General features: G+C 58.6%; 49 protein-coding genes, 2 tRNA genes and 1 pseudogene (1 of these 52 cut by a window edge). 27 read left to right on the top strand and 25 right to left on the bottom strand.

From position 1 onward, the window contains the following. Window positions 1-187: 187 nt before the first annotated feature. Window positions 188-2347: a TonB-dependent receptor domain-containing protein gene (locus K5D32_RS03680; protein ID WP_221599277.1), complete on the top strand. Its 2160-nt coding sequence runs from the start codon at window positions 188-190 to the stop codon at window positions 2345-2347. Window positions 2348-2395: 48 nt separating this feature from the next. On the opposite strand, the gene K5D32_RS03675 is transcribed toward K5D32_RS03680, so the two are convergent. Then, complete coding sequence (locus tag K5D32_RS03675; RefSeq protein WP_025260295.1) at window positions 2396-2944, bottom strand: cupin domain-containing protein; 549 nt, start codon at window positions 2942-2944, stop codon at window positions 2396-2398. Between the two features lie 114 nt (window positions 2945-3058). Beyond that, a complete protein-coding gene (locus tag K5D32_RS03670; RefSeq protein WP_221599276.1) occupies window positions 3059-3814 on the bottom strand; it encodes a gamma-glutamyl-gamma-aminobutyrate hydrolase family protein in 756 nt (251 codons plus the stop codon). 125 nt (window positions 3815-3939) lie between these two features. On the opposite strand from K5D32_RS03670, the gene K5D32_RS03665 reads away from it, so the two are divergent. Beyond that, entirely contained in the window at window positions 3940-4824 is an 885-nt protein-coding gene (locus tag K5D32_RS03665) for a LysR family transcriptional regulator (RefSeq protein ID WP_221599275.1), read from the top strand. A 135-nt stretch (window positions 4825-4959) separates the two neighbouring features. Here K5D32_RS03665 and K5D32_RS03660 read toward each other — a convergent pair whose 3' ends face one another. The 5 genes from K5D32_RS03660 to K5D32_RS03640 form a co-directional block, all read right to left on the bottom strand. Beyond that, complete coding sequence (locus K5D32_RS03660) at window positions 4960-6237, bottom strand: HAMP domain-containing sensor histidine kinase (RefSeq protein WP_221599274.1); 1278 nt, start codon at window positions 6235-6237, stop codon at window positions 4960-4962. Window positions 6238-6330: 93 nt separating this feature from the next. Continuing rightward, the gene (treS, locus tag K5D32_RS03655) at window positions 6331-8391 is read right to left on the bottom strand and encodes a maltose alpha-D-glucosyltransferase (protein ID WP_221599289.1); all 2061 of its coding nucleotides are present in this window, start codon (window positions 8389-8391) and stop codon (window positions 6331-6333) included. A gap of 110 nt (window positions 8392-8501) precedes the next feature. Further along, on the bottom strand, window positions 8502-9077 hold the full coding sequence (locus tag K5D32_RS03650; protein ID WP_260407177.1) for a substrate-binding domain-containing protein: 576 nt from the start codon (window positions 9075-9077) through the stop codon (window positions 8502-8504). A gap of 35 nt (window positions 9078-9112) precedes the next feature. Continuing rightward, window positions 9113-9373, bottom strand: a complete 261-nt coding sequence (locus tag K5D32_RS03645) for a LysR family transcriptional regulator (protein ID WP_221576314.1) — start codon at window positions 9371-9373, stop codon at window positions 9113-9115. Between the two features lie 206 nt (window positions 9374-9579). After that, complete coding sequence (locus K5D32_RS03640) at window positions 9580-10185, bottom strand: DJ-1/PfpI family protein (protein ID WP_221576316.1); 606 nt, start codon at window positions 10183-10185, stop codon at window positions 9580-9582. A gap of 97 nt (window positions 10186-10282) precedes the next feature. Between K5D32_RS03640 and ftrA the strand changes: the two genes are divergently transcribed. Continuing rightward, window positions 10283-11236 carry a transcriptional regulator FtrA gene (gene ftrA / locus K5D32_RS03635; RefSeq protein ID WP_221599273.1) on the top strand — a complete coding sequence of 318 codons (954 nt, stop codon included), beginning with the start codon at window positions 10283-10285 and terminating at the stop codon, window positions 11234-11236. 12 nt (window positions 11237-11248) lie between these two features. Here ftrA and K5D32_RS03630 read toward each other — a convergent pair whose 3' ends face one another. From K5D32_RS03630 to K5D32_RS03585, 10 genes are read right to left on the bottom strand one after another with little or no spacing between them, the layout of a single operon-like run. Continuing rightward, window positions 11249-12391: a serine hydrolase gene (locus K5D32_RS03630; RefSeq protein WP_221599272.1), complete on the bottom strand. Its 1143-nt coding sequence runs from the start codon at window positions 12389-12391 to the stop codon at window positions 11249-11251. 3 nt (window positions 12392-12394) lie between these two features. Further along, the gene (locus K5D32_RS03625; protein WP_221599271.1) at window positions 12395-13549 is read right to left on the bottom strand and encodes an iron-containing alcohol dehydrogenase; all 1155 of its coding nucleotides are present in this window, start codon (window positions 13547-13549) and stop codon (window positions 12395-12397) included. A gap of 31 nt (window positions 13550-13580) precedes the next feature. Further along, entirely contained in the window at window positions 13581-14225 is a 645-nt protein-coding gene (locus K5D32_RS03620; protein WP_221599270.1) for a LysE family transporter, read from the bottom strand. Between the two features lie 20 nt (window positions 14226-14245). Continuing rightward, on the bottom strand, window positions 14246-16039 hold the full coding sequence (locus K5D32_RS03615) for an FAD/NAD(P)-binding protein (RefSeq protein ID WP_221599269.1): 1794 nt from the start codon (window positions 16037-16039) through the stop codon (window positions 14246-14248). Between the two features lie 5 nt (window positions 16040-16044). Next, window positions 16045-18054 carry a 2,3-diaminopropionate biosynthesis protein SbnB gene (sbnB, locus tag K5D32_RS03610; RefSeq protein WP_221599268.1) on the bottom strand — a complete coding sequence of 670 codons (2010 nt, stop codon included), beginning with the start codon at window positions 18052-18054 and terminating at the stop codon, window positions 16045-16047. Between the two features lie 10 nt (window positions 18055-18064). Continuing rightward, window positions 18065-19381 (bottom strand): SidA/IucD/PvdA family monooxygenase, encoded by a 1317-nt coding sequence (locus K5D32_RS03605; RefSeq protein ID WP_221593100.1) that lies wholly within the window; start codon window positions 19379-19381, stop codon window positions 18065-18067. 56 nt (window positions 19382-19437) lie between these two features. Beyond that, on the bottom strand, window positions 19438-20424 hold the full coding sequence (locus tag K5D32_RS03600) for an ABC transporter substrate-binding protein (protein WP_221593099.1): 987 nt from the start codon (window positions 20422-20424) through the stop codon (window positions 19438-19440). Then, window positions 20421-21563, bottom strand: coding sequence for an FAD-binding oxidoreductase (locus K5D32_RS03595; RefSeq protein WP_221599267.1), 1143 nt, complete (start codon window positions 21561-21563; stop codon window positions 20421-20423). Before K5D32_RS03595 ends, K5D32_RS03600 begins: the two co-directional genes overlap by 4 nt. A 14-nt stretch (window positions 21564-21577) precedes the next feature. Next, the gene (locus K5D32_RS03590) at window positions 21578-23077 is read right to left on the bottom strand and encodes a methionine--tRNA ligase (RefSeq protein ID WP_221599266.1); all 1500 of its coding nucleotides are present in this window, start codon (window positions 23075-23077) and stop codon (window positions 21578-21580) included. Beyond that, window positions 23070-23462 (bottom strand): cupin domain-containing protein, encoded by a 393-nt coding sequence (locus tag K5D32_RS03585; protein WP_221599265.1) that lies wholly within the window; start codon window positions 23460-23462, stop codon window positions 23070-23072. The genes K5D32_RS03590 and K5D32_RS03585 overlap by 8 nt, the downstream gene beginning before the upstream one ends. A gap of 560 nt (window positions 23463-24022) precedes the next feature. Between K5D32_RS03585 and K5D32_RS03580 the strand changes: the two genes are divergently transcribed. Together K5D32_RS03580 and K5D32_RS03575 are read left to right on the top strand one after the other, a co-directional pair. After that, complete coding sequence (locus K5D32_RS03580) at window positions 24023-24475, top strand: antitoxin Xre/MbcA/ParS toxin-binding domain-containing protein (protein ID WP_221576329.1); 453 nt, start codon at window positions 24023-24025, stop codon at window positions 24473-24475. After that, entirely contained in the window at window positions 24475-24954 is a 480-nt protein-coding gene (locus K5D32_RS03575) for an RES family NAD+ phosphorylase (RefSeq protein ID WP_221576330.1), read from the top strand. The genes K5D32_RS03580 and K5D32_RS03575 overlap by 1 nt, the downstream gene beginning before the upstream one ends. On the opposite strand, the gene K5D32_RS03570 is transcribed toward K5D32_RS03575, so the two are convergent. Beyond that, window positions 24915-25898 carry an MDR family oxidoreductase gene (locus tag K5D32_RS03570; RefSeq protein ID WP_221599264.1) on the bottom strand — a complete coding sequence of 328 codons (984 nt, stop codon included), beginning with the start codon at window positions 25896-25898 and terminating at the stop codon, window positions 24915-24917. The genes K5D32_RS03575 and K5D32_RS03570 overlap by 40 nt on opposite strands. A gap of 46 nt (window positions 25899-25944) precedes the next feature. Continuing rightward, a complete protein-coding gene (locus tag K5D32_RS03565) occupies window positions 25945-26580 on the bottom strand; it encodes a TetR/AcrR family transcriptional regulator (RefSeq protein WP_221599263.1) in 636 nt (211 codons plus the stop codon). Between the two features lie 129 nt (window positions 26581-26709). Between K5D32_RS03565 and K5D32_RS03560 the strand changes: the two genes are divergently transcribed. From K5D32_RS03560 to K5D32_RS03535, 6 genes are all read left to right on the top strand, one after another. Continuing rightward, entirely contained in the window at window positions 26710-27786 is a 1077-nt protein-coding gene (locus K5D32_RS03560) for a nitronate monooxygenase family protein (protein WP_221599262.1), read from the top strand. A gap of 108 nt (window positions 27787-27894) precedes the next feature. Then, complete coding sequence (modA, locus tag K5D32_RS03555; RefSeq protein ID WP_221576337.1) at window positions 27895-28662, top strand: molybdate ABC transporter substrate-binding protein; 768 nt, start codon at window positions 27895-27897, stop codon at window positions 28660-28662. Further along, complete coding sequence (modB, locus tag K5D32_RS03550; RefSeq protein ID WP_221599261.1) at window positions 28663-29343, top strand: molybdate ABC transporter permease subunit; 681 nt, start codon at window positions 28663-28665, stop codon at window positions 29341-29343. 3 nt (window positions 29344-29346) lie between these two features. Then, window positions 29347-30435, top strand: coding sequence for a molybdenum ABC transporter ATP-binding protein (gene modC, locus K5D32_RS03545; protein WP_221599260.1), 1089 nt, complete (start codon window positions 29347-29349; stop codon window positions 30433-30435). A gap of 62 nt (window positions 30436-30497) precedes the next feature. Beyond that, on the top strand, window positions 30498-31553 hold the full coding sequence (locus K5D32_RS03540) for a DNA topoisomerase IB (protein WP_221599259.1): 1056 nt from the start codon (window positions 30498-30500) through the stop codon (window positions 31551-31553). A gap of 144 nt (window positions 31554-31697) precedes the next feature. Continuing rightward, window positions 31698-31783 (top strand) — tRNA-Leu (locus K5D32_RS03535). Window positions 31784-31922: 139 nt separating this feature from the next. Here the strand turns inward: K5D32_RS03535 and K5D32_RS03530 are convergent. Together K5D32_RS03530 and K5D32_RS03525 are read right to left on the bottom strand one after the other, a co-directional pair. Beyond that, window positions 31923-32180 carry a DUF1652 domain-containing protein gene (locus K5D32_RS03530; protein ID WP_025260322.1) on the bottom strand — a complete coding sequence of 86 codons (258 nt, stop codon included), beginning with the start codon at window positions 32178-32180 and terminating at the stop codon, window positions 31923-31925. Window positions 32181-32227: 47 nt separating this feature from the next. Further along, complete coding sequence (locus K5D32_RS03525) at window positions 32228-32824, bottom strand: HNH endonuclease (RefSeq protein WP_221599258.1); 597 nt, start codon at window positions 32822-32824, stop codon at window positions 32228-32230. A gap of 553 nt (window positions 32825-33377) precedes the next feature. Between K5D32_RS03525 and K5D32_RS03520 the strand changes: the two genes are divergently transcribed. Next, window positions 33378-33542 carry a hypothetical protein gene (locus K5D32_RS03520; protein ID WP_221593085.1) on the top strand — a complete coding sequence of 55 codons (165 nt, stop codon included), beginning with the start codon at window positions 33378-33380 and terminating at the stop codon, window positions 33540-33542. A gap of 365 nt (window positions 33543-33907) precedes the next feature. Here the strand turns inward: K5D32_RS03520 and K5D32_RS03515 are convergent, their stop codons facing one another. Continuing rightward, window positions 33908-34093, bottom strand: a complete 186-nt coding sequence (locus K5D32_RS03515; protein ID WP_221593084.1) for a hypothetical protein — start codon at window positions 34091-34093, stop codon at window positions 33908-33910. A gap of 256 nt (window positions 34094-34349) precedes the next feature. On the opposite strand from K5D32_RS03515, the gene K5D32_RS03510 reads away from it, so the two are divergent. Together K5D32_RS03510 and K5D32_RS03505 are read left to right on the top strand one after the other, a co-directional pair. Continuing rightward, window positions 34350-34781 carry an HIT family protein gene (locus K5D32_RS03510; RefSeq protein ID WP_221599257.1) on the top strand — a complete coding sequence of 144 codons (432 nt, stop codon included), beginning with the start codon at window positions 34350-34352 and terminating at the stop codon, window positions 34779-34781. Window positions 34782-34926: 145 nt separating this feature from the next. Next, window positions 34927-35079 carry a hypothetical protein gene (locus K5D32_RS03505; RefSeq protein WP_221593082.1) on the top strand — a complete coding sequence of 51 codons (153 nt, stop codon included), beginning with the start codon at window positions 34927-34929 and terminating at the stop codon, window positions 35077-35079. 101 nt (window positions 35080-35180) lie between these two features. Here the strand turns inward: K5D32_RS03505 and K5D32_RS03500 are convergent. After that, a tRNA-Cys gene (locus K5D32_RS03500) sits at window positions 35181-35254 on the bottom strand. A 203-nt stretch (window positions 35255-35457) separates the two neighbouring features. Continuing rightward, window positions 35458-36672, bottom strand: a complete 1215-nt coding sequence (locus tag K5D32_RS03495; protein WP_221599256.1) for an aldose 1-epimerase family protein — start codon at window positions 36670-36672, stop codon at window positions 35458-35460. 232 nt (window positions 36673-36904) lie between these two features. On the opposite strand from K5D32_RS03495, the gene K5D32_RS03490 reads away from it, so the two are divergent. The 12 genes and pseudogenes from K5D32_RS03490 to K5D32_RS03435 all read left to right on the top strand — a co-directional run bounded on the left by K5D32_RS03490 (window position 36905) and on the right by K5D32_RS03435 (window position 51657). Continuing rightward, the gene (locus K5D32_RS03490; RefSeq protein WP_221599255.1) at window positions 36905-37423 is read left to right on the top strand and encodes a sigma-70 family RNA polymerase sigma factor; all 519 of its coding nucleotides are present in this window, start codon (window positions 36905-36907) and stop codon (window positions 37421-37423) included. Beyond that, window positions 37420-38352 (top strand): FecR family protein, encoded by a 933-nt coding sequence (locus K5D32_RS03485; RefSeq protein WP_221599254.1) that lies wholly within the window; start codon window positions 37420-37422, stop codon window positions 38350-38352. The genes K5D32_RS03490 and K5D32_RS03485 overlap by 4 nt, the downstream gene beginning before the upstream one ends. 103 nt (window positions 38353-38455) lie before the next feature. After that, a complete protein-coding gene (locus K5D32_RS03480) occupies window positions 38456-40816 on the top strand; it encodes a TonB-dependent receptor (RefSeq protein WP_221599253.1) in 2361 nt (786 codons plus the stop codon). Window positions 40817-41044: 228 nt separating this feature from the next. Continuing rightward, a complete protein-coding gene (gene kdsB, locus K5D32_RS03475; protein WP_221599252.1) occupies window positions 41045-42331 on the top strand; it encodes a 3-deoxy-manno-octulosonate cytidylyltransferase in 1287 nt (428 codons plus the stop codon). A gap of 132 nt (window positions 42332-42463) precedes the next feature. Further along, the gene (fliB, locus tag K5D32_RS03470) at window positions 42464-43642 is read left to right on the top strand and encodes a flagellin lysine-N-methylase (protein WP_221599251.1); all 1179 of its coding nucleotides are present in this window, start codon (window positions 42464-42466) and stop codon (window positions 43640-43642) included. A gap of 312 nt (window positions 43643-43954) precedes the next feature. Then, a pseudogene (locus K5D32_RS03465) lies at window positions 43955-44293 on the top strand (zinc-binding dehydrogenase); the annotation flags it as partial. Window positions 44294-44446: 153 nt separating this feature from the next. Next, window positions 44447-45499: an NAD(P)-dependent alcohol dehydrogenase gene (locus K5D32_RS03460; protein WP_221599250.1), complete on the top strand. Its 1053-nt coding sequence runs from the start codon at window positions 44447-44449 to the stop codon at window positions 45497-45499. 29 nt (window positions 45500-45528) lie between these two features. Continuing rightward, window positions 45529-46557, top strand: a complete 1029-nt coding sequence (locus K5D32_RS03455; RefSeq protein ID WP_221599249.1) for an alpha/beta hydrolase — start codon at window positions 45529-45531, stop codon at window positions 46555-46557. 197 nt (window positions 46558-46754) lie between these two features. After that, window positions 46755-47243: a (2Fe-2S)-binding protein gene (locus tag K5D32_RS03450; RefSeq protein WP_221599248.1), complete on the top strand. Its 489-nt coding sequence runs from the start codon at window positions 46755-46757 to the stop codon at window positions 47241-47243. 102 nt (window positions 47244-47345) lie between these two features. Next, entirely contained in the window at window positions 47346-49613 is a 2268-nt protein-coding gene (locus K5D32_RS03445; RefSeq protein ID WP_221599247.1) for a xanthine dehydrogenase family protein molybdopterin-binding subunit, read from the top strand. 23 nt (window positions 49614-49636) lie between these two features. After that, window positions 49637-51004, top strand: a complete 1368-nt coding sequence (locus K5D32_RS03440; protein WP_221593071.1) for a cytochrome c — start codon at window positions 49637-49639, stop codon at window positions 51002-51004. Window positions 51005-51267: 263 nt separating this feature from the next. Next, a complete protein-coding gene (locus tag K5D32_RS03435) occupies window positions 51268-51657 on the top strand; it encodes a putative quinol monooxygenase (RefSeq protein WP_221576355.1) in 390 nt (129 codons plus the stop codon). Between the two features lie 260 nt (window positions 51658-51917). Here K5D32_RS03435 and K5D32_RS03430 read toward each other — a convergent pair whose 3' ends face one another. After that, complete coding sequence (locus tag K5D32_RS03430) at window positions 51918-52883, bottom strand: ABC transporter substrate-binding protein (protein WP_221599246.1); 966 nt, start codon at window positions 52881-52883, stop codon at window positions 51918-51920. 232 nt (window positions 52884-53115) lie between these two features. On the opposite strand from K5D32_RS03430, the gene K5D32_RS03425 reads away from it, so the two are divergent. Beyond that, window positions 53116-53623 carry the 5' portion of a D-isomer specific 2-hydroxyacid dehydrogenase family protein gene (locus K5D32_RS03425; RefSeq protein ID WP_221599245.1) on the top strand. It continues 452 nt past the right edge of the window, so the window shows 508 of its 960 coding nt (coding positions 1-508); the start codon lies at window positions 53116-53118; its stop codon lies beyond the right edge, outside the window.

Below are 53623 nucleotides of genomic sequence, written 5' to 3'. Positions count from 1 at the left end.
ACCAGAAAGACACCGACTTGCTCGACAGGGCGGGGTTTATGACGCCCTAAAATAATCAATCGAGAAAAAAAAGCACTGAAGACAGTTGCTCCTACTCTCTTGCAGCACGTGTAAGTGACGCCATCCCCCTGTCCGGCATCGAATACCTATTCTGCGGCACAGTGGTCGTTCTCAAGGAACAAGGCATATGCACTTGCAACACTCCCCACCTTTCCCTCTCTCGCGCCTGAACTCGGCCAGATTGCTTGGTTTCAGCGCCGCCCTCGTCTGCGCCAATATTGTTCAGGCTGCCAATACCGTCAACCTGGAGAATATCGAGGTGTCGGCCGGTACGGTCAGCGCGGCCGAGGCATCGCGAGAGGAAGCGAAGAAAGTGCCAGGAGCCACCAATGTCGTGGACCTGAACGATGTCGAGCAAGGCCGTGTGGCCAACAATGAAGATGTCTTCAAATACCAGCCCGGCATCTATGCCAAGGCCGCCAACAGCGAAGGCGCGAAGATTTCCATTCGCGGCTCGGGCATCAACCGGGCGCCGGGCGCGCATGCTTCCGGCCTGTTTGAAATGCTCGACGGTCTGCCGCTGACCGGCCCCGGCGGTACGCCTTATGAACTGAAGGAACCTCTGTGGCTGAGCCACGTGGACGTACGGCGCGGCGCCAATGGTTTCGATCAGGGATCACTGGCTCTGGGCGGCTCGATCAATTACCTGACCCGCACCGGCTATGACGCGCCCAGACTGCAATTGCGCTATGAAGCGGGCAGCCATGGCTATACCAAGCGCCAGATCAGTTCCGGGCAGGTGCTGGGGGATCTGGATTACTACGTCAGCCTGACCGACTCGAACTATGACGGTTTTCAGGATCAGAGTTCCGGTGGCAGCAAAGGCATTGCCGCCAACGTCGGCTACCGCTTCAACCCGAATATCGAAACCCGTTTCTACTTCCGCTACCGGGAAACCGATAACGATACGCCGGGCCGGCTCACCAAAAACCAGATCCAGCACGACCCGCGTGCAGCCAACTCGCTCAATGTGACCCGCGACTCAAAACGTCTGCAACCGGGCAGCACGTGGCTGGCCAACAAGACCACGTTCTACCTGGATGACAATTCCAGAGTGGAAGCCGGTCTGGTCTATCACGACTACCCCATGGACCTGCGCGAAGGCACCAACCGCCTGAAAGTCGCCTACACCGACATCAGCGGCACGCTGAACTACATTCGTCAGGACCAATTGGCCGGCCATCAAAGCATCACCACCATCGGCCTGCGCACCACCAAGGGTTTTCCGAACAACGGCGCTTCCGAATACGTGCGGATTCCCACGGGTAACACCGCAGGTTTTGCCGTCGGCACCAAGACCCGGGATTACAGCTACCTGGGCTCCGACACGGCCCTGCACCTTGGCAACGATCTGGAACTGGTGCCGGACTTGTGGCTGACCACCGGTGTCGCGGCCATCTATACCCGCCGCGAGACGGAAGTCACTTATCCTGAGGTCAACGACCCGGTCAGTATCCATGACTGGGACTACGCCGCCCGCCTCGGTCTGCGCTACGACTTCACGCCGCAATTGCAGGTGTACGGCAACCTGAGCCGTTCGGTGGAGCCGCCTCACGCGTGGTCGATGATCTGGGGCTCGAACAGGTTTTTCCCGATAGGAAGCGGAGCCGCGACCGGTCTGCAAATGGCAGGCGTGAAGCTTGAAAACCAGACCGCAACCACCCTGGAGCTGGGCGGGCGCGGTGAAAGCGGAATCGGACGCTGGGATCTGGCCTGGTATTACTCGCAGGTTCGCCACGAGTTGCTGAGCGTCGAAACCCAGGCTGCCACCCAGACCACCTCGCAGATCATTGCGGAATCCAATGCCAGCCCGACCATTCACCAAGGAGTCGAGGCCAGCCTGGACAGCACGCTATGGCAAGGCGGTGCGACCGGCAAGCTGGCCTTGCGTCAGGCCTATACCTACAGCGACTTCCACTACCGCGATGATGATCGTTTCGGTGACAACCAGCTGGCTGGAATTCCGAAGCACTATTACCAGGCTGAACTGCGCTATAGCCATCCCACCGGCTTCTACGTCGGGCTGAACACCGAGCATGCATCAAAGATTGCCGTGGATTACGCCAATTCATATTACGCAGATCAGTACACGCTGCTGGGTGCCACACTGGGCTATGCCTCGCCCAAGAATGACTGGCATACCTGGCTGGACCTGCGCAACCTGACCAACAAGCGTTACGCCAGCACCGTAACGCCGGGTTATGACGATCGTGAGCAGGATGTAGCCCGCTCGACTCCGGGCGATGGAATGGGCGTCTATGCCGGGGTTTCCTGGAGTCTGCGCTGAGATGACGTGCTCCCCATCGGCTTGCCTTGGGCAAGCGATGGGGGCCGGTCAGAAGTTTGCCGGCGTGTTGGCGCTGATAATTTCGGCCTCGTCCTGGCCGATATTGCGGAAGCGATGAGGCAAGGTGGAAGGAAAATAGTAGCCATCCCCGGCGCTGAGGATATTGGTCTGGCCATCGATGGTCAGCTCGATCGTCCCGCGAGTGACCAGCCCGCACTCCTCGCCTTCGGCATGCACGATGGGTTCGTCACCGGAACTGGCACCCGGCGCGTACTGCTCGCGCAGAAAGCGCATCTGCCGACTAGGCAGAGTCGCGCCGACCAGCAAGAGCCGTAGCCCGTTACGACCCAGATCGGGCTGATCACTGGCGCGGAACACATACTGGTCCTGCCCCGGCGGCTGATCGAAGGTGAAGAAATCCGCCAGGGTCATGGGAATGCCCTCAAGCAGTTTCTTGAGGGAGCTGACCGAAGGGCTGACCCGATTCTGCTCGATCAGAGAGATCGTGGCATTGGTCACACCGCTGCGTCTGGCCAGCTCGCGCTGAGACAACTTGTAGCTTTCGCGTACCAGCTTGAGTCGTGCTCCCGTGTCCATAGCCGCCTTACATGAGAAATATTGGGTGAATGAGGCGCGATTGTTGGCAGACACCACAACCCCACAAAAGCCGCGTATTAAATCACGTTTGCCAGCGTACGGAACATGCTCCGGCTATCGCTGGCTGCGGCGTTGCGCATAAACCTGACAGGCTTCACGAAATGCCTCGAACAGACGCAACGACACCGGATTGTCCAGAAACTGCCACTCCGGGTGCCACTGCACGCCCAGCACAAACCCGGGCGCATCTGGCAGGGACACCGCTTCGACCAGACCGTCCGGTGCCAGCGCCTCCGCGCGCAAATCGCCTGCCAGCCGGTCGATGCCCTGGCTGTGCAGGCTGTTGACCTCGAAGCCCGGAGCCAGGCCAAGGGAATCGAGCACCCCACCGGATTGCACCTGCACACCATGCTGCGGGGCGTATTGCTCGTCCAGCAGCTCGCTTTTCGGCTCGCGATGGTCCATGTAACCCGGCAGTTCATGAACACGCTGGTGCAGGCTGCCACCCAGGGCCACATTCAGTTCCTGGAAGCCCCGGCAGATACAGAAAACCGGGACGCCCTGCGCAATGGCCTGCCGCAGCAACGGCAAGGTGTTGCGATCGCGGAACACATCATGCTGAGTGCCTTCGGCGCTGGGCGCGCCCTGATAGTGGCGAGGCTCGACATTGGAAGGCGAGCCGGTAAACAGCAGACCATCCAGATGGGCAAGCAACTGCGCAGGATCGGTTGGTGTGGCCAGCGCAGGCAAGACCACAGGAATACCTGCAAACGCGGCTGCCTCGACATACTTGTCACCCGCAGTGTGGGACGAATACTTGCCCAGTTGCTGACGGCAGGCAGTAACGCCAATCATTGGAAGGTTCGACATGACTCAGCCTCTCTGACGATGCACGCGAAGGGTCTGTAAAGCCGCTATCGCGCTGGATGGTCATGAGTCTAAGATAGTCATCACTGCAATGGGCATGGGCATTCTGGCAATGGAAGTATGCAGCGATGCAATATGAGATCACTCACGCAGACCTGTCACTGGTGCTGGCATTGGTGCGCGGACGCACGCTGGCGCGGGCCGCAGAGTTGCTGCAGGTGGATATATCCACGGTATTCCGCTCCATCAGAAGGCTCGAAGCGTCATTGGGTACGGCACTGTTCGAGAAAAACCGTCGCGGCTATATTCCCACCGACACGGCACAGGCCATGTCCGAACAGGCAGAACGAGCAGAGCTGGCCCTCAATGCTGCCCGAGTGGCCCTGCAACAAGGTGAAAATGTGGTCAGCGGCACGGTACGCCTGACCTGCACAGACGCCGTCTTGCACAGTCTGCTGTTACCTGCCCTCGCCCGTTTCATGCCGTCCTTCCCGGCACTGACTCTGGAACTGGCGACCTCCAACACCTTCGCCAACCTGAGCCGCCGCGATGCAGATATCGCCCTGCGCCTGACCAATACGCCGCCCGAACACCTGATAGGCCGTCAATTGGGCACTGCCCACTACGTCATTTGCGGCCACCCGGGTTATCGCGATCCATTGCTGGACTCACCGACGTCCGTACCCTGGATCAGCCCGGACGACTCAATGCCCGACCACACCTCGGTGATCTGGCGCAAACAGGCACTCCCTGCCGTCGTGCCACGTTATAGATGCAGCAGCATGTCGGCCGTCTCGCAACTGGTGTCAGCCGGGCTTGGCGTGGCGGCCGTGCCTGACTTCACCGCCCGCAACCTGCAAGGCAGCGAAGTGCTGAGCCCGCCACTGGAAGGCTGCAGCACCGACCTGTGGCTACTGACACGCCCCGATTGCCGGGCATTGCACTCGGTTCAGGTGCTGATCGACGAACTGACGCCGCTACTGCGAAGCGCGATGGGGGAAAGGCAGTTTTAAGCTGTAAGCTTCAAGCTGTAAGCTTCAAGCTGTAAGCTTCAAGCTGTAAGCTTCAAGCTGTAAGCCTCAAGCCTCAAGCCTCAAGCCTTTGACTTGTAGCTTGTAGCTTGTAGCTTGTAGCTTGTAGCTTTCCGCTTACCCCTCTCCCTTCAACCGCACCTCAAACCGACACCCATGTGGCTCCCGACTGGTCAGCATTACTTGCCACTGCTGGTTGGCGCAGATGCGCTGCACCAGTGAAAGCCCCAGCCCCAGACCATTGCCTCGTTGTTCGTCGCCCCTGACAAAGGGTTGAAACATTGCTTGCTGCTTCTCGGCAGGGATCCCTATGCCGCTGTCTTCCACCACAAAGCTGTCCGCTCTCAGGGTCAGGCGGATGAAGCCCTGATCGGTGTAGTGCCAGGCATTGCGCAGCAGGTTACCCATGACCGAGTGCAGAAGAGTGGCGTTGTACAGGGTGTCCGATGTTTCCAAGGGTTCATGGATCAGTTCCAGCCCTTTTTGCCTGATGGGTTCACCCCAGAATTCGACCAGTTCCCTGGCCACCATCGACAGTGTGGAACGGGGTCCCTGACTGGGTTGATTGCTTTCGGCACGGGCCAGCAGCAGAAAGGTTTCCACCAGTTGCTGCATCGCGGTACTGGCCCTGGCAATGCGCACCACCTGTGAATGGGAGCGTTTGTCCAGGCTCGGGTTTTCCAGCAGCAGTTCGCTGGAGCTGATCAGAATCATCAAGGGCGTGCGCAGTTCATGGCTGACATCACTGGTAAACAGCTTCTCGCGCCCCAATGCCGCACGTAACTGGTCCATGGTCTTGTCGAACGCCACGGCCAGGGTGCCCACTTCATCCTGGGCATATTCGGGGGCCAGTGCAGGCGCCTGGCCCATGAATTGTTCCCGCTGCCGGACCTGACGAGACAGACGTACCACCGGCGCAATCACGCGATGGGCCAGCAGGCGCCCCAGCAGAATGGCCAGCAGCACGCTCAATACAAAGCTGATGAAAACCACGACCAGCAGGATTCTTTCACGCTTGATGGAGCTGTACAGATCGCGCAACAACACATACTTGCGGCCGCTGACCAACTCGACCATGGCGTGATAAGGACGGTTTTCCCAAGTGAGCTCATGAAAGCCTTCGTCCAGCTCTTCAAGAGCCGGCGTCATCGCCAGATCACCCGCCCCGCCCTGAACGTAGAACAGCGAACGTTTATAAGGCCGGTGTCGCCAGTCATCTGCACTCTCCATCATCAAGAGTCGGTGCAGGTCACTGCCGAGGGTAATGATGGCCAGTTTTTTCTCCACCACATGGACCGTAGCAACGACACCGACCGCAAATACTCCGGCAATCAGAGCACTCATCACCGCAAAAACGGTAACGATGCGTTGCTTGAGACTGTGTTTGTTTTCCATGTACTTTCCGACATCAGGACAATGCTCGACGACCCGAAATCACTCAAGCCTTCAGGCATGAGTGATTATCGGGAAGCGGATGTCATGATTTCGTCAAGAAATGGTGCTGACCACGCGCAATGCCAATCCTTCGTACGCATCCAGGGTAATAGTGAATTCACCCTCTTGGGTCAGATCCCCTTCCACTCGCACGTTGATGATGTCCACCACAAGGCCTGCGGCAATATCCGGCAGGTGCAGGGTTTCGACAATGGTCTGCGAGCTGAAGTTGAGAGCCGTTATCTGAATGCCTTTGTCGGCGGGCAACTCATGAACCATCACCAGCAGGCCGGGATGTTCCACATCGGGAATCAATATCTGGCGGCTGGCCGCAATGTCGTAGGCGCGGCGCACAGCGAGTATTTTCTTGAGTTGCGACGCGAACGAGTCCGGGCGCTGCAATTGGCTGATCAGGCTGCCGTACAAGGTTTTGGGGCGAGGCATATTACCCGCGGATAACTCTGCATCCGGGTCAAGGTCCACCAGATCATAGGCCCCGCGATGAATCCAGCGGGTGTCGCCATCCTGCATCAGGTGCTGAACCTGCTCGGCAGGCAGTGGCAATGCACCCACCAGATCCCAGCCAGACAAGGCAAAAACCCCGGGTTGCATTGCGTTGTACATTACCAGCAACAAGTGAATGTGCTGGATCTGCTTGATGTCTGCCTCGGTGATGGTGTTCAGGTCACGAATTCCCAAGGCCGCCGTGATGATACTGGCCGTGGTACAGGACACGCCGTTAGTGACGAACTTGAGGTTGTAAGGCGCATGCTCACCCGCCAGATGCTCATACATCTCTTCGCGGATGTGCTCGCGCAGGATATTGCCGGGAAAGGTCTGGCCCTGGTAGTGATAGGTGTCATGGGCATGCAGGGTCCAGAAATGCACCAGTTCCAGGGTCAGCTCATCATGGTTCTGCAACGCATGGATCAACGATGCCGGATCGATGCCGAACGCATGCACCTGACGCAGCATCAGGCGCAGAAACTCGGTCGTGCCGGTTACCAGCGCATGCTGATAGGCAGGCCGGGTAATGAAGTCATAAGACAGATCAGCGCCACCATGGGACATGGCTGCGATGTCATCCAGGGTCAGGTTGAGTTCCTGAAAACTGAAACCGCCCGCCTTGCGGATTGCGCCACCCAGTAACTGGTTTCCGGTAATCGACAGCGGATGGCTTTCCGACCAGGCCGTGCCTTCAGCCTTGCGCTCCACACCCAGAAAACCGTTGGCATCCAGGCGCAGAACCCTGGCGCCCATGACATCGATGGCATGCAGCGCGTCACCGATGATCATCTGTTGCGCGGCAAAGCTTGGGTCCAGCCAGTTGAGCGATGGCTGGCCTTCCTTGAAGTAATGCAGGTAGACCCAGCGCCGGGCCTTGCCATCCACGCCATGAACCACAGCCGTGGCACTCCAGTCGGTTTCCTTGACGCCCGGCTCGAAGAAAATGACCCGCTGCAATTGTCCGACGATGTAATGCTTGTCCCGAAGCTGATCGACCACCTCGGGCATCAGGTTGATCGCATCCCGTCCCGCAGGTACATCCGGCAGCAGAGACCAGTCTTCCTCACGGATCTCGACCATGTGATAAAGGCCGGGATAATCCTCGTAAGCCATCTCCGCCAGACGGAAATCAGCCCCCTTGCCGGTGTGTGACGGAATCACGTCATCGATGATGACCGCATTGTGCGCGGCAGCAATGCGGCTGAGGTTCAGCAACTGAGCTTCGGTCCCCAGTTGCGGATCGATCCCGAAACTGATCCGGTCGAAATTGCCGTCAATGCTGGGCGTGAGATTTCGGCCTTGCAGGCCACCGGAAAGCTTGAGCGGTCCGTTATGAATACCCTGGATACCGATTTCGGATAATGAGTGCCAAAGCGCCTCATCCCCCAGAGCCTCCAGAACCGAACCGCCCTCGCGGGTGATGATTGACGCCGGATACGCCGTGAACCAGACAGAGGCTATCGCCGAAGCATCCCTGGGACGGGCCTGGGCAAAAGGTCGCTGCCATAACCTGCCCTGCCCGCCATAGGTCTTGGCACGCTGCCGTGCGGTATTGAGCATCGATTGTTCAACCAGCCAGTCCAGGTATTGCTTGTCCGGTGTCGTCATAGGTTCAGTCATCCCCACGTCCATTAGCTCAAAACAGACCGCAGGCGACCTGTCCCGAATTCACTACCTATGGGTATGAGCGCCAGCGATGGAAAACGTTGCATCCGGTTTTACGTGGCCATGCGTTGAACCGGAGCAAGAGACGGCTTTTTCAGGGTCTGCAGCACCGCATTGGACGCATTGGACAGCAGCGATGTGGGCCGTGCGACGACGCTGATATGGCGCATGATCATCGACGGCAGCGCAACGAGCTCAAGATCCCTGAAACGACCGGCCAGCAAGGCGCTGGGCAGGATCGAGATGCAGTGCCCCTTGGCGATCAGGTCCAGCAGCGTTTGCACGCAACTGAGTTCGCCGCGATGGCTGAGGCGTAACTGGGCGGATGCCAATTGGTTGTGCAGCCGCTCCAGACCTGGATGCCGCCAGGCGACATAGCGCACGGTTTGGGAAAGCTCGGTGAAACTGCGCATGGAAGGCTGCCGACTCTTGGCACACGCCAGCACGTAATGGTCGGACCAGTGATGGTGCTCGATATAGTGCTCGCTCAGCACGGTGCTGGGCAGAATCAGGATATCGGCCAGTTCTTTTCTCAAGGGGTCCAGGGAAGGGTTCTGCTCGTTGCTGTGTACAACGCTCAAATGGATATCGGGGTAAATCCGTGCCAGGAAATCCAGGGATGTATCCAGGCTCGTTTCGAGAATGTGGGTGAAATAGTGAATCGTTACGGTACCGCTGGCCTCATTTTTTTTAGTTGTTCAAGCGTCGCGACGATGCTTCCAAGAGTCTGGGTAATGACTTTTCCTTCCGGGGTCAGGGTGCAGCCGGTACGGCTGCGGATGAACAGGCGTTTTTCGAAAAAATCCTCAACCTCCTTGATGGCGTAACTGATATTGGACTGACTACAACCCAGAATGGCCGCAGCCTCCGAGAAAGAACCATGCAATGCAACGGCTTGAACGACTTTGAAGAAATGGGTTTTCATATTTCCTGCACTCTGGACGTGGCGAAATGGGCGCGGGCCTGCAATTGAGCAGGTTGGTGAAGGGAATACAAGAAGCCCCGCAAACGCAATCCCGCTGGCTGCCACAAGGCAGCACAGAAGGATGTGTCAGACGGGGTAAAGCGACCGCTGCATTTTTCGAGAAAGGCTTCTGAAAAAACAGAAAAAAGACGGGATGGCGGAATGACTCAGTCGTTTTCGGTCCAGTCGAAGTCTAGTTGCAGAGCAGTACGTTCCGCCAGTTCGCGGCTGTGCAGACGTTCAACCAGGTGCAGGCTCATGTCGATACCGGCGGAAATGCCCGCCGAAGTCACGAAAGCTCCTTCGTCGACCCAGCGCAGGGTGCTCAGGACGTCGATGGAGGGGAACATTTCCTTGAGGTCGGCGATGTCTTCCCAGTGGGTGGTGACCTGCTTGCCCGCCAGCTTGCCGGTCTTGGCCAGCATGAAGGCACCGGTGCAGACGGCGGCAACCACACGACCGGGCACGGACTGGTCGCTGATCCAGTGGATGACATCAGGCTTTTCCAGTTCGGCATTTACTACGCCGCCCGGTACGATCAGGCAATCCATGGCGGGATGATCGTGAATCGAATAGTCCGGGTCAACCTTCAGGCCAGCCCTGGCGCGAACCGAAGCAATGCTTCGGCCGATGGTGAAGACGTTGAACAATGGCCGTTCGTCGCGGCTTTTGCGTGCGTGCATGCGTGTTGCGGTAGTGAACACTTCATAGGGCCCTGCGAAGTCAAGGACTTCGACGTCGTCATAGACGTAGATACCGATATTGAGTGACATGAAGGGGCTCCAGAGTACTTGGTGACAGCCGTCAGATTACCCAGTAGCATCACACCGAACTACTGTCGGTAATGCCAATATCCGGTAACATCGCGCCATGAAAAATCATCTCGTCGTTGCCCTCATCTATAACCAGCTCTGCACCTTCGAATTTGGCTGCACGGTGGAAGTCTTCGCCCTGAAACGGCCTGAGCTGGGCGTCAACTGGTATGAGTTCGCAACCTTTCCAGTGGATGATGGCCCGATCACGGCCGCTGGCGGCATTACCATCGTGCCGACGCCCGGTGACGTGCTGCTGGAAAACGCCGACACCATCATCGTTCCCGGCTGGCGCGGAGTGGAATCTGCCATCCCGCAACGACTTATCGAGCAGCTTCAGGCAGCCCATGCTCGCGGGGCGCGCATCTGCTCGATCTGCACCGGTGCCTTTGTGCTGGCGGCAGCAGGCTTGCTTGACGGGCACAAGGTGACTACTCACTGGCGTTACACCGACCTGCTGGCAACCATGTATCCAGGCCTGACCATCCAGCCCAACGAGTTGTATGTCGATCAGGGCAGTATCGTCACCGCTGCCGGCTCCGCTGCTGGCCTGGACATGATGCTGCATCTGGTGCGCAACGATCACGGCTCACGGGTCGCAAACATGGTGGCGCAACGCATGGTGATCCCGCCCCATCGCGAAGGCGGACAATCGCAATACGCTTCACGGCAACTGGTGGCAGCCGTCGACGGGCCGATCTCGAACCTGATGGACTGGATCCGCAGCGACTTGCAGCGCCCGCACACCATCAAGGAAATGGCATCCCGCGCTGCCGTCAGCACTCGCACCCTGCACCGCAGCTTCATGGAAAGCACCGGGCTGACGCCTTATGACTGGCTGTTGGGTGAACGCATCGCCTACGCCAAGGAATTGCTGGAATCCTCGCGAATTCGCCTCAATGAGGTGGTAGACAGAGCAGGCTTTGGCTCGGAAGAGTCCTTCCGCCGACATTTCCGCAATCTGGTGGGTATCAGCCCCAGCAGCTACCGCAAGCAGTTTGCCAGGGCCTGATACTGGCCCATTCTAACCGTAGATCGCATCGACCAGCCCATCGGCAAACGCCCCCCAGGCTCCGGCCACGGCAGTATTGGTCAGGGCGACCATGCTGATCCGGGCTTGCGGATCAACCCAGTAATGGCAGCCATACAAACCACACCACGACCAGGTGCCGGCACCCTGGGGATGCCGGGCCAGTTCAGGATCGGTCAGGACCACCGGACCCAGCCCGAACTTCCAGCCTGCTCCCCTGCCCGCCAGCCCGACATCACCAATGGCATTGCCCAACAGGCTGGCGGTACTGGCAGCGCTCAGGACCGGTGAACCACCCAGCCGCAAGCACTCCAGCAGACGCAGATAATCATCGGCCGAACCCAGCATCCCCGCGCCCCCCGAAGCATAGGCCTCTGGCTCATAAGCCCGGCTCGACGACAGCCAGGCATGACCGCTGTCGAGCACCAGCCGATCATGACTGCCTACCCGCTGCGGGCCATAAACCCCGTCCTTGTAGGCGCTGGCCAGCAATTGACCATTCTCCGGACTGAACCCCGTCGCGCTCATGCCCAAGGGTTCCGTCACCCAACGGGCGACCGCCTGGGGCAGTGCAAGGCCGGTAGCCTGCTCGATAACCGCGCCCACCACATCCGTGGCCAGCGAATACCCCCAAGCGGTGCCCGGCTCGAACAACAAAGGCACGCTGGCCAGACGTTGCAGGTTCTGCTGCAAGTCCATGGCGACAAGATCCAGCCCGTCCGATACACCGGCCAAGGCATAGGCATTCCCCGGCGGTTGCTCGAAGCCATAACTCAAGCCAGCGGTGTGGGACAGCAAATGCCGCAAGGTGATAACCGGCTCGCGACCATCCGCCAGTTGCGGGCGAAAGTCCTTGAGCCAGGCTGTCACCGGAGCCTCCAGTGACAGGACTCCCAACTCACACAGGCGCAGGGCCGTCACCGAGGTCAGCAACTTGGTCAGCGAGGCCAGACGAAACCGCGTATCGCGCTGCACCGCTATCCGGCTTTCACGATCCGCCCAGCCGCGGCCGGATGCATAGCGAATCTCGCCTTCCTGCGCCACCAGCAGGACGCCGCCGACAATCGAGCCCTGATCGACAACCCCATGCCAGACTTCGGCCAGACGCTCGATAACCCGCGCATCGATAGACGGCATAGGCTACAGCCCTCTGACCGCGTGGCTGAATATCTGCGAATAAACCTGCGCCGAATGGCGGATCGGATTGGTATGGGAGCAACCGTCGGCAAAGGCCATACGCCCTACCAGCTCCGCATCCCGCTCATCGATGCCAATGGCTCCCAGTGTGTGGGGAATTCCGATCTGTTCGCGCAGTTGCAACAGCCACTCCATGACCCCTTTGAAACCCGGAACGGGCAAACGCAGGTAAACCGCCAGGTCATCCATTTGCGTGGTCAGGGCCGACTCGTTGGCTTGCAGCACATAGGGCAACAAAATGGCATTGAGCAAACCGTGGTGCAAGTCATACAAGGCACCCAGGCTCTGGGCGATGGCATGCACGCCGCCCAGCCCGCGCTGAAAGGCGGCTGCGCCCAGGCTTGAGGCCACCAGCATGTGCTGGCGGGACTCAAGATCCTGACCATCCGCCACGACTCTGGGCAAGTGGACCTTGATCAGTTGCATGCCCTTGACCGCCACCGCCTCGGCCATCGGGTGATAGACCGGCGAACAATAGGCTTCCATGCAGTGAGTCAGGGCATCGGCGCCAGTGGCGGCGGTCAGGTGCGTGGGCAGCTCCAGGGTCAGGTTGGCATCCAGAATGGCAATGCGCGGCATCATGCGCAGATGCAGAATGGTGCGCTTGACCCGCGCCTCCTCGTCAGTAATCACCGACGCCCGTCCGACTTCTGAACCCGTACCTGCCGTCGTGGGCAAGGCAATCACCGGCGCAATCCCCAGCGGATCGGCCCGCAAGTGGTTCTGGCCGATATCCTCGAAATCCCAGAGCGGGCGCGTCTGGCCCGACATCAGCGCCACGGCCTTTCCCGCATCCAGCGCCGAGCCGCCGCCAAAGGCGATGACGCCGTCATGACCACCGGATTTATAAGCCTCTAGCCCATTGGCAACATTGTCGCCGGTGGGGTTGCCCTTGACCCGATCGAACAGGCCGCAATGCCCCAGCGCTTCGCGGCAATCGGCCATGGCGCTGTGGATCATGTCGGTGCCGCCCAGAAACGTGTCGGTAATCAGCAAAGGGCGTTTGATCCCTGTGGCACGACAGGCATCGGCCAACTCTCTGACACGCCCCGCTCCCACCCGAATCGAAGTGGGATAGTTCCAGTCGTTAGTGTGCATAGGTCTATTCCTTATTGAGGCGATAGTTGCTTCAGCCGATAAAACCGGCAGGCAATAAACCAATCAGCAGTCGCAGACCGAAAACGATCATGAACAGCCCGGTAATGATGTCGATGGTCTTCTTCATGCGCTGATAACGCGCTTGAACAGCCGGAATGGAAAACAGCGTCGCCAACAGAACAAACCAGGAAATGGCCAGGATCGCGATGATCGAAACCCCGGCAGTACGCACCCACATCGGCATGCCCGGCGTAGTGACCGTGGTAAATACACTGGTATAGAAAGCCAGTGCCTTGGGATTGGTCATATTGGTCAGCAGGCCAAAGCGATAAGCACGGCCCAGGCTGCCAATGCCCAAGGCCTGGATATCACGTGGCTTGGGCTGGCTGCCGGCGCTGCGCAAACTTTTACTGCCGAGCCAGGTCAGGTAAGTACCACCGAGCAATTGCAGAGCCGGTTGAAGCCAGGGCAATTGTTGAAAGATCAGCCCAAGACTAGTGGCCGCCAACAATGCCCAGATAATGCTGCCCGATGCCACGCCCAAGCCGGCGCAAATACCTTGCTGTCGGGACTGACTGAATGAAAGTTGGGTAATGACCAGAAAGTTGGGGCCGGGGCTGATAATCAGAACGATGAAAGCACCGGCGAGCGCGGTCAATAAAGTGATCTCGTACATGAAGAGTTATCCTTGTCGATTCAATAAATAATGTGGCGGGTGACAGTTGAGGCTTTAACGCCCAATTCACTCATGCAGGACTCGACAGCCAGTCGCGCTTCAATAAGCGCTCGGCAGCTCGGGTCCGGCGTGGGAACGTAATGGTTGTAGAAGGTGCAGCCCTCGACAGCAGGCCCCAGCACCCAGAGCCTTTGCTGCGCAGAACAATCGGCGCTCAAGGCACGACCGACGCTGTCCGTCTCGATGCCGTCGGCGGGATAGGCATGGGCAGCGCGAACCAGCCCCTGACGCTGCAAATCGCCGATCAAGCCCTGAGGGTTGCGGGACAGGCCGCTATGGGGGACCCGGGCATTGATGACCCTGCCGAAATCAGAACAGCCTGCCTTCTCCATCGGCGGCAATACCTGGACCACACCGGCATCCATCAAGGCCAGCAGGTCTTCGTAACGCTCTTTTTGCGGGCCGCCGACCAGCCGGTTTGAAAGCCCGGCCCAGGTGCCATAGAACTCAAGGGTCGAGGCTGGCGTCAGCCCGTTGCGGTCCACCAGCATTCGTAGCAGGTCACGATAATCGCGCCAGACTTCCAGCGCCTGCTTGACCGGGCTTTGCGCCGCACCTCGACGGCTGAGCGCCAGGTCATGCTCGATCCAGTCGCGATACCACTGGCTGTAATCGTCGGCCTGCCCCGCCCAGCGTCGGGTTGGCAGCCATTGCTCAGGCTCGAATTCGCCCCACTCTCCGGCCAGACGAGCGAATAGCCTGTCCCGAACCTGAGGCTCATCCGCGTCCCGCAGCCGTTGCTGGAAAGACGCAAGTTGCTCGGGGGCTTCGAGCCGAACTCTTGCCTGATAGAACACCCCGCGCATTTCGTCTTCGATCAGCGGCAGGATGTCCCGCTGGAAATCCAGTTGCCCGGTCGCGCTCTGTTGCCGCAAGGTTTCGATGGCCTGGGCCGTGAAAAACAGCCTGGGCAATGTCGCACCGCTGGCCGGGCTCCATTGCGGTCGGGCATGGAACGCCAGCCCCGAACGGGAAAACAGGTAGATCTGCGGCTCGCGCCCTGATGGCAGATAACGCCAGCCAGCAAAGCCCGCGTCACGCTCGTAGCGCCCGCCTCGTCCCTGAGTCAAAGCCGCCACGGTGTCCATGGCAGTCAGCCCCAGACCTTCGATGGCAACGCGTTCACCTGTTGCCTGTTCTGCGCACATTTCAGGCACATGCCCGCTGGTGAGAAAAACCGCCTCGGTCGTGAACGGTCGGCCATTGGCGGTCTGCAAGCGAAAGCCCGGCGCATCCGGCAATGGCTGACAAGCGATCACCTCTTGCGCACAATGCCGCACCTGAACATGGGCCGGGCACTGTTCCAGCAGGAACCGATAGCTGTCCTGAAGATAGCGACCCAGCAACTTGCGCGGCACGAAATCCCCAAACTCGATGGGCCGGGCATGCTCGTCGTCACTGATGTGGCCACGTTCATCCAGACGCACGCCATGGGCTGTACACCATTGCAGGAATGTCATGCCCGCTGGCTCACAAACGGGAAAGGCACTGGAAAACGCCGAAAGCTGCCCGGCCATGGTGTTGAGCATCAGGTAGTCCGGCTGCTCGGCCAGGTGCAGGCCGCTGCCGGGCGCTTGCGGGTCGAACACTTCGATCAGCCAGTGTTGCTCCCGGTCATGGCGAGCCGTGCCAATCAGTTGCTCGAGAATGCTCAGCCCTCTGGAGCCCATACCGATAATGGCGATCTTGCGTGTCTCAGGCTCGGCAACAGGAACGGAATCATCAACAAAACGCTCGATGGAAAGAGTCTGCATGACCGTCACCACCGATTCGATTCAAAGAAGAATCGGGGTACAGACAATGCCGTGCAGTCGGTGATCGCCTGCTGATACACCCGCTGCCCCACGGCCAGATCCAGCACACCAAGCCCGAACGGCGAAAAGATCGTCGCCCGGTCCGGCTTCAGATCGATCTGGCCCAGCATCAGTTGCGCCAGAGTACCGGTGATAAACGAGCGATCCTGATACTGCTGCACCGCAAGATCCGGCGAAGTCTGGGCCTTGAGACAGTGCTCCACGTCATCGAGGATGTTGTTGGCGCTGGCAATGACCTTTGGCCCCAGGTCACGCAACGAGATATTGAGGATGACCTGCTCGGGACGGAACGGATAATCGTCCACATAAGGGCTCGGTGCCGTTGTCGCAAACACCACCACATCGGCCTGCAGGCTGCTTTCCAGATCCGCAGGGTGGCTGGTCAGTTGATGACGGCTTGAAGCGTGTTCAATCAAGGCCAGTGCCGATTCCACATGTTTGTCGAACACGCTGACTTCATCCATCGCCCAGCCATCGCTGACGAACATGTCCAGAATCGTGCGGGCAATGAACCCTGCGCCGATAAAGGCAATTCGCCGGACGCTGCGTTGCTGCCGGTTCAACCAGCGCGCCCCCAGAACGGCCGAAGCCGCTGTCCGCATGGCGCTGATGCGCGAAGCTTCAAGACACGCGAAGGCGTAGCCGGTCAGCGGATCGTTAAGGATCAGCACCGCCGAGGCACGCTGCAAGCCCGTGTCGATATTGCCGGGAAAGCTGGAAATCCACTTGATGCCACTGACCGGCTGCTCACCCGACAGGCTGGCCGGCAAGGCGATGATGCGATTGGCCGGTGCCTGGGGAAAGCGCAGAAAGTAACTGTCAGGATTGATGGAGCGCCCCGCTTCATGCTCCAGATACGCCCGTTGCACATCGTCGATGCAGGCCTGCGGATCGTCCGCCAGAATCCGTGCCACCGCTTCGCCATCCACCACATGAAACGGCGTCTGGCGCAGGCGTTCGGCGGCCAGATAAGTGGTCCACTCGGGTACGATCGGCATGTCCGCCAGGGTCAGGCTTAGCACTTCGCTGCCAAAACGCTGCTCGACCCATTGATCGTCGTAGATCGTGTCCAGATAGCGCTCGCCCCAGTCCGGCGACAGCGCCACCACCACCGAGCCCGGCTCGATGCGTTCGCGCCAGGCATGCACGGCCGCTATCACCGTGGCGGTCGAACCACCGACCAGCAAGCCTTTGCTGCGGGCCAATACCCGGCACATGGCAACGGTGCGCGATTCGGGCACCATTTCCAGGGCATGAATGCCTTCGGCGTTGAAAATCGGCGGTCGCTGGCTGGTGCCCAGCCCCGGAATGAAACGCCGACTGGCGGGTGTGTTGAAAGTCACCGAGCCGACACTGTCCACGGCAATGATCTTGGTCGTGGGGTGATGACGCTGGAAATACTGCACGCAGCCCATCAGGGTGCCGGTGGTGCCAGCCCCCACGAACAGGTAATCCACATGCCCGAAATGTCGGCCGATGGAACGCGCCGTCGTGCGGGCATGGGCTCGGGGGTTGGCCGCATTTTCATACTGGTTGAGCCAGACATAGCGCGCATCGCTGTTGACCTTGTCGCGGATCAGGGCAATCCGCGTGCCCAGAAAGCCACCATTGGCGTCCGGTGTATCGACCTGAATCACCTCGGCGCCATAAGTGCGCATCATGCGGATGTTGTGGTTGGAACTGTTGGGGTCTACCACACAGGTGAACCTGATGGAGCGCTCGGCACAGATCATCGCCAGGGCCACACCCAGGTTGCCGGACGAAGACTCGATCAGAATGGTGTCCGGGCCGATCAGGCCGCGGGCCTGAAGATCATCTACCAGGCCCACGGCGGTCTTGAGTTTGATGGAGCCTGCCGGGTTGAGCGATTCCATTTTCAGGAAAAAATCTTGCCCCAGACCTGCGACCTTGAGAAAGGTCTGGTCGTGAACGATATCGCAGATATTGTCGTACATGAGGATCACTTCACTGTGTCAGGAGCGGGGCATCGGCCAGGGAGTCGAGGGTTTGTCCAAGGGCATTGGCGATGCGCTCGGCGCGCAACGCCATCAAGGAAAACGACTGGCTGTCACTGATGCCGTGGGTACGCTCGGAAAGCCCGTTGACCCACACGCTCACGTCGCACTCGCCCTGAGTGGCGACGTTGTAATCCCTGTCGATGACCAGCCCACCGTCCACATCAGCCTTGAGCCAGGGCTGCAAGTTGCTCAGCAACGGCGGGATCAGATACTGCTGGTAGCCCGTGCCCAGCACGATCACGTCCACTTCCAGCACTTCGGTGCGCTGGCTGAAGGTGTCGGTCAATGCCACGCGATAGCCCTGGTCGATCTTTTCCACCTGGGAAATGACCCGGTAGCCATAGGTCTGCAGACGCTTGCGACCGACAATGGTGTCTTCATAGATCATCGAGAACAGTTTCTGGCTCTCATCCGGATCGATACCGGCGTAGTTGGTCGACCGGCTCCAGTCGAGAAAACGGTGGCGTGCAGCAGGGCTCAAGTCATGGAAATAGTCCACATGATCCGGGGCAAAAACCCGGTTGGGGAACTGGCCCAGCTGGGTCAGTTTGAAGCCTGCGGAGCGATGGACCGAATGCACCTCAAGGCTGCTGTCGCGACCGGTCAGTTCCAGCACTGACTCACTGGCGCTTTGCCCGGAACCCAGCACCAGCCAGCGCTTGGGCAGCCTGTCGCCAAAGGCTTTCAGGCGGGTGAGAAACTGCGAGGTATGGAACAGCGTCGGGCCAAGCAGCGCCTGGAACTCCACCGGAACTCTTGGCGCACTGCCGCTGGAGAGCACGATATTGCGCGTGTTAAAGCTGGCATCCGGCGTCTTGACCTGCACCTCGCACAAACGACCGTCACGAATGACCGGCAGGATTTCAGTGACGGGCGCATTGAAGCGGGTGTAGCTGTCGACTTGCCGGGAAACCCAGGCGAGATAGTCCGACCATTCATGGCGGCTGGCCGGGCGACCCAGCAGACCGAAGTCGAACATGCGGCCCTGGCTTTTCAGGTACATGGCGAATGAAAAGCGGCTGCGGGGATTGCGCGGCGTTACCAGATCGCGAAAGACATGGTGATTGATATCGGTCCCGGCCAGCAGAAGTTCGCGATGCCATTGAGTATCCGGCGCGGCTTCAAGATAACGGACTGTCAGGTTCGCCAGCGGGTCATCCACTTCCCGTGCATCTTCAAACACACAGGAAAGTGCAATACCAGCAGGCCCGAAACCAATACAGACCGCATCGGTATTAAACGTGTGTGGTGCTAAGTTACCCATTAAATAACCATCCTTAGAACTGGAGTAAATGGCAGTAAGCAGATAGACGTGTTGCGTTATTCGGTAACGGGAGCGAGCCCTCCCTCGCCCAGTTTCCAGACACTGTTGAACGCACCCCGGCATTCGCCCCGGTCGAAACTGACAAGGCCCAGCGGCGTGTTGAAAATGGTGTTGCTCAAGGCGGCCGACAGTTCGGCTTTGCGCAAGGTGCTGTTGGCCAATACCCCAAGCACGTAAAACATCAGCAGGCTTTCGCGGTAATAGGTTTGCGGCATTGCACCGTACAGTTGCTGATGAAAGTCCATTGCCTGACCCGAAGAGCTTTCCGGCTCTTCAGCCAGGCCGGCTACACCGAAACCGATGACATAGGTGTCGCGGTCATCAGCCTGCGCATTGCCCAGATAAGGCGATGCGGCGTCGTCGGTGAGCACCAGAGGTCGCGTACTGCCCGACTGGCGTCGTGCAAGCCAGTGCTCGCGACTGGCCTGCAAGCGTCCGGCGAAGACTTCCACCTGGGCCTGATCGGGCTCGAGAACCTGGCGCAGCCCAGCCTGTCTGGCTGCAACGGCGATGGCACTGGCCAATGCCTCGCCGTGGGCGCTGTCGTCGGCATCGATATGCAGAACCTGCCAGTCTCGGGTTTTCAGCCAGGCCAGCAGATCACTGGCCAGTTGCCGATCCGACGGGCAAAAGCGAAAGACGTTGGGATGTTCCAGAGTCAGGCAGTCAATGGTCGCGGCAGGCGTCAACAAGGGGATTCCCGCCTGCTGATAGAGTGGCGCGGCACTCAGCGCGGCATCGGAAGAGAAATGCCCGACCACCAGATCGACCTCCCAGTCGATCATTTGTCGCGCAACCTCGGCCCCCCGTGCGGCATTGGCGCCATCATCGAGAAAACGCCACTCCACCCGGTCCAGCCCGGCAATGAAGTTGCGGGCTACAGCCAGCGCCCGCAGAAAGGTTCGTGCATGAGGCGTGTCATTGGGGTCGAACAACGCACTCACGCCAACCCGCAGAGCTCGGGGCCTCTGTACTGAGATCATGGCTGCACGCTCGAGTCGGCGGAGTCATTGCGGGCGCGGGCTGGCGACAGGGCCGACCAGTCACCGCTCAACGCCTGCCCCGCCAGATGGCTGCGCAACTGATCGAAAGCTATCTGCGCAATCGCTGGCGCAAACTTGAAACCAAGCCCGGACATCCCGGTGGCCATGTAAATCGGGCTGTGCTCACCGCAAAACCCAACCAGCGGCCTGCCATCCGGGCTGTAGCTGTCAAAGCCCGGCAGTACATCCAGCACGCTGATCAGGCCGGTGGAGGCCGACAGTTGCTGCACCCGCTGGCTGGCGTCCAGAGCATGACGCTCATCAGGCAGGGCCAGGCTTTCAGGCCAGGCACCCGCCTCTCGCAGGCCACAGCCGGTCTGGACGATATTACGGGTCAGGGGAATGCCGTAAGCCTGGGTGACGGCATCGATCACCGGCATCAACCAGGTGCTTTCGGTCATCACTCGTGCCAGAGGGATCGAGCGGGTTTCAAGTCCGAAGTCCATGCCTGGCAGCAGATCCGGACTCCAGGCTCCAGCGGCAATCACCACCGCCCGGCAGCGCAAGGTGGCGCTGCCCAGTTCGATGCGGACGTCATGACTGGAACGGCAGTCGATGGACCTGACTTCACTGTGCTCCAGCAACAACCCGTACTGGCGGACCACATTACTCAACAGGGCCACGGCCTGACGCACATTCCCAACACTGGCACGGGGCTCGAACAGATTGACCCGTGCGTCCTTGTGACAATGGGGATAATGCACGCCATCCAGCTCGTGGGTGCCGACCAGATGCATCGGGTAACGTACCTTGGCGTGTTGGCGGATCGCGCTCCAGATGTTTTCCAGTTGATCCGGCGCGGCGCGATAGATCATGCCGGTGCGGCGCAAGGCGTTGGAGTACGTCGTGGCGAAGATGCCCTCATCCATCAAACCGATGGAATACGCCGCCAGCTCCATCAACAGCGGGTCGGTGTCGTATAGCCGCACCAGCCCGCCGGAATAGCCGCTAGAACCCAGGGCACCGGCAGTGCCCTTGTCGATCAGCGCCACGGAAACACCCGTACTGCTCAGTTTTGCGGCAATGCTGGCACCTACGATGCCAGCGCCGATCACCGCAATTTCATAATCGATGAACATCGAGATGTTCCTGCTCAGATAGAGTATTCAGCGGCCGAGCCGGACATGACCGTGGCGTTGACCCGCGCTTCGGGCAGCTTGAATGCCGTGACGATGTGCGCCGACATCTGCGGGATCAGCGCCTTGCCGATCACCGCCAGGAACGCCGCCAGGTGAATCACCGAGCGTCCTTCGGCAAGGCGCGCAGCAGTGATGGCGATCACATCCAGCAGCACCTGCGCCATGCCTTTCATCGAGAAGTGTTCGGGGTCCGACGCCTTGATCCATTGCAAGCGCAGCGCCTCCAGCAAACCGGCGTCCTGGCCGCAGACGCCGCTCCACCAGCAGTCATCGCAGCGCTGCCCAGCCTCCAGCAAGGCCGGGAAAAACTCGTTGAATACGCGCTGACGCCATTGCAGGAAGTGCTGCAAACGGAAATCGCCTTCGCTTTCTTCAGGCGCGATGCTGGCCAGATACAAGCGAGCACTGTCTGCGCAGGCCTCGCGGGCCAGATCCCCGACCCAGATGGCGTGATTGCGGCTGGTGGACAGGTTCAGGCCGTCGAGTTTGAGAAACTGATTGGGAATGAAACGCTGGTTGACCTTGATGTCATCCATTGCAGAAAGCTGCGCCGGGTAAACGATGGCATGGCTGAATACGCAGTCGAAACCCAGAAAATGCACCAGCGTCCCCTGCCCCGATTGCCAGTACTGGCGGAACAGTTCTGGACGTCCGGCCTGATCCGCATACTCGCGAAAAGCCGCCATGTAACCGGCCAGCCCCATGAACCAGGTATGCACCCGGCAGGAGCCATCGGCCTCAAGATCGAGCCCGCCATCTTCAGGACGCGTCACGCCCCAGTCATGCAGGTTTTCAACGGTGTCGCGCAGCCAGTTATCCAGCGGCTTGCGCCATTTTCGGCTCAGCAACCTGTCGCGCAGAACCGGCTTGAACGCTGCCAGCTTCATAAAGGCACGATGGGTGGATTTCCATTGCGACGGCTGCTTGCACAGCTTGCAGTGCAGCTCGGTCATCAACGCAGCATCAGGCGCCTGAGCACAGTTTTCGCACTGGCTGGCGTCGGATTCGGCGCCGCAATAGTTGCAATTGCCCCTGGCAAAGGCTTCATAGCCCCACACTCGACAGTCCGGGCAATACGGCTCCTCGGCATCGCGAAACTCGATGAAGCCGGACTTGCGAACCTTGCCGAACACCTCGCCAACTGCCTGCTCGAACCACGGGTTCCGGTAAGGACGCATCCAGTTGTCGGGCTTGATGTTGATGGCCGCCAGTGACGCCTCGATGCGGTCCGAGTTGCGATTGGCCAGTTCCACCGGATCGACACCCAACTCCATGCCCTTGCGCAACATGTAGGACTGATAGTCGTCCGAGTAGGAAACCAGCACGCAATCATGGCCGCGCTGGCGCTGGACGCGGGTGAATACATCCGCCGCCAGAAACGGCCCGGCAATATGGCCGATGTGCAGGTCACCGTTGGGCGTGGGCGGCGTGATGGTCACAATGAACTTAGCCATTGAGGCACCCCGTCGTCTCGTTGTGTTGCTCGACGAAGGCATTCACGTAGTTCATGTCCCACCAGACCACATAGAAATGAAAGTCCTCATCGGAATCGTTGATGACGTAGTGATTGGTATGTTTGGGGATTGCCGCAATGTCACCCACGGCAAATTCCATTTCCCGCTCCCCTACGACCAGCCTGGAACGCCCCTTGATGGCGATGAAGATTTCCTGATCGATCTGGGTGTGGGCTTCACTGCGGGTGCCGGGACGTACTACGCACCAACCGCCGGCGAATGGCATCGGATAACCATCCCATGGCAGCAAACGGCTGCCATCAAGCCCGTATTCATTGACCAGGGCGTCGAAGTTGGTTTTACGGTGAATATCGAACTTTTCCATGCTCAAACCCGTGCGTTGTAGAGGGACAAAGCATGGATTTGGTGAAAATCGTTGGCTATCGGATCGCCTGATAAGTCAGGCGTGCAGAATCGATTTTCTGGATGGCTGTATATAAGGCTTTCAAATGATCTGAAACCCGTTTTTCCGAGAAATATTTCTTACAACCAGTCGAGAACTTAATTCAAAGCATTTCATTTCAAACAAAAAACAGCGGCATGGCAGACGCTACAAGGCATTGGCGCGCAAGGGGCTAACAATGATAATCACTATCATTGTTGCTGATAATTGAATGCATCAAAGCAGTGTTACCGTTGCCGGCGATGAAACGAACATGTGGATAGCCTGCGAAACCGCATCGCAGGCCTGAATACTTGCTCCACTTCATCAGTCCTTTGGTTAGATCTTTTTAAGCCATCACACGTGAGTGCGATGGCTTTTTTTTTGATTTGAAGTCTGCACCCGTGACTTAGGGCAATCGGCAGTAACAACTTTCAACTTGATGAATGTCCCGTTTGCGCTAGTTTTTTGAACGTTTTCTTACGGCAAAAACAGGCATTCTGATGTACACCCCCGCAGTTTCTCTTCGCAGCACCGAATCCGGTGCCGAATTCTGGCTCCTTGCAAATCAGGTCAGCAAACGCAGCGAAAGCGAACGTCTGAGCAATATCCATTCAGGCTTTGCACCCGGCTGGATACGCTCGGTTCGCGAGGCATTCAGGCTCAGTAATGAACACCTTGAAGAATTGCTCAATGCCTCGACTTCCACCCTGGAACGGCGTCAACGCCAACAACAGCCGCTGGACCGGATCGCCTCAGAGCGCCTTGACCGGATCGCCATGATTGCCACCCAGGCCATGGACATATTCGAGACACCCGAACGCGCCAGCCAGTGGATGCTGACCGCCAATGCAGCATTGGGTGATCAGCATCCACTGCGTTTGTGTGAGACAGAGATCGGTGCCCAGCAAGTACGCCGCGCCCTCGCGGCTCTCGCCTATGGCGGTGTTGTCTGATGCACGCCTGGAGAATCACCACGGCACCGTTCGCTACAGACCTGAGCGGCCAGGGTGCAGCGCTGTTTGGCGGGCGCTGGAATCACCCGGAGCACAAAGCCCTGTATTTCGGCATGACCGCAGCAATCTGCGCGCTGGAAGCGGTTATCCATTGCACCGAAGTGCCACGCATCGCACTGAAACTCGTGCGCGTGAAGCTGCCGGACGAGCCGCAGCTTTACTGCGAACCCGACCTGCAAGAACTTGGCGAGGCATGGGCCAGCAATCCTGCCGATATCCAGAGTATGGATTTCGGTACGGCCTGGCTCAGGCGTGGTCAGCAGCTAGGGCTGATCGTACCGTCCTCGGCCCTGCCTCAGGCCCGCAACATCATGCTCAATCCGCTGCATCCGGCAGCGCAGCGGATCGAGATTATGGAGGTCACGGACTTCACTCTTAATCAGCGGTTGATATCCACCACCACTCTTCCCCTCACCTGACCGGCAATCAGTTGTGGCGCTATGTCGATGACTTCGCTCAATCCGATTTCACGGCTGATCAGCGTTAACAGCGAAACATCCAGATCAGTGGCCAGCCGCCCCCAGGCTTCCAGGCGGTCGACTCGCGGGCGATTGACGCTGTCGATCCCGGCCAGGGTTACGCCGCGCAGGATGAACGGCGCGACCGATCCCGGAAACTCCATGCCCTGGGCCAGACCGCAGGCTGCAACTATGCCGCGATAGCGAATGCCGGCACAGACATTGGCCAGCGTGTGGCTGCCGACCGAATCGATGGCTGCCGCCCACTGCTCTTTGGCCAGCGGGCGACCGGGTTCGGACAAGGTGGCTCGATCAATGATCTGCGCAGCGCCCAGTTGCTTCAGGTACTCACTTTCCGCAGCACGCCCCGTCGAAGCCACCACCCGGTAACCGAGCCTTGCCAGAATGGCCACCGCAAAGCTGCCCACGCCACCGTTGGCACCGGTTACCAGCACGTCACCACTGTCCGGCGTCAAGCCATGTTTCTGCAAGGCAATCACCGCCAGCATCGCGGTATAACCCGCCGTGCCGATGGCCATGGCCTGGGCGGGTGTGAACGCTTCGGGCAGCGGAATCAGCCACTGGCTCTTGAGCCGAGCCTTGGCAGCCAGACCACCCCAATGTGCTTCGCCCACGCCCCAGCCATTGAGCAGGACCTGATCGCCCACCTTGAATTCCGGCGACTCGCTGCTTTCGACCGTTCCCGCCAGATCGATCCCCGGCACCATGGGAAAACTGCGCACCACCGGGCTGGAACCGGTGATAGCCAGGGCATCCTTGTAGTTGAGCGTGCTGCTGGACACCTGCACCGTGACATCGCCCGGCGGCAGCGAGGCTTCATCGATATCGGCCAGGCTGGCGCGGTATCCCTGCTCGTCCTTGTTGATCAAAATGCCTTTGAACATATGCACCTCCAATTTAGACCGATCGTCTTTAAATAGGCCCGAGCAATCATTGCGGCAAGCCGCGAAGAAAGCCCGCAATAAAGATATTCAAGGGTTTGTCGCTTTTGACCAGCCGAGCACGCAGCACCGCGCCTTCCCAGCCGATCCAGAAAAAAGCTGCCAGCTCATTGCAATCCGCATCCCTGGCCAGCTCGCCAGCCTGCTGGGCTGCTTTCAGACAATGGGCGAGTCTGGCCTGCCAACCCTGAAGAATATCTTCAAGCTGAACGCGAAAAGACTCAGGTAAAACACTGATTTCCTGACCTAAATTGCCCACCATGCAACCGCGTCGATAATCATGGCGCGCCATGCCATGCTTGGCGCTCTGCACGAAACCCACCAGCCGCTCCAGCGGCGACAGGGACTCATCCAGCAACCAGCGATCCAGGCGGCGGGCAAAGTAACTGGCGTAACTATCCAGTACCGCACGGCCAAAGACTTCCTTGCTGGCAAAATAGTGATAGAAGGAGCCTTTGGGCACACCCACTTCCTTGAGGATGTAATCGATGCCCGTGGCCATGTAGCCCTGCTCGGTCAGGACCTCAAGGCCTCGGCGAATCAGGGCTTCGCGGGTTTCCAGGTTCTCACGGTCCACCTTGGGTGGGCGACCGGGGCGTCTGGGCTTATCGGATAATGTCGTCATGGCGGCAATATTAGACCGACCGTCTCTAAAGTCAAATCCATGTGAGCCACCATCCGCCTGAAGGGTTGCCAAAGGCGATGGCTGCGCGCTCAATAGCAGTTTTACTGCCTTCGATATGGAGCCCCTGGCATGAGTTCATGGCCTGACAACCGCATCCTTGATCTGCTCTCCATCACCCTGCCCATCCTGCAAGCGCCTATGGCCGGAGCCACGGGATCGGCCATGGCGATTGCCGTCGGGAATGCTGGCGGACTGGCATCGCTGCCCTGTGCCATGCTGAGCCCGGAGCAGATCCGCGAAGAAGTGGCGCTGATCCGCCAATACAGCCAGGCACCGCTGAACCTGAACTTCTTCTGCCATACGCCGCCTGCTGCCGATTCTGAGCGGGACGCACGCTGGAAAGAAGCGCTACAGCCTTACTATCAGGAACTGGGTGCCGATTACGATGCACCCACACCGGTTTCGAGCCGGGCACCTTTCGATGCCGATAACTGCGCATTAGTCGAAGCCCTGAAACCTGAAGTGGTGAGCTTCCATTTCGGTCTTCCTGAACGCGCCTTGCAGGACAGAGTCCGGGCGACCGGCGCCAAAATCATTTCTTCGGCCACGACAGTGGAAGAAGCCATATGGCTTGAGCGCAACGGCTGCGACGCGATTATTGCCATGGGCTATGAAGCAGGCGGCCATCGCGGCATGTTCCTCAGCGAGCAACTCCATACCCAGGTCGGTACTTTTGCCCTGATCCCGCAAATTGCCAATGCCGTCAGCGTACCGGTCATTGCTGCGGGCGGTATTGCAGAAGGTCGAAGCGTCGCAGCGGCCTTCATTCTTGGCGCATCGGCGGTGCAAGTGGGCACGGCTTATCTGTTCTGCCCCGAAGCCAAGGTCAGCAAGCCGCATCATCAGGCCTTGCGCAGCGCCACGGACAGCCAGACGGCATTGACCAACATCTTCACGGGTCGCCCGGCACGGGGCATCGTCAACCGGATCATGAGCGAAATCGGCCCCATGAGCCCTCTTGCGCCCGCCTTCCCTCTGGCTGGCGGTGCGTTGATCCCCCTTCGTGCCAAAGCCGAGCCACAGGGTAACGGCGACTTCATGAACCTGTGGGCAGGCCAGGCTGTAGGCATCAAGCATGAGCTGTCGGCAGCCGAACTGACCCGGCAACTGGCTGATAATGCGCTGAAAATACTCTCCGGTAAGTGAAACAGCGCTTCCATGGGAATGCGCCATCGCTATATATTTAAATATATAGCGATGGCTGCCTTTGGCTGTCGCGTCAATTCTCCCCTCAAAATATCCCGGAGCCGTTTCATGCGAGCGTTCCTGCCACGCATCACCCTCAGATCACTGGTTGCAGCCATAGCAGCTCTGGGCATGACCTCCGCCTTTGCCGATGAGGTCCAGGTTGCCGTGGCTGCTAACTTCACGGCGCCGATCCAGGCCATCGCCAAGGACTTCGAGAAAGACACCGGACACAAGCTGGTCGCAGCCTTTGGCTCGACCGGCCAGTTTTACACCCAGATCAAGAACGGAGCGCCTTTCGAGGTGTTCCTGTCTGCCGACGACACCACCCCGGCCAGACTTGAACAGGAAGGCGATACCGTCAAAGGCTCGCGCTTCACCTATGCGATCGGCACCCTGGCGCTGTGGTCGGCCAAAGAGGGTTATGTCGACAGCAAGGGCGACGTGCTCAAGGCCGGTCAGTATCAGCACCTGTCGATCGCCAACCCCAAGACCGCACCTTACGGCCTGGCAGCCACGCAAGTATTGGGCAAGCTGGGACTGATCAATGCGACGAAGGCCAGGATCGTCGAAGGCCAGAACATTACCCAGGCCTATCAGTTCGTGTCCACCGGCAATGCCGAGCTGGGTTTTGTCGCCCTTTCGCAGATCTACAAGGATGGCAAACTCGCCAGCGGCTCGGCCTGGATCATCCCTGCCGAGCTGCATGACCCGATCAAACAGGACGCGGTCATCCTCAACAAAGGCAAGGACAACCCGGCCGCCAAGGCGCTGGTCGAATACCTCAAAGGCCCGCAAGCGGCCAGTGTCATCAAATCCTTCGGGTATCAACTGTAAATGCCGCTGGGGAGTGCCGATATCGCGGCGATCTGGTTGACGCTGAAACTGGCGTCGCTGACCACCGTCATCCTGCTGGTAATCGGCACGCCCATCGCCCTGTGGCTAGCCAGAACCAACTCCTGGCTCAAAGGCCCGGTCGGCGCAGTGGTGGCCTTGCCTCTGGTGCTGCCGCCCACCGTCATCGGCTTTTACCTGTTGATACTGCTGGGGCCTAACGGTTTTGTCGGCCAGTTCACTCAGAGCCTTGGCCTGGGCACCCTGACGTTCAGCTTCACCGGACTGGTGATCGGCTCGGTACTGTACTCGATGCCCTTTGTCGTGCAGCCTTTGCAAAATGCTTTCGCGGCCATCGGCACGCGCCCGCTGGAGGTGGCTGCCACCTTGAGAGCCGGTCCGTGGGACACCTTTTTCCATGTGATCCTGCCGCTGGCCAAACCTGGCTTCATCACCGGCGCCATCTTGGGCTTTGCCCATACCGTGGGCGAGTTCGGCGTGGTGCTGATGATTGGCGGCAATATCCCCGAGAAAACCCGCGTGGTGTCGGTGCAGATATTCGATCACGTCGAGTCGATGGAGTACCTGCAAGCCCACTGGCTGGCGGGTGCCATGCTGGTTTTTTCATTTCTGGTTCTTTTGGCGCTCTATTCAAGCGGCAAGTCCAAAGCAGGTTGGAGTTGATTCATGGCATCGCCCATCGCCGTTCGCCTGCAGATGGCTTTTCCCACCTTCAAAGTGGATGTTGACCTGAACTTGCCGGGCACAGGCGTGACTGCGCTGTTTGGCCCGTCCGGCTCAGGCAAGACCACCTGCCTGCGCTGCATTGCCGGCCTGGAGAAAGCCCAACAAGGTTTTATCCAGGTCAATGGCGAGGTCTGGCAGGACTCGGCCAACGGCATATTCCTTGCGCCGCATAAACGTTCCATCGGCTACGTTTTTCAGGAAGCCAGCCTGTTCCCGCACCTGTCGGTACGCGGCAACCTGGAATTCGGCCTGAACCGCATCCCCAAGAACCAGCGCAGCATCCAGATGCAGCACGCGACGGTCTTGCTGGGCATCGACCACCTGCTTGATCGCCAGCCAGACAAACTCTCCGGCGGCGAACGCCAACGAGTCGGCATTGCCCGCGCCCTGCTCACCAGCCCGCGCCTGATGCTGCTCGACGAACCGCTGGCCGCACTGGATAGCAAGCGCAAAAGCGAAATCCTGCCGTATCTGGAGCGCCTGCATAACGAGCTGGAAATACCCATGCTCTACGTCAGCCACTCCCAGGATGAAGTGGCACGTCTGGCGGATCATCTGGTGCTGCTTGAGGAAGGCGGCGTCCTGGCCTGCGGCCCCATAGAGGAAACCCTCGCCAGACTCGATCTGCCGCTGGCCATGGGCGACGATGCGGGTGTCGTGATTGAAGGCACGGTGAGCGCCTACGACAGTCATTACCAACTGCTGACCATCACCCTGCCCAACAGCGACCTGCGCCTGACCGTTGCTCACACCGAACTGGCAAAGGGCAAGACATTACGGGTCAAGGTGCAGGCACGCGATGTCAGCCTCAACCTGCAGGCCGATGACCAAAGCAGCATTCTCAACCGGTTACCCGTGACCGTGATCAGCGAAGTTGCCGCCGACAATACGGCACATGTGCTGGTGCGGCTCGATGCTGGCTGCACACCGTTGCTGGCGCGTATCACCCGCTATTCCTACGACAACATGAGGCTTTACCCCGGACAGCAACTCTGGGCGCAGATCAAGGCCGTAGCGGTACTGGCATGAAATAATTGGCACCCGCTCGAGCAGGCGTGGTCAGTGTTGTTAACCGACCTGGAAACATGACCATGCCTTCTCCGACCGCCAGTTCATCAGCAGTGCCTGGACTTCATTACGTCGACGATTCTCAGCCAGGGTTCACCCGCAAGATACTGCGAGGCAAGTTCGCCTACTTCGATACCGATGGCCAACGCATTCGCGACGAGGTAGAAATACAGCGCATCAACGCGCTGGTCATTCCACCCGCCTACACCGACGTCTGGATCTGCGCCGACCCGGCCGGACACCTGCAAGCCACGGGTCGCGACGCCCGAGGCCGCAAACAATATCGCTACCATCCGCAATGGCGGGAAATCCGCGATCAGGACAAATACTCGCGCCTGATCGAATTCGGCCATGCGCTGCCCAAGGTCCGCAAACAGATCGAAGCACAACTGGCCCAACCCGGCATCGGTCGCGAAAAAGTCATGGCGACGGTCATTTCCCTGCTGGATGCCACCCTGATACGCATCGGCAACAGCCGCTACGCCAAGGAAAACCGCTCGTACGGCCTGACCACTTTGCGCAACAAACATGTGGAAGTGCATGGCACGCAAATCGTCTTCGAGTTTCGGGGTAAAAGCGGCATAGAACACCGCGTCAGCGTGAGAGACCGACGCCTGGCCACTGTGATCAAGCGCTGCATGGAATTACCGGGGCAAAACCTCTTCCAGTATCTGGACGATAACGGGGAACGCCATACCGTCACTTCTTCAGATATCAACGCCTACCTGCAAGACCTGACCGGGTCCGACTTCACCGCCAAGGACTACCGGACCTGGGCCGCCAGCGCACTGGCACTGGCAACCCTGCGCAAGCTGCACTGGGAGCCGGAAGCCGATGCCAAGAAACACATCGTTGAAATGGTCAAGGCCGTCTCACGACAACTGGGCAACACCCCCGCCATCTGCCGCAAATGCTACATCCACCCCGCAGTGCTGGAGGGTTTCCTGCTGGGCAACCTGGCGAAACTGCCCCGCAGCCGGCAACGCAAAGGCCTCCACCTTGAAGAAGTGGCACTGGCCCACTACCTGCACAGCCTGGCGCAAAGCATGGAAGACGTCGCGACCACGAAGAAATCGTGAGGTAGATGGCAGGTAGATTCCGTAGCCTCATGATTTACAGAGACTTTTTATTTAACGGAAAAAGTAACATCTTGTGCCATCTGAAGGACTTGCACGCTTGCTTCATGGGGACGGGATGTATATATTCCCTGCCTTGGCGCTACCGCCCCGATGGCGAAATTGGTAGACGCAAGGGACTTAAAATCCCTCGTCCTCTGGACGTGCCGGTTCGACCCCGGCTCGGGGCACCATATAAGAATCAAAGGCTTGCGCGGGGTGACTCGGCAGGCCTTTGGTGTTTTTGGGGGGGTACGAAAGTTACGGCACTCCGCAATTGCGGCAAAGCGGATACATCAGCCCGACTTGGTGCCGGGCTTGTCGTTTCAGGCCTTAAGCCAACCGTCTCATGGACAATTCCATCTTAGCCATCAGATCTCGCTGCTCTCTCAACGAAAGCACCAGATGCGCGATGGACCTGCTGGATGACAGATCAGACAAAGGCATACCCGTTACGTACAGCTCGATTTCGCCTGATTCGGCGTTGGTGAGCTTCACCGAAAAGCTGTCGTTCGCCGAAATGACGCATTCGCATTTGCTGGGCAGAAAGGCCGTTTCCAAGACTCGCTGAAGCTCGGGCTTTGAATACATGATTTACTCTCTACTGATCAGATCTTTCCGACAATACTAGACAAGTATTACGCCAGCTTGTTGCCGATCGTCGGCATATTTTCTTGATCCAAGTGGCTTCGGGCGTACTCGATAAGCTCATCTACATGCATTTCTGCACGAGCCAGTCGGGTACTCAGTGAAATACTCGAACCATGAGTAGTGGTTCGTCGATACAGACAGTTTTCTGAAAAAGATGGAAGTGGCCTGGCTTCAACTACATCAGATAGTTGAGGATGCTCGTTCAAAAATGCCAGAAGCCTTGCGCTGGCCCTGTGTAGGGCTTCCTCCATGAGACGGCTGAATCTGCCAGCATTTCTGTTTACGTACCCAACAAAATACTCGCTCTTGTAGCAGTCCGGTGACGCCACATGGCATTCGGCGCAGAGCAGGAAACGATTTTCTACGGTGTCCGCGCCTCCCAGGGAATGCGGAATGATATGCGCAACTTCCTGATATCCCTGATCGCCACAGCACCAACAGATACGCAGCTCTTCATTGTCATCGCACACCGCTTCGAGTGCGTATTCAGAAAAGCCGTACTGTTTGATCCAGTGCGAATTGTCTTGCCAGGCTTTGCGGACAACTTCGCGCCTGATCACTTTTCTTTTTGGTGACAGCCCCATTAGATACACCTGCTCGATCAACTCCGAATAGCTTCATGATCGCAATGAAGTTTCGTCAAAGCCACACTCAGGTTGTGATGAACTGTAGGACCGGATTTATCCGGGAAGGCAGTATCGATGGCGGTAGAACTATCGAGGATGTACAAGTTTCTTGGTACACAAATCATGAGCAGGCCCGACATCCGCCGAACCTGCCAGACAATCTATCTTAAGGACATACGCAGACAGTCGGACCAAACACCGGACCGCTGCATGGGTCTGGGGACGGGCCGAATACCGGGCACGCGGCTTGGGCATTCAGGGAGAAACCACACAGCAGAACTACAGCAAACATCACTTTCTTCATTTGCAACCTCCTGGTCGAATCATCGATAACATTCCATGCTTCCCTCTGCAGCCAAGCTGCAGAGGTGCCGAATATCGCCCATCACATGATGTGTCGCAAGATCTGACCGCCGAACCATTCACAGGCAATCCGATTGAACCAACCCGGCAGCAGACCCTCCACCTTTAAGCAACCATTCGGATGGACAGCCAAGGCTGGGAGGCAGTAATGAAAAAGAACACCGATGCAAAGAAAAAAGCAGTGCCGTCGCCAGACCAGTCAGGCGAAGTCGAGCGCGATAACGATGCACATCGTCCAGACGGTTCTTCCGGAACGGAACAGGATTCAACGGCGCAGAAAACCGCCCGCAATGAAGGCAAGCATTCAAGATGAAGTGACGACGATGCGCTATTCGGTAATGGATGATGAAAAGCAAGCCCGCTTATGAAAGGTCAAATGGATCAACGCAGATGGCGAATCCCGATCCTCTGTACTACCGTGAAAATGCCTGTATGCAGAAGAAAACCTGATCCGGAGCCTTCATGAAAAGAATCATGCTGCTGTTGCTATTTGCCCTTGCGATATCTGGTTGTAGCTATTTTTCATTTCAGGAAGACAATTGCACAGACAACCCACAGATGTCGGGATGCGATGGAGAACATGGTGGCCATAGACGTTAAAACTCGATTCTGAAAACAGGCATTCAAGGAATCATTCAGAGAGCTGCGCGGCCCTGTGCAAGCATGGCCGCCCTCTCATCAGCCTCTTACCGCCTGCCTGCGCTGTCTGCGATCAGTTGCCTTGGAAACCACATACGTCCAACTCAGAAACCCCATACCCGCCACAATGAACACTGCCGGACTGCGCATCAGAACAATCCCACCAATCAGCATACCCAACCCCAACGCACCCACGATCAAGGCAGATAGTGCAAACAGATTCATACAACCCTCCTTTGTCATAAATAAATTGGTCGCACCTTCGGCATTGCCATGCGCATGAGTTTTCAACGGCGAGATAAGTGTGCAGACCGGCTTGGAGGGTGAGTGGGTGTTTGGCGGGGGTGGTTCCATGATTGTGGCCTATCGAATAGCCCTGAGTCTGGCAGACACTTGGCAAGAGCCTCATATAGCTGTAAAAAACGCAACGAAAGTGATTATCACTTACAGTTATCCCAACTCTGGAATCCTAGGACGATAAATGCCCCTGATCACTGAACGCGTAGAACTGGCCCGCAACGGAGCCAACGACAAGGTCATTTGCCGAATGGCATCCGGCTGGGCGGTCATGGGCGACGTGCAGTTTCTACCTGGTTACTGCCTGCTACTCCCCGACCCTGTCGTTCCAAGCCTGAACGATCTGGATGCAGAAGCCAGAACGACATACCTGCTCGACATGGCCCGAATCGGAGATGCGGTGCTGCAGGCAACCGGGGCACTTCGTATGAATTACGAAATTCTGGGCAATTCAGAGCCCGAACTGCATTGCCACATCTTTCCTCGTTACGCCTCGGAACCGGAAAAGCATCGCAGGATGCCTGCATGGTTCTATGACTGGAAAACGGCTACACCCTATGCAGAGGAAGTGCATGGGGAACTGCGGGAGAGGATTGCAGATTTTCTGAATGCGTAGAGTTAATGTGTGTAGACGGGCATGATCTGAATTGTAGATCCAACTCCTGCAACAAGAAGAGCAAAGTAACTACAAGGAGTTCGGTGGAACGCGATTTAAAAATGTGAAGAATGGGTTAGGCATTTCATTCATCAAGGAACAAAAAATGCCTAGCCCTACTATCGTCACGCTGTACCTGTTGCTGACCTATGTCGGTCCAATCCTACTGAACCTGGGCTCTAAAAAGCCCAAGTACATCACAGCATGGCTCGCCATTCACGTCTTGCTCTTTTGCGCCTGGACACTGAACCAGTATTGATCAGCAGACAAAACGCGTCAGACCTAAAAGTTTCTGAACTCCCAAGAAAATCAAAGGCAATAAAAAACCCCGTAGACGTTAATCTACGGGGTTTTCAATAGTGGAGGCCGAGGTCGGAATCGAACCGGCGTAGGCGGATTTGCAATCCGCAGCATAACCATTTTGCTACTCGGCCTCAGACGACTGATGCTTCTACAACCACATCAACCGTTTTGAACTCTTTTGGATCAAGCCTTGGCTTTATCCTCAACCCATTGAATCTTAAGGGTTTTTTCTCGTTCCTGAATCAGGAATGGACGCAATTCTGGACTGGTTGACCGGGCATGTCAAGAACGAGAATGAAATAATTCCATGTACGCCCGGTCAACGAGTCAGGCTTTATTCTTTGCTCAGGTCCACCAGTGGTTCCTTGCGCACTTCGGTTGCCCGGCCGCCCTGGATGGTTTTGATCTGGCCGAGTGCGGTGTCGACTGCGCCTTTGTCTGCCAGCAGGCTGTAGCTGATCTGGAACTGGCGCTGTTCTTTCGGGGCGATGGTCGGCACGAGTTTCAGAGGACGCTGGTAGCGGCGGTTGTAGGAGAAGCTGGTGCCTGGCTCAAGGCCGGTGACGTAGCCCTGGCCACGGGTGTCGGTGTTTTTCCACAAGGAGAACACGGGCAGTTGACGGGTGTTGAAGCCCACTGCTACTCCGAGGCTGCCGGCTTTGTTGTGCAGCACAGTGAGGGTATCACCTTTGGCGTCGCCGTAAGGCACTACGTTGTAAACGGTTTCGTCGTAGCCTGGCGTAGGACCGCGGTAGGTTTGCCAGTCAGGCAAGTCGCCTTTGGCCTTTTCGTTGAAGGGCGATACCTGCTGCACCGGAGCCTCGAAGCGTGCGCCCTCCTCCAGGAACGGCGTGCTGAAGTTGCTGTGGTACAGCGCCTGGTACTCCTTCGGATAGTCGCCGTTGTTGGTCAGGGTGTCATTGAGGGTAAAGCGGGTGCTACCCGGATCGGTGACCAACTCGGTCTGGACCGAAAAATCGACTTTCTTGAACGCCTGTTCTTTCAATTCACCCTTGAGGCGAATGGCATAAGGCGGCTTTTCGTCGATATGCAGAGTGACTTTGTTCGCCGGGATATTCGCTGCGCGGCCGTGCAGGGTCAGCAGTTCGCCATTGTCGATGCCCGGATGCCCCACCCACTCATAACCGCAGCGGGTTACCAGTTCGTTGAAGCCTTCCAGCCAGCCTAATCCGCCGCGCCCGTTCAACTCGATAAAGGCAGGGTTGACCACCTCTTTCACCGGCGAGTCCCAGCCCATGCGTACATCACCGACCGAGGCCTGCAATACGTTCATGCCGCGAGTGGGCACAACCGAGAGCTTCATGGTGCCGTTGTCGATCTCGATGATGCTCACGCCTTCCTGACGACCGCCGTGCAAGGTGCGCAGGGTGACGGAGAAGGGTTTGTCGGTCTTGATCCCGAGTTGGGCACTGGTGATCTGCTGGTTCTGGGCGGCCTTGTCGGTATCGAGCAGCACATAGTCCCAGGCGAAGGCGTTGGTAGCCGAGACGATGGCAGTGGCACCGAGAAGCCAGGCGAGCGATTTCATGGGGGTGGTCCTTATTGGAATTATGGGGACAACTGAATCTGATTAAACGATTCAGCGACCCATCAAGTCTAGTCAAAATCGCTGAATTCGTGAAAAGAGAATTACACGTCCCTGCAGATTCAACCCTCTGATCAGAACCGCGAGCACAATTGAAAATGTTTATCGTTCACGTTTAAACTGCGCCCTTTTCAGCGGGTCGACAGAACCGCTCTTCAGGTTCGAGATCACTGCAATGAGCGACTCATCCGGCCATCTGTACACGTTTCTGGGGATTCGCCGGGAACTGGTCAGCTACGCGGCAAAGATAACGGGTGATCGCATACAGGCCGAAGACATTGTTCAGGAGGCCTGGATTCGCTTCATTCCGCAGCAGGCCAGCGCCGAGCAACCGGCAGCGTATCTGTATCGGATTGTGCGCAATCTGGCGCTGGACCTCATACGCAGCCGCAGCCGGGAGCAGGCGCATCAGGTTTCCCCTCCTGCCTGGCTGCTGCCAGCACATATCAGTGATCCTGCCGAACTGTGCCAGCACAACATGACGCTGGAGCGTCTTTCCCGTACCCTTGAAGCAATGCCTGAAAACAATCGTCGGGCTCTTGAGATGCATCGCTTTGGCGGCTGCACCCTGACCGAGATCGCCGGGCATCTGAACGTATCTATGACCACGGCCCATCGCCTGCTGCGCGATGCATTGGTGCGCCTGGCCCGTGAAGTGGACAACCCGGATGACGATAGGGATGTTTCCCTGTGAGTCATGAGGACGATGCACTGGAACAGGCCGGTGACTGGCAGATACGCCTGCAGGAAGATCCTCAGGCCCGGGAAGCTTTCGAGCAGTGGTTACAGGCCAGCCCTGAACACCGTGCGGCCTGGCTCAAGATGGAAAAACTCTGGGGCGCGCTGGGTGAATTGCCCGTCGTGACAACTGCGCCTGCCCCCCGTTCCAAACCAAAGCCCAAAGGCAATCGCCTCTGGACCAGCCTGGCGCTGGCAGCCGGGCTGGCGGCAGTCGCGGTGTTACTTGCGCCTCAAGCCAGCCTCACATTGCGCGCCGATTACCACACGGGCGTTGGAGAAACCCGAACCGTCCAGTTGGCGGACGGTTCCACTGTCACCCTCAGCCCGCAAAGTGCCTTGAGTCTGGTCGGCGGCGATACTCGAAAGGTGGAATTGCTGCAAGGCCAGGCTTATTTCCAGGTCGCTCCCGATCCGCAACATCCGTTCATTGCTCAGGCCGGTCAGCTCTCGGTGCGGGTATTGGGCACGGCCTTCGAGCTGGACCTTCAGGCACACCACGCCGAAGTTGCTCTGGAACATGGCCAGGTGCAGGCCGAAAACACCCAGCCGCCGCTCAGCGAACGCCTGATGCCGGGCCAGCGCCTGAAATTAAGCTGGCCTTCCGGCTCAGTCGAGCGCTCGCGCTTCAATCCGGCAGAGGTTGCGTCATGGCGTAGCGGTTCGTTATTCGTCGAGAACCAGACGGTGGCCGAAATCACTGAGCGACTGCAACGCTATACCAGCGGCTGGATTGTGATTGCAGACCCGGCCCTGAAACAGCGACGCATCACGGGCGTGTTCGACCTGAATAACCCGGATCGAGCCCTTAAAGCCCTGGCGCAATCGCTGGCGGTTGAAGCACGGCAGGTGTCGCCATGGGTGCATGTTTTGGGAAATTTCTGATTTTTTATCCGGAAGATGGAAAAAATCCCGGAGTCCTACGTCTTTCATGACCAACTTGAGAATTTATCTCAAATGCAATCAAGTCGTATGAAGGATTAAATCGATGTCGCGCTTCCCTGCATTGCCGACACTGGCACTGGCCATCCTCCTGCCGATGGACAACGTCCGGGCCACCGAAACGTCCGAGAACCTGCGCACTGCACGTTACAGCATCACTGCACAACCGCTGGCCTCGGCACTGGCACAGTTTGCCCGACAGAACAACCTGCAACTGAGCTTCGATGCCGCGCTGGCCCAAGGCAAGATGGCCCCGGCAGTGAACGGGCAGCTCAGTGAGCGTGAAGCGCTGGCCCGGCTGCTCCAGGCGTCGGGATTGAGCTGGTCGCTGACCGACGACCGCATCCTGTTGCTGTTCCCGCAACCTGCCAGCGGCTCGCTTGATCTGGCGCCGTCACTCATCACCTCCAGCTCATTCATCGAACAGGCTGACGGCCCGGTGCAAGGCTATCGGGCGACTCGCAGCGCCACCGGCAGCAAGACCGACACGGCCCTGCGCGACATGCCGCAGTCGATCCAGGTGGTGTCGCGCAAGGTGATAGAGGATCAACAGGCCAATAACCTCGCCGACGCCCTGACCAACGTCAGCAGTGTGCAGCGCAGTAACTCCCATGGCGGTTCGTCCGAGAGCTTCGTGATCCGTGGCTTCAAAGCCACCAGCTATGCGGTGGACGGAATGCTGATCAACCCGCTGGCCTCAAGGCCCGAGGCTTTGCGCGACCTGGCCAACGTCGAACGTGCTGAAGTGCTCAAGGGTCCGGCATCAGTACTTTATGGCCGGGGCAACCCTGGCGGCCTGATCAATCTGGTCACCCGCAAACCCAGCTTCACGCCCGAAGCACAGGTCAAACTCCAGGCAGGCTCCTACGACTTCTACCGCCTGGAAGCCAATGCCAGTGGGCCGCTGAACGAAGCCAAGACCCTGGCCGGGCGCATGACAGTCGCTACACAGACCGAACGGGGTTTTCGGGACACCTTCCGCGACAGCAAACGCACCTACCTGGCCCAGAGCCTGCGCTGGGAGCCAACGGATACCACACGGGTCGACGGCGGCATGGAATATATCGATCAGACCAGCCCGTTCGATCGGGGCCTGATTCCGGTCAACGGCAAGATCGATATGAGTGCCGACCGCTACCTCGGCGAACCCTGGGCGCGTGACAAGGCCAACAAGTTTGCGGTCTGGTATCGCGCCGAGCATGACGTCAATGACTGGCTGACCCTGCGCCAGATGACTCGCTGGGATCAGTCGCACAAGGATCGCTATGTCGTCGATCTACGCGGCCTGGGCTCGGATGGCCGCACCCTCGCCCGCCGCGCCACTGACGGCGAAGAGCGAATCAAGACCCTGGACATGCAGTTCGAGGCCATCGCCCGTTTCGCCACCGGCGGCCTGAACCATACGGTGCTTGCCGGCTTCGAGTACATCGACGGCAAACGTCGCAGCCGCAGCGACCGCGCCCCCCTGACTTCCATCGATATTTTCAATCCGGTCTACGGCGCCACACCCGGCCCTTTTGCATTCAGTGAAAAGGCCAGTTTCGACCTGACCGCCTACAGCTTTTACCTGCAAGACCAGATAGATCTGAACGAACAATGGAAGCTGATCCTCGGTGCCCGCTACGATGACACCCGCCAGCGAAACACTACAGTGGGCACCTCCGACATTACCCGCACCGACGTGGACCCCGGCAAGGTTTCGCCACGTATCGGCCTGATTTATCAACCCACCGACTGGCTTGCGCTCTACACCAGTTACAGCACGTCATTCACCCCGCAGAGTGATATCCAGCGTGACGGCAGCCTCCTGGACCCGGAAGAAGGTATTCAGTATGAAGTGGGCGCAAAATTCGATCTGATCCCGGACCGTCTGAGCGCTACCTTGTCAGCCTTCGAGATCACCCGCCAGAACGTTCCCGCGACAGATCCCGAAGACGACAACTATTCAGTGCAGACTGGTGAGCAGCGCGTACGCGGTGTCGAACTGGACGTCAGTGGCGCGCCGCTGGAAGGCTGGGAGATCATCGGCAATATCAGCGCGCTGAACGCCGAAGTGACCAGGGACACCACCATCCAGGTCGGCAACAAGCTTGAAGGCGTGCCGACCCTGAGTGGTTCGTTATGGTCCAGCTATCAGTTGCAGGAAGGTGCGTTGAGAGGGCTGGGCTTTGGTGCCGGGGTGATCGCTGTCGGCGAGCGTCAGGGCGATATCGACAATACCTATGACGTGGGCGGCTATGCCCGGATCGACGCCAGCCTGTTCTACGACATCGATGAAAACATCCGGGTATCGCTCAATGGCCGCAACCTGACCGACCGCAAGTACATCGAAACCGTGGCCAGTACCGATGGTAACTATGCTGGCGCACCGGCATCGATGGTCGCGACCGTGAGTGCAAAATTCTAGACGCAGGACCTCGGAGCGGATTCATCCGCGAAGACAGTACTACAGACGACATATCCCTGTCGGATGTACCGTGCTGCGCCTGCTCAACACCTTCGTCCGCGCACCGGGCCACTCCATACAGTCGTTGTACAGCGTGGGCTACACACTGGAACTTTGACTCGCGCAAGCCCCGTCACTGGTATGATCCGCTTTTCGCCCTGCACCGCTGAAACCGTTTAAGGACCCTTCATGGCCAGCCATCCGCAACGTGTCGCCATCGTCATCCCGGCAAGATACGCATCCACTCGCCTTCCCGGTAAACCGCTTGCCGACATCGCAGGCAAACCCATGGTGCAGCATGTGTATGAGCGCGCTCTGGAAGCCGCGATTGCCGATACGGTAGTGATTGCCACCGACGATCAGCGTGTGGCCGATGCGGCCCGCTGCTTTGGCGCGGCGTGCGTCATGACATCACCGGACCACCCTTCGGGCACTGATCGTCTGGCCGAAGTCATGGGCCAGATCGACGCCGACATCTACGTCAACCTGCAAGGCGATGAGCCTCTGGTAAGGCCTGCGGATATTGTCACGCTGGTGAAGGGCATGCTCGCCGATGCGTCCGTTCAGGTCGGCACGCTTTGCCATCCGATAGACTCGGCCGAGGCAGGCAACCCCAATACCGTCAAAGTGGTGCTGGCCGCCAACGGCAATGCGCTGTATTTCAGTCGCTCGCCGATTCCTTACCCTCGCGAGGCTGAAACGGCCACCTACCTCAAGCATGTCGGGGTCTACGCCTACCGTCGCGAAGTATTGGCCAGCTACTCCGGTCTGTCCCAGCCGATGATCGAGCACGCGGAAAAACTGGAACAACTGCGCCTGCTGACCGCCGGTTACTGCATTCGCGCCTGGGTGGTCGAGCCCACTGGCCCTGGTGTCGATACCCCTGAATGCCTGGAAAAAGTCCGCGCCCTGATCGAAGGCCGCTCACTGCCAAGCCTGCCTGCACTGGCCGATATTCGTCTGGTGATCACGGATGTCGACGGCGTCCTGACCGATGGCGGCATTTTCTACGACGCCACCGGCGAATGCCTGAAACGCTTCCACGTCCGCGATGGCATGGGCATGCGCATGCTGGAAGAAAACGGCGTGCGGGTGGCGGTCTTGTCGGGACGGGATTCTGCGACACTGCGCAAACGCGTGGCAGATCTGGGCGTCGAGCTTTGCCAGTTCGGTATCAAGGATAAAAAGGCAGCCTGCGAGCAGTTGATGGCTGCCGCAGGCGTTACGGCCCTGCAAACAGCCTGCATCGGCGATGACTCCATCGACCTGCCCGCCTTTGCGGCCTGCGGCCTGTCGTTCGCCGTGGCCGATGCACCGATATACGTGCAGCAGCAAGCCACCCATGTGCTACAACGCGCAGGTGGCACCGGTGCATTCCGTGAGGTTTCCGACTCCATTCTGATTGCTCAGGGCAAAGCCGATGTACTGGGCTCTGCCGCCGGTTATGCGTCGGTCATGGCCAAGATGGCCCAGTAAAACCTGAGGCTCCCGACCGCCAGCGGCTCGGGAGCCTTTACATCCGCATCACCATTTCCCTTTCTGCATGGAACAACTCCCGCACAACGGCCACTCAGGTTCAAACGAACCTAAGACCGCGGGAGAGAATTCATGGGCATTCAGTCCGCCAGGGCTTTCAAATACGTACAAGAGTTTTCATGCATTGCCGAGCGCTGTGAAGACAACTGCTGCAAGGGTAACTGGCGCATTGCAGTCAGCAATCGCAGCCACGAGCTGTACAGCCGGGACTTTCCCGAACTCTTGAACCTGATCGTCAAAGACGATTCGGGCTACCAGATGGACAAGGCCGGCGGCCAGTGCGGCGCGCTGCAGGGCGGACGTTGCCAGATCCACGCCCAACAGGGCGAAGAAGTGCTCACCGATACCTGCGCCAACTACCCTCGCATGTATCGCCGCATCAATAACTCGTTGGTGAAGTCCGCAACCATGAGCTGCCCCGAAGTTGCCCGTATCGGGCTGTTTGGCGAATCGCCGTTCCAGATCGAAGAAGGTCCGCAGGACGACCATCATCTCTACGCCGCTGCCAATCAGGAGTTCCCGGGGATCGATCAGGCCCAGTGGCGTTCGGTGGTGGAATCTCTGTTGCAAATCACCCTGTCTAAGAAACTGCCGGTTGGCCAGGTATTGCTGCGCCTGTACGACATTTCTGCGCAACTGTCGGAACTGCCTCACGCCCGCTGGATCGAGGAAATCCCGCTGCTGGCCGACAACACCAGCAACCTTCAGGAAGATACCAGCGAGCCGATTCTTGCCGATCCATTGCTGATCGTACTGATCAACGTCCTGAATGCACCGGGTGCGCCCTCCTCCTTGCGCCAACAGCTACTCACCTCTTCGCTCATCGTGCCCGGCGAAACCCCGGCACAGGCGCAATGGACGCTGCGGGCCGAGTATCGGAACCTGTACACAGACAAGCTGCAACACAGCCTTGATCTGATCCTGAAGCGTTTCATTGCCGCCGAAATGACCCGCACCGGCTTCCCGTTCATTTCCAACACCAGCGCCGGGCAGGATTACGGTTTGAACCTGACCGAGTGGGCAACCACCCTGGCCATTCGCACCCTGACCCTGCGCAACCTGCTGATTGCGCATTGCGATGTAACCAACCAGTTGGCGCCGGACAAACAACAGACCGTGGACCTTGTCTACCGCTTCTGCCGGGCTGCCAGCCATAACGCAGTGACCGCCGCCGAACGGACCTTGCGCAATGCGATCACCGAAAAAGGCCTTGCCTACCTGAAGACGCTGATCAATCAAGTGGATGCCTGACGGTATCCGCGCATCCCTTCCTGAGCCCTGCATCGACAGGGCTCAGGAATCAAAGAACGCTGTACACAGCGTTTCATAGATCCAGGTCAATAAACCCGGCAGGCAAGGCGATTACCGTTCGCGACTTTTTGCGACCGACACCGCCATGACACCCTTTACCCCGGAACTGCTCGCCCCCGCCGGCACCCTGAAAAACATGCGTTATGCCTTCGTCTACGGAGTAATGCCGATCAGTTAAGGCATACATATCACCTGTGGGAGGGGCCTTGGCCGCGACGACCCGCTTGAAGGCAACACATTTTCAGCGTCTGAACACTCAAGGTTCTGAAGCCTGGTGGTCAGCTCATTTCCATCTCCGGGCCACCGACTCCCCTGTTCGCTGACGAGCAGAAACTGTCCTGGGGACTCAAGCAGATCATGCGGGTTCTAAGCTATGGCATCAGGAAGAAAGCACGCGAATTCGACGTCAGCTATACATTCGTTTTCATGCAGGCAAATGGTGCCCAACTGCGTGAAATCAGCACACTTGTCGAATCCGGTGCAATCAAGCCGGTGATAGATCGGTCCTTCCCGTTAGAGTCGACATCAGAGGCTCTGAGAGATGTGGAACAGGGGCGCGCAAAAGGCAAGGTGGTCATTAAAGTCAGGTAGACATACGAACAACGTCAACCGTCCTGATTGCCGACACTATCCAATCTGGCTCATGTCGGCATGCAGATTTACGCAATATATCGATGGATTCTACGACTCTAGACTCGTTCTCCTCAGCCCCCAAAGGGCTCATGCACTCATGAAGGAGAACCCATGACAGTCAAAGCCTACGGGGCCTACGCTGGCGACAAGCCTCTGGAATCACTGGAAATCACCCGCCGCGCTCCGGGTGCTCACGATGTTCAGGTCGATATCGCCTATTGCGGCATTTGCCATTCCGACCTGCATCAGGTGCGGGGCGAATGGGCGGGCACTCAATTTCCCTGCGTACCGGGCCACGAGATTGTCGGGCGTGTGTCCGCAATCGGCGAGCACGTAAAAGGCTTCCAGCATGGCGACCTGGTGGGTATCGGTTGCATCGTCGACAGTTGCAAGCATTGCGAAGAATGCGATTCGGGCCTCGAAAACTACTGCGATGGCATGATCGGCACTTATAACTTCCCGACTCCAGACGCTCCCGGCTGGACACTTGGGGGTTACTCGGAACAGATCGTGGTTCACGAGCGCTATCTGTTGCGTATCCGTCACCCGGCCGAACAACTCGCTGCCGTTGCACCGCTGCTGTGTGCGGGAATCACCACCTATTCGCCGCTGCGCCACTGGCAGGCTGGCCCCGGCAAGAAAGTCGGGATTGTCGGTATCGGTGGCCTTGGCCATATGGGCATCAAGCTGGCCCATGCCATGGGCGCACATGTGGTGGCTTTCACCACCTCCGAATCCAAGCGTGAAGCGGCGAAAGCCCTGGGCGCCGATGAAGTCGTGATTTCGCGCAACGCCGAAGAAATGGCCGCCCATGCCAAGAGCTTCGACCTGATCATCAACACCGTGGCGGCACCGCACAGCCTTGATGACTTCCTGGCGCTGTTGAAGCGTGACGGCACCCTGACGCTGGTCGGCGCGCCCGCCTCGCCACATCCATCGCCCGAGGTGTTCAACCTGATCTTCAAGCGTCGCTCGATCACCGGTTCGATGATTGGCGGCATCCCTGAAACCCAGGAAATGCTGGACTTCTGCGCCGAGCACAACATCGTCTCGGACATCGAGCTGGTACGTGCCGACCAGATCAACGAAGCCTATGAGCGCATGATCAAGGGCGACGTCAAATACCGCTTCGTGATCGACAACACGACCCTGGCCAACGCCTGATTCAACTCACTTAGACAAAGGATCGCTCGATGAAAACACTCATTGTGCTGCTCACCTTTTTGACCGGCTCACTTAATGCGATGGCCCAAGACATGTCCAATGGTGCAAATAATTTCTACAAGAGTGACAAAGTAACCACCCAGAAGGTGACGTTTGATAACCAGTACAAAATGAAGATTGCAGGGAATCTATTCATTCCCAAGGACTTGGGCAAGAACAGCAAAAGCCCGGCAATCATCGTCGGCCACCCGATGGGGGCCGTCAAAGAACAGAGCTCAAACCTGTATGCACAAAAACTGGCCGAGCACGGCTTTGTAACCCTGGCCATAGACCAGTCGTTCTGGGGCGAGAGCGAAGGTTCGCCGCGCAATGTCGTGGCACCGGAGATCTATTCCGAAGCGTTCAGCGCGGCAGTCGATTACCTGGGAACCCAATCGTTCATTGACCGCGAGCGGATCGGCGTCCTGGGTATTTGCGGCAGCGGGAGCTTTGTCATCAGCGCGGCAAAGATCGACCCGCGCATGAAAGCCATCGCGACCGTCAGCATGTACGACATGGGCGCAGCCAACCGCGATGCCCTGAACCACTCGCAGACCCTGGAACAGCGCAAGCAAATCATCGCCGAAGCAGCGCAGCAGCGCTACGTAGAGTTCGCAGGTGGCGAAACCAAATACACCAGCGGCACAGTGCACGAACTGACGGCCGATACTCATCCGATCCAGCGCGAGTTCTATGATTTCTATCGCACTCCGCGTGGCGAGTTCACGCCTGCCAGTTCATCGCCCAAATTGACCACGCACCCGACGCTGACCAGCAACATCAAGTTCATGAACTTCTACCCGTTCAATGACATCGAGACAATTTCCCCTCGTGCGATGCTGTTCATCGCCGGCGATCAGGCGCACTCCCGTGAGTTCAGCGAAGAGGCCTACAAGCTTGCCGGTCAACCGAAGGAACTCTATTGGATCAAGGGTGCAGGCCATGTGGATCTCTATGACCGCACAGACCTCATTCCCTGGGCCAAACTGGACAGCTTTTTCAAGACCAACCTGAATTAAGCGCGCCGCGCCCAGGCTGTGGCCAGAACATGGCCCCAGCCTGGGCGTCATTGAAGCCATTAATCAATTTCACTCATATAGCCTAGAAACCACACGCAATTGAGTGCGCGCGAGACCGTGCTACCGTTTCAGCAGTGTTGCGCAAGTGAAACGCTTGGCACACAAGGGCATTCCCCCCACGAGATGGCTGGATAATCATGGAACTGCAAATCAACGATAAGACCTATCAGGTCCAGTCCGAAGGCGATACCCCGCTGCTGTGGGTCATTCGCGATGAACTCGGATTGACCGGAACCAAGTACGGCTGCGGCCTCGCTCAATGCGGGGCCTGTTCCGTTCTGATCGACGGAGTGGCTGCGCGCTCCTGCGTCGTTCCGGTCCAGGGTGTGATCGGGCGCAAGATCACGACGATCGAAGCCATCGAAGAAGATGACGTGGGCAAGCGAGTGGTCGCCGCCTGGGTCAAGCATCAAGTCCCGCAATGTGGCTACTGCCAGTCCGGCCAGGTCATGGCCGCGACCTCATTGCTCAAGCAGGTCGCCCACCCTTCGGATGCAGAAATCGGCGCGGCGATGGTCAATCTGTGCCGTTGTGGCACCTACAACTTCATCAATGCAGCGGTGCATGAAGTGGCTGAAGAAAAGGTCGCGCTGTTCGAACCGGCAGCGACTCCCGGCAAGGCTTGAGGACGGCACGAGGCGCAGACCTCGGCATCGAGCTTCAACAATCGTGATCAGAACCTGAGCGTGGATGCGTCTCGAAAGGGATGGAATCCAGAGGAAATCATAATGACAAAGTTGGCGGACAGTCCCGACACAAGCGAGGCGTTTCCGACAGGGGAAGCGATCAACATTTCTCGGCGTCGTTTTCTGGTGGCATCGGCCGGCACCATGGCAGGTGCTCTGGTCCTTGGCTTCGGCCTGCCGATGGGCCAGGCCCGTGCCCAGGCTCGAGTGGCGGCAGAGGTTCCGGGAACGCGAGTCCCCGCCTTTCTCGAAATCCGTCCGGACAACACCATCCGGCTGCAGAGCCCCTTCATCGAAGGCGGCCAGGGCATTTTTACTGCCATGGCGCAGATTGTCGGCGAAGAACTGGATGCAGATCCGGCCACCTTTATCGTGGAAAACGCCTCCCCCGGCAGTGAGTACGTAGTGCTGAGCAATGGCATGCGGATCACCGGCGGCAGCATGTCGGTGCGCATGAGCTATCCGACCATGCGTCGGCTCGGCGCGTTGACCCGGGCGATGTTATTGCAGGCGGGCTCGGAACGTCTGGGTGTGCCGGTCAGTGAACTCACCACCCAGCCCGGCCAGGTCGTTCATGCGGCTTCGGGCAGAACGTTGAGCTACGGCGAACTGGCCTCTCGCGCCATGGACCTGCCGGTACCCGACCCGGACAGCGTCAAACTCAAGGACCCAAGCGAGTTCCGCTGGATCGGCAAACCGGTAAAACGACTGGACGGCCACGAAAAGTCTACAGGCAAGACCATCTACACCATCGATTGCAGTGTCGATGACATGCTCCACGCGGCCGTACAACACGCCCCGCGACTCGGCCTGACGGTCGGTTCCATCCGCAACGAAGACCAGATCAAGGCCATGAAAGGCGTTCACTCCGTGCATCGTCTGCCGGGTGCCGTGGCTGTCGTGGCGGAGCGCTGGTGGACGGCCAAACGTGCGGTAGAAGCCGTACAGGTCGACTGGAAAGAGCCAGGCCCCGACTCGGACCTGCGCTACATGCCAGCGGACTTCTCCACCGCGGCCTTCAGCGAACGACTGGCCAACGAGCCAGGCGCAGGCAAGGACGACGAGGTTGTAGGCGAAGCCGGCAAGGCGCTGGACAGCGCTCATACCGTTGTCAGCGCCACCTATTACAGCCAGTTTGTCCATCATGCACAGTTGGAACCGCCTTCTGCACTGGCGCGTTTCAACCCGGACGGTACGCTGGATCTGTGGCTGCCCAACCAGGCGCCGGACCTGTTCCTGGCCGACGTGGCCAAGAGAACAGGCCTTGAGCCGTCGCAGATCAAACTTCATTCGCCGGTACTGGGCGGTTTCTTCGGCAGGCACTTCCTCTACAACAGTGCATCGCCCTACCCTCAGGCCATCCAGTTGGCCAAGGAAGTCGGGCGTCCGATCAAACTGATCTGGAGCCGCGAAGAAGAATTCCTGCGCGATGTGCTGCGCCCCATGGCCGTCGTGCGTTTCCGTGGCGGGCTCGATGCGAAAGGCATGCCTGTGGCACTGGAAGCCGTGAGCGCCACTGAAGGCCCTACCGAAGGCATCAGCAACAAACAGGGAGAGAAAATTGACCCCACAGCCCTTGAAGGGCTGGCTGGCAAGGTCTATTCGATCCCCAATCGCAGGATTGCCCAGTTGTATGTGAAGAGCCCGGTCATGCTGGGTTACTGGCGATCGGTCGGCAACTCGATGAACGACTTCCTGTATGAAACCTTCCTCGATGAGCTGGCTGACAAAGGCGGTCAGGACCCTTACGAACTGCGACTGCACTTGCTCAAGGGCAACGAGCGTTTGACCAACCTGCTGCGCGCCGTTGGTGATCTGGCCGGCGGCTGGAAGCGCGGCCCGTTCAAGGCTGAAGATGGAACACTCCGCGCCCGTGGCGTGGCCATGGCCTCGCCTTTCGGCACCGAGGCAGCGGTCATCGCGGAAGTCTCGATCAAGAATGGCCAGGTCAAGGTGCACGACATCTGGCAGGCCATCGATCCGGGCAGCATCGTCAACCCGGCGATCATCGAGGCGCAGGTCAATGGCGCTGTTGCCCTTGGGCTTTCGCAAGTCCTGCTTGAAGAAGCGGTGTACGAGAACGGCATCCCCGCCGCCCGCAACTACGACATGTACCCGATCCTGCCACCTGATCGCATGCCCCGCGTGCACGTGAAGATCATCGAGAGCGGCGCGAAAATGGGTGGCATCGGCGAACCACCGCTGCCCGCCGTTCCGCCCGCCGTGGCCAATGCGGTCGCCCGGCTGACCGGCGAGCGGATTCGCAGCATGCCGCTGTCTCGATACACCTTCAAAGACCAACAAGCATGACGCCTCAGGTCCAGGGATCACAGATGACAACAAGCAGATTCAAGAAAGTTGCTGCCGTCCTGGTGCCGGTGTGTGTCGTGGCGGCAGCGGGTGTCGCGTGGTTCGTGACACGCACACCCGCCTCGCCCTTCGACGGCGTGGCCAGCCCTCAGACCGCACCGGCGGAACTGATCCAGCGTGGCGAATACGTTGCCCGGCTCAGCGACTGCGTGGCCTGCCACAGCACACCCAACAGTGCGCCCTTCGCTGGCGGTCTGGAGATGGCGACCCCATTAGGATCGATCTTCGCCACCAACATCACGCCCGACAAGGAAACCGGGATCGGCAACTACAACCTGGCAGAGTTCGACCGGGCATTACGCCTGGGCGTGGCCCGTGACGGCCATCGGCTTTACCCGGCGATGCCTTATCCGTCCTATGAAAAGCTCAGCCAGGACGATATACGCGCGCTTTATGCCTACTTCATGCAGGGCGTAAAACCCGTCAAGCAGGAAAACCAGCCGAGCGAAATCCCGTGGCCCCTGAACATGCGCTGGCCCTTGGCCTTGTGGAATACGGTCTTCACCGACTCCGGGAGCTATATAAAGGCTGAAACCGCAAAAGACCCGCTTTGGCTTCGCGGTGCCTACATTGTTCAAGGCCCTGGGCATTGTGGCAGTTGCCACACGCCGCGTGGCCTTGCCATGAACGAGAAAGCCCTCGACGAACGCAGCCCGGCGTTCGTTTCCGGCGCACTGCTGGATGGCTGGTATGCGCCAAGCCTGCGCAACGATCCAAACACCGGGCTTGGCCGCTGGAGCGAGGAAGACATTGCACGCTTCCTCAAGACAGGTCGTAACCAGCATGCGGTTGTTTTCGGCTCAATGACCGACGTGTTCAACAACTCCACGCAGTACATGACTGACGAAGACCTGAAGGCCGTTGCCCACTACCTCAAATCGCTGCCGGGGGATCCCAAGCGTGATGGCGAACCGTGGCAATACGATGCGAAATCCAATGCCAACCTGACCGTCAGCGAACAGTTGAAGGTACCGGGCGCACGCACTTACATGGCCAAGTGCAGCTCCTGCCACGGTCCTGACGGACGAGGCCAGGGAGAATGGGTACCGCCTCTGGCAGGCGCCTCATCCTCACTGGCGAAGGAACATGCATCGTCGATCAACGTGACCCTGAACGGCTCGGGACGTATCGTGGCCAATGGCGTGCCGGATGCCTACCGCATGCCGCCGTTCCGCAACCAGCTCTCCGATCAGGAAACCGCAGACGTCCTGACCTTTATCCGCACGTCATGGGGTAACAAGGGCGGGCCGGTCGGCGTGAAGGATGTGCAGGACCTTCGAGAACGGACCAATCCGGCCAGCAGTAATGTGATCATTCTGCAGATGAGGTAAGCCTCTTCGCGGATGAATCCGCTCCTGCGGCAGGAGCGGATTCATTCGCGAAAAAGGCCAGCATCATCCCGATGCCGATCAGTTAAGGCATACATGTCACCTGTGAAAGGACACTTGCACCGCGCATCCGACTGGATGATCTGTCTTCAATCGCCGATGCGGTCGAAGCCGGAATGGGGATCGGCTGGCTGGCATGTGATCGTCTAGGCTCGGGCTCAATCGTCCAGCTTCTGGAAAACCACCCATGACATCAAGGACCGACCATGAAACTTCGCCGCTTGTTTTCCACCTGCTCCATCGCGCTTTGTCTGCTTGCATCAGGCTGGGCCAGCGCCCAACAATTCCCGCCTTCGGTGGTAGTGCGTGTCGCACAGCTTGAGATCGACCCACAGCAACTGGAACGCTACTCGCAGATCGTCAAGGAAGAGATGGAAATTTCCGCACGGGACGAACCGGGCGTGATCGCCATTTACTCCGTGGCCGAGAAAGACCAGCCCCACAAGCTGCACTTCTTTGAAATCTATGCCGACGAGCAGGCCTACCTGTCCCATATCGCCTCAGCGCATTTCAAACACTATGTGGAAGCCACCAAGACGATGATTGTCTCGCGCAAGCTGATCGAGACGACACCGGTGCAATTGAGCGCGAAATAAATCATCAAGCGGTTTATCACCTGGAGAACGACATGAAGAAGCTTGCCTGCCTGACGCTGGCCGTTACCAGCCTTGCCATGAGTAGCGATCAAACCGATCCGTCACAAGGCAGGCAACACCAACGTTTACATCGTGCAGGGAACACAACCGCCCCAGTAGGAGCGAATTCATTCGCGAGACGGCATTCCAAATGACATACCTGTGTTGGATGTACCGGCCTCTCGCGAATGAATTCGCTCCTACGCGGGAGGTTTAGCAGATCAAGGATTCTGCGTCACCGCATCAGCCGCAGGCAGTACGAAGCCTGTGGCGAAGGTCGGTTTGACGTCCAGTGGCTTGGCGATCAAGCCATGGGCCTGGTAGAAATCGGCGGTTTCCTGTTGTTCGGTGATGGTCTTGGCATCCACGGCCTGCCAGCGCAGTTTCCGACGCTCGAATTGCAGGCGTGCTGCCTCCTGGGGAAAGCCGATGATCTGCGCCAGGGTTTTTGAATAGCTGTCGAGGTTCTGGTAAGCCCAGACCTGCGCATTGGCCAGTCGTACCAGATAATCCTGCAACGCCTCGCGACGCGCCGGGTCAGCCAGCGCCTTGTCGGTGGCGGCCAGGAAACTGTTGCCGCTGGACAGCCCACGACCATTGACCAGCACCCTGCCCTGACCGCTGAGTTCAGCCAGTGCGGTGTAGGGTTCCCATGTCGCCCAGGCGTCTACCGAACCATTGGCCAGCGCGACCTTGGCGTCCACCGGGCCGAGGAAGCGGAACTCCACGTCCTTCTCATTCAAGCCGGCGCTGGCCAGCGCCTTGAGCGCAATGAAGTGACCAATCGAGCCACGCCCTGTAGCAATGCGCTTGCCTTTCAGGTCTGCCGCCGTTTGTAACGATGACTTGGGCTCCACCAGCACCGCTGTGCCGTAAGCGTCGGACTTGTCTACGGCGATGGCTTTGACCTGCGCCCCGGAAGCCAGCGCAAACAGCAGCGGCGCATCACCAATGATGCCAGCGTCCACCGCCCCGGCATTCAAGGCTTCGGCCAGCGGTGCAGCGGCCGGAAACTCCGCCCAGCGAATGTCATAAGGCAAATCACGCAGAGCGTCAGCTGCTTCCAGTTGGGCGCGCATATTGCCCTTCTGGTCACCGATGCGCAGTTCGATACGTTGTTCGGCCAGGGTCGGGCCTGCCAGCAGCAGGGCGGCGCCAAGCGCCAGGATTCTTGCAAAAGGGGGCATCGCGGACATTCTCCGTGGCTGAGGTAGCCTGTGGTCAGGTTCTGGAGGGTGACTGTACCGGCATGCTAATAATCAGTGAAATGCATTTTAGTAATATCCTAATATGCATATATTTTTAATTATCGCCATTAGCTTATATCGAAAAAGAATTTTACAGCAGACATTACCAAGAATACGGTCATAAGCATCGCCCAATCTGGGCATTCCCCGTGTTTCCTGTAATGAGTGCCTGATGAATCAACCTTCTACTACCACTGTCAGCGTGATCGCCAGCCAACTGGATGCCCAGTCCAACGAATTGATCCGTCGGCAATTGCCTGAGCACCGGGTTCTGGACCTGACTCCCGATCAGTTCAATGCCGAACGTGCCGATGTGGTGATACTGCGCCCGGTCAACGTGCGTGGTCGCCGCGTGGATGAACCGCCGCGTGGCTGGCCGTGGTCGCTGCGCTGGGTGCAACTGGTGTCTTCGGGCATCGACTTCTACCCCGACTGGCTGTTTCAGGGGCCACCGGTTACCAGCGGCAAGGGCAGTAATGCCGAGCAGGTCGCCGAGTTCGCGCTGGCGGCGGTATTTTCCGCTGCCAAGCGCCTGCCGGATATCTGGGTCAAGGATGACGACTGGAGTTTCAGCCAGTTGCAACCGGTACGTGGCCGTACCCTGGGGATTCTCGGGCTGGGCAGTATTGGCCGCAGCCTGGCGACCAAAGCCTCGGCGCTGGGCATGCGCGTGATTGCCC

The organism is Pseudomonas cichorii (assembly GCF_019719005.1).
Lineage (GTDB): Bacteria > Pseudomonadota > Gammaproteobacteria > Pseudomonadales > Pseudomonadaceae > Aquipseudomonas > Aquipseudomonas cichorii_E.
The sequence above is the reverse complement of the archived record's forward strand: the minus strand, read 5'-3'. Positions and strand labels throughout refer to the sequence as shown.

What these genes read in the sequence shown, in the direction of transcription:
- K5D32_RS03680 (WP_221599277.1), top strand. Translation starts at nt 188, where the DNA reads ATGCACTTGCAACACTCCCCACCTTTCCCTCTCTCGCGCCTGAACTCG.
- K5D32_RS03675 (WP_025260295.1), bottom strand. Translation starts at nt 2,944, where the DNA reads ATGGACACGGGAGCACGACTCAAGCTGGTACGCGAAAGCTACAAGTTG.
- K5D32_RS03670 (WP_221599276.1), bottom strand. Translation starts at nt 3,814, where the DNA reads ATGTCGAACCTTCCAATGATTGGCGTTACTGCCTGCCGTCAGCAACTG.
- K5D32_RS03665 (WP_221599275.1), top strand. Translation starts at nt 3,940, where the DNA reads ATGCAATATGAGATCACTCACGCAGACCTGTCACTGGTGCTGGCATTG.
- K5D32_RS03660 (WP_221599274.1), bottom strand. Translation starts at nt 6,237, where the DNA reads ATGGAAAACAAACACAGTCTCAAGCAACGCATCGTTACCGTTTTTGCG.
- treS (WP_221599289.1), bottom strand. Translation starts at nt 8,391, where the DNA reads ATGACGACACCGGACAAGCAATACCTGGACTGGCTGGTTGAACAATCG.
- K5D32_RS03645 (WP_221576314.1), bottom strand. Translation starts at nt 9,373, where the DNA reads ATGAAAACCCATTTCTTCAAAGTCGTTCAAGCCGTTGCATTGCATGGT.
- K5D32_RS03640 (WP_221576316.1), bottom strand. Translation starts at nt 10,185, where the DNA reads ATGTCACTCAATATCGGTATCTACGTCTATGACGACGTCGAAGTCCTT.
- ftrA (WP_221599273.1), top strand. Translation starts at nt 10,283, where the DNA reads ATGAAAAATCATCTCGTCGTTGCCCTCATCTATAACCAGCTCTGCACC.
- K5D32_RS03630 (WP_221599272.1), bottom strand. Translation starts at nt 12,391, where the DNA reads ATGCCGTCTATCGATGCGCGGGTTATCGAGCGTCTGGCCGAAGTCTGG.
- K5D32_RS03625 (WP_221599271.1), bottom strand. Translation starts at nt 13,549, where the DNA reads ATGCACACTAACGACTGGAACTATCCCACTTCGATTCGGGTGGGAGCG.
- K5D32_RS03620 (WP_221599270.1), bottom strand. Translation starts at nt 14,225, where the DNA reads ATGTACGAGATCACTTTATTGACCGCGCTCGCCGGTGCTTTCATCGTT.
- K5D32_RS03615 (WP_221599269.1), bottom strand. Translation starts at nt 16,039, where the DNA reads ATGCAGACTCTTTCCATCGAGCGTTTTGTTGATGATTCCGTTCCTGTT.
- sbnB (WP_221599268.1), bottom strand. Translation starts at nt 18,054, where the DNA reads ATGTACGACAATATCTGCGATATCGTTCACGACCAGACCTTTCTCAAG.
- K5D32_RS03605 (WP_221593100.1), bottom strand. Translation starts at nt 19,381, where the DNA reads ATGGGTAACTTAGCACCACACACGTTTAATACCGATGCGGTCTGTATT.
- K5D32_RS03600 (WP_221593099.1), bottom strand. Translation starts at nt 20,424, where the DNA reads ATGATCTCAGTACAGAGGCCCCGAGCTCTGCGGGTTGGCGTGAGTGCG.
- K5D32_RS03595 (WP_221599267.1), bottom strand. Translation starts at nt 21,563, where the DNA reads ATGTTCATCGATTATGAAATTGCGGTGATCGGCGCTGGCATCGTAGGT.
- K5D32_RS03590 (WP_221599266.1), bottom strand. Translation starts at nt 23,077, where the DNA reads ATGGCTAAGTTCATTGTGACCATCACGCCGCCCACGCCCAACGGTGAC.
- K5D32_RS03585 (WP_221599265.1), bottom strand. Translation starts at nt 23,462, where the DNA reads ATGGAAAAGTTCGATATTCACCGTAAAACCAACTTCGACGCCCTGGTC.
- K5D32_RS03580 (WP_221576329.1), top strand. Translation starts at nt 24,023, where the DNA reads ATGTACACCCCCGCAGTTTCTCTTCGCAGCACCGAATCCGGTGCCGAA.
- K5D32_RS03575 (WP_221576330.1), top strand. Translation starts at nt 24,475, where the DNA reads ATGCACGCCTGGAGAATCACCACGGCACCGTTCGCTACAGACCTGAGC.
- K5D32_RS03570 (WP_221599264.1), bottom strand. Translation starts at nt 25,898, where the DNA reads ATGTTCAAAGGCATTTTGATCAACAAGGACGAGCAGGGATACCGCGCC.
- K5D32_RS03565 (WP_221599263.1), bottom strand. Translation starts at nt 26,580, where the DNA reads ATGACGACATTATCCGATAAGCCCAGACGCCCCGGTCGCCCACCCAAG.
- K5D32_RS03560 (WP_221599262.1), top strand. Translation starts at nt 26,710, where the DNA reads ATGAGTTCATGGCCTGACAACCGCATCCTTGATCTGCTCTCCATCACC.
- modA (WP_221576337.1), top strand. Translation starts at nt 27,895, where the DNA reads ATGCGAGCGTTCCTGCCACGCATCACCCTCAGATCACTGGTTGCAGCC.
- modB (WP_221599261.1), top strand. Translation starts at nt 28,663, where the DNA reads ATGCCGCTGGGGAGTGCCGATATCGCGGCGATCTGGTTGACGCTGAAA.
- modC (WP_221599260.1), top strand. Translation starts at nt 29,347, where the DNA reads ATGGCATCGCCCATCGCCGTTCGCCTGCAGATGGCTTTTCCCACCTTC.
- K5D32_RS03540 (WP_221599259.1), top strand. Translation starts at nt 30,498, where the DNA reads ATGCCTTCTCCGACCGCCAGTTCATCAGCAGTGCCTGGACTTCATTAC.
- K5D32_RS03530 (WP_025260322.1), bottom strand. Translation starts at nt 32,180, where the DNA reads ATGTATTCAAAGCCCGAGCTTCAGCGAGTCTTGGAAACGGCCTTTCTG.
- K5D32_RS03525 (WP_221599258.1), bottom strand. Translation starts at nt 32,824, where the DNA reads ATGGGGCTGTCACCAAAAAGAAAAGTGATCAGGCGCGAAGTTGTCCGC.
- K5D32_RS03520 (WP_221593085.1), top strand. Translation starts at nt 33,378, where the DNA reads ATGAAAAAGAACACCGATGCAAAGAAAAAAGCAGTGCCGTCGCCAGAC.
- K5D32_RS03515 (WP_221593084.1), bottom strand. Translation starts at nt 34,093, where the DNA reads ATGAATCTGTTTGCACTATCTGCCTTGATCGTGGGTGCGTTGGGGTTG.
- K5D32_RS03510 (WP_221599257.1), top strand. Translation starts at nt 34,350, where the DNA reads ATGCCCCTGATCACTGAACGCGTAGAACTGGCCCGCAACGGAGCCAAC.
- K5D32_RS03505 (WP_221593082.1), top strand. Translation starts at nt 34,927, where the DNA reads ATGCCTAGCCCTACTATCGTCACGCTGTACCTGTTGCTGACCTATGTC.
- K5D32_RS03495 (WP_221599256.1), bottom strand. Translation starts at nt 36,672, where the DNA reads ATGAAATCGCTCGCCTGGCTTCTCGGTGCCACTGCCATCGTCTCGGCT.
- K5D32_RS03490 (WP_221599255.1), top strand. Translation starts at nt 36,905, where the DNA reads ATGAGCGACTCATCCGGCCATCTGTACACGTTTCTGGGGATTCGCCGG.
- K5D32_RS03480 (WP_221599253.1), top strand. Translation starts at nt 38,456, where the DNA reads ATGTCGCGCTTCCCTGCATTGCCGACACTGGCACTGGCCATCCTCCTG.
- kdsB (WP_221599252.1), top strand. Translation starts at nt 41,045, where the DNA reads ATGGCCAGCCATCCGCAACGTGTCGCCATCGTCATCCCGGCAAGATAC.
- fliB (WP_221599251.1), top strand. Translation starts at nt 42,464, where the DNA reads ATGGGCATTCAGTCCGCCAGGGCTTTCAAATACGTACAAGAGTTTTCA.
- K5D32_RS03460 (WP_221599250.1), top strand. Translation starts at nt 44,447, where the DNA reads ATGACAGTCAAAGCCTACGGGGCCTACGCTGGCGACAAGCCTCTGGAA.
- K5D32_RS03455 (WP_221599249.1), top strand. Translation starts at nt 45,529, where the DNA reads ATGAAAACACTCATTGTGCTGCTCACCTTTTTGACCGGCTCACTTAAT.
- K5D32_RS03450 (WP_221599248.1), top strand. Translation starts at nt 46,755, where the DNA reads ATGGAACTGCAAATCAACGATAAGACCTATCAGGTCCAGTCCGAAGGC.
- K5D32_RS03445 (WP_221599247.1), top strand. Translation starts at nt 47,346, where the DNA reads ATGACAAAGTTGGCGGACAGTCCCGACACAAGCGAGGCGTTTCCGACA.
- K5D32_RS03440 (WP_221593071.1), top strand. Translation starts at nt 49,637, where the DNA reads ATGACAACAAGCAGATTCAAGAAAGTTGCTGCCGTCCTGGTGCCGGTG.
- K5D32_RS03435 (WP_221576355.1), top strand. Translation starts at nt 51,268, where the DNA reads ATGAAACTTCGCCGCTTGTTTTCCACCTGCTCCATCGCGCTTTGTCTG.
- K5D32_RS03430 (WP_221599246.1), bottom strand. Translation starts at nt 52,883, where the DNA reads ATGCCCCCTTTTGCAAGAATCCTGGCGCTTGGCGCCGCCCTGCTGCTG.